This window comes from Photorhabdus namnaonensis (genome assembly GCF_001684335.1).
In the GTDB taxonomy this organism is placed as follows: domain Bacteria; phylum Pseudomonadota; class Gammaproteobacteria; order Enterobacterales; family Enterobacteriaceae; genus Photorhabdus; species Photorhabdus namnaonensis.
The window spans coordinates 118079-175749 of record NZ_LOIC01000072.1; the positions used below are offsets into that span (position 1 = coordinate 118079).

Sequence of the window (57671 nt, forward strand, 5' to 3'; positions counted from 1 at the left end):
GTAATCTAATATTTCCGAATAAATACTAAGTTGATAATCAAATCAATTTACTTTTCTTCCCTTTTACTATTACCGTTAATATCTAGCCCTTAAAAAGATGTCTTATATATTATAGTTATTACTTAATTTATTATTTTAAAATATTTTTTCCATAAAAATACATTGAATATAAATAGAAGTAAGTCAATAGGCTTCATCCTCATTTTAACCTATCAATTATGAGAAATGAGATTTATGTCGGATTTTTCTCTGAAAAGTGGAATATAAGTAAGAGATATCCTACTTGTTAATAAAATTGACCGGAAAATATGTTAAAAATATATTAACAAGATATGACATCATTTAATAAAAACGTGGCTTTTTTGTTTGCTCTAAACCTAAATTTGAAAGAGCTTTTTAAAAGCTTTATTTGTCACACACACCGCACTCTTGGAGTGTAGTCTTATAGGAAAACTTAGATGCAATCCTCCATTAACAATACAAAAACCAGAACTTTTTTTGGGCATCCTTACCCATTAAGTTCTTTGTTCTTCACAGAAATGTGGGAACGTTTCTCTTACTACGGCATTCGGCCACTGCTGATCTTGTTCATGGCTGCAACCATCTATGATGGTGGTATGGGTATTCCCCGTGAACAGGCCGCGGCTATTGTCGGTATCTTCGCAGGTAGTGTTTATCTGACCGCACTGCCCGGTGGTTGGCTGGCGGATAACTGGTTGGGTCAACGTCAAGCAGTCTGGTATGGCTCAATCATTATTGCACTAGGGCACCTGTCTATCGCTCTCTCCGGCTTTTTAAGTCATTATTTGTTCTTTATTGGCTTATTACTGATCGTATTAGGTACAGGACTGTTTAAAACCTGTGTCACCGTCATGGTCGGCACGCTGTATAAAAAAGATGATCCACGTCGTGATGGTGGTTTTTCCCTATTTTATATGGGAATTAATATCGGTTCCTTCATTGCTCCTCTGGCTACAGGCTTGCTGGTTCGTGACTATGGCTGGCACTGGGGTTTTGGTATCGGGGGGTTGGGGATGCTGGTTGCCCTATTGATATTCCGTTTCTACGCGATCCCTTTGATGCGCCAATATGATAAAGAAGGTGGTCTGGATTCAAGCTGGGACCACCCTACAGTGAAGCGTGAAAACGTCGGCAAATGGGTCTTTGCCACTGTTATCGCTATCATTGCTATTATTGCTCTGCTAATCCTTGGTGTAATTCCATTCAATCCGGTAGCCGTAGCCAGCGCAATGGTCTATGTGATCTCATCCTGTGTAACACTTTACTTTGCCTATTTGTTCCTGTTTGCTGGCTTAAGCAGTAGTGACCGTTCGCGCCTGCTGGTCTGTTTTATCCTGCTGGTATCTGCTGCATTCTTCTGGTCTGCATACGAACAAACGCCAACGTCATTCAACCTGTTCGCCAATGATTATACTAACCGTATAGTGATGGGGTTTGAGATCCCGACAGTATGGTTCCAATCAATTAATGCACTGTTTATTATCCTGCTGGCCCCCGTATTCAGTTGGTTCTGGCCCAGATTGGCAAAAAACAACATCAACCCGAGCAGTATCAGTAAATTCATTATTGGTATTCTGTTCGCTGCCGGTGGTTTTGGCGTGATGATTCTGGCTGCGCAAAATGTGCTGGCAACAGGTGAAACCGTTTCTCCTTTCTGGCTGATATCAAGTTCTCTGTTTCTGACACTCGGTGAATTGTGCCTTAGCCCAATTGGTCTCGCAACGATGACGTTACTAGCCCCATCCCGAATGCGTGGTCAGGTAATGGGCTTGTGGTTCTGCGCAAGTGCACTGGGTAATCTGGCTGCTGGCCTGATTGGCGGGCATGTACGCGCTGACCAACTAGACAACCTACCTGATCTGTTCTCCCGCGTATCTTTGGCTCTGGTTATTTGTGCAGTCGTATTGATGGCGTTAGTTGTCCCCATTCGCCGCCTGCTTAATAGTGCTGATAAATCAGAAGCGAAAGCTCAATAATATCGATAGTCAGCATAAAGCCATCTTATGATTCAGATGGCTTTATGCCCTTAACAACAAATCCATCAATGCACTGCCGTTATGATTGATGGATTAACTATCTGTTTCACATTCAATGACTCCGCTTGATATGCATGATTACGCACATCCCATAGTTCAACGGCATGCTGAATATTAAGCCAAAACTCTGCGGTGTTCCCCAAAGCCGCTGCCAATTTGATCGCCATAGGAACGGTCAGCGAACCTTTATCATGCACAATCCTGCTTAATGTATTACGGTGAACACCCATAGCTTCCGCAAGCATATTAATTTCAATATTCAAAGGCGCCAGAAACTCACTCACCAATATTTCACCCACTGTTGCAGGGCGACGTTTTGTATTTCTCATTATTATTTCCCTCAGTTTAATAGTTATGAGGATCCAGATATGTATCAACTGCAATACCATCAATCCATTGAAAAATAAGCCTGTATTGCCTGTTTACTCTTATTGAGCACCATCCCCTTAAATAACCATTTAAATGTTCAAAATGGTTTCCCGGAGGGATTCTTAAATCAGCTTCTTTAACCGATGCATCCAGAATTTGTAGTTTTCTGTATAACGCACGCTGTAAAGATGCAGGTATGCATTTGTGCGGTAAATCCTGTTCGTAAAATCTTTCTAGCCATCTATCCTTGAATTCAACAGCCATAACATCCTCGTTGTTTGTATATTACGCACAATCATGTTGTGCATCAAGTTATAAAATACTGAAAATATCATTTGGCTTTACGCAACATGGCTGGAGTACAACCATAATGTTGACTAAATGCAAAGGTAAAAGCCGACTGGGAAGCATAACCAGACAAAAAAGCAATATCAGCCAAAGCCCTATCACTGTAAGCCAGCAGATTATAGGCAAATTCCATCCGGCATGTTTTCAAATAAGCCATTGGACTCATCCCTATTGCAATAAACAGTTTACGACGCAAAGTACTGGCAGATACTGCGCAAATATCAGCCATATCCATCACCGTTACTTTTTCATGCAGACGCCCAACAAGCCCCTGACGCAGTTTGACTATCAACGTTGAAGACGAGCCTGCTTGTGGTAGTTGAGCAAGCAGCAAACGGGCGGCATCAGCGTGATTAGCGGGGGACTGAGGGTAATCATGCAACCACTTAATAAGAGCAAGGGCAGAATCAGGTAATGGTTGCCAGAAAGAATCACTATGTAATTGATTAAACAGTGCCGAAGGCAACTCCAGCACCAATTGCTGATTTTCACCACTCGCGAAAAAGCTGTGTTTCGCATCCGGTGGGATCATAACAACATTTCCAAAACTAACGGTACTTTGTTGCCCTTCCACGTTTAACTCAAGTTGTCCGTGATAGCCAAAAACGAACTGCCATAACCCTTGGTGGCTATGGCTAATTGTTTCAGCAGAATACCGGCGTAAATGTAATGAAGGTAATTGAACAGCCATATTTATTGTCGCTGATTAAAATACACTCCATTTATTCGACAACAAAATAGCGTGGTTTACAATAACTTATGACCATTCGGGACAGGAAGAGTAAATTCTGCGATCACCACCGCACCATTTTCATCCATACTGCCAGTTAACAACACCTCTGATTTAACACCAGCAATCCGTTTTGGTGGAAAATTGCATACACAAAGAACCTGACGGCCAATTAATTGTTCAGGTATGTAATGCACAGTTATCTGGGCGCTTGAGCTTTTAACGCCCAACTCGCCAAGATCAATTTGTAATTTATAGGCAGGTTTGCTGGCTTTAGGATTCAATTCTACTGAAATAATTGTGCCAACCCGCATATCGACTTTCTCAAAGTCAGCCCACTCGATTTGTTCCATATATTCTTCTCCTTTAGTGCGAAGTGATTATATTCACATGCTATTGGAGAAAATTCTTTCGAAAGAGCGTCAATAATTGTCGACAAACTGCCTATTTTTTCCGACAGGTCATTCACTTCACTATCGAGTTGCTTTAAGTCACGGTTATTCCCGATCAAAAAAGTTATCTCTGGTCATACCGTTATTCTCTTTAATACGCGCAGCACGTTCAATATCCTGACGGATTTTCTCATTGACACGATCATTAAACTCTCGACTCTTCCGATTAGATTCATCTTCTCGTAACTGCCTTGCCAGTTCCCGTTTCTCCGCCGCTTGATTATCTGCAATGAGTTCATTCACATCCCAATACTCGGATTTAAGATTTTCCCGTTTTTTTAAATACTCCTCAGATGGCTTATTATCAACCGGAATATCACTTTTGTAGTCAAAATTTGAGGCAAATACCTGGAAAGAAATTGCAGATAAAACAGCAAAAACGTAACGCGATCCTTTAATCATCCTATTGTCCCTCTTCAAAACCATAACTTCGCACAACCATTAAATAATTATTGCCAATAGGAATCAATAGCATTTAGACACAACAAGAGGATTATCCACATCAGGTTTATATTTTATTGAAATTGAGCTTCTAGCAGCACGTTAAAATTAACCCGCCAAAATATGTGGGCTATGAGTCATTAATAAAATTAATCCAGAAATATACCCGTCATCTTTCAAGCTGCCTCTTTGTTGGCTGCGCTCACTCACCCCAGTCACATAGTTTGCTATGCTCCCGGGGATTCGCTCCCTTGCCGTCGCGATGCAACTTGAAATCCATAGGGTATACAAGATAATTAAATCGGTTTTCCTTGCCGATAAGCCAGAGCAACCGCCAAAGATTGCACTAAACACAAAGTAGCAGACTGAGAACGGAATGCATCCACCTGTGCTTCTTTAACCACAAAACAAACATCACTAAAACTGGCAAGCGGGCTAATCTGGCTATCCGTAATCACAATCTGTTTTGCCCCAGCTTTCGCCGCCTGTTCGCTGACCATCAGTGTTTCTTCTGCATAAGGGGTAAAACTGATTGAAACGACAACATCTTCTTCTCCAATTAAATTAATCTGTTCCCTGAACATTCCTCCCAAACCATCCACGAGTAAAGGGCGACATTCCAAGTGGTTCAATGCATAAGAAAGATAAGCCGCCACACTAAAAGAACGGCGCAGCCCAATAATGTAAATATTCTTAGCTTGAGCCAATAAGTCTACGGCGTTCCTTAAATCTTCGGGGGCCGTTCTGGCAGCCAGCTGTTGCATAGCCTGCACATTTGAACGAGCAAATTCCTGCAAAATATGTTGAGGGTCTTCCGGTGGCTCCTGCTCGCCATCCAACGCCCTAAATAACCTGGCCCGGTCTGCATAACTGGCGGTTTCTTCCACCATATGCATACGGAATAGCTGTTTCATTTCATTAAAACCACTGAAATCAAACGCATTAGCGAAACGAATTAATGTTGATGGAGGAACATCAGCTTCTTTGGCAATCACAGCAACAGTATCAAAAGCGACACTATTGGTATTATCCAGCACATATCGAGCTACTTGTTGCAGGCGTTTACTCAATTCACTATAGCGTGAACGGACTTGTTCTTGAAATTCATTCAGATTCGATGCGACAGACATAAATCCCCCATAAAATTTATCGTCGGCAATTGTAATCGTTTTACAGTGTAAGCTGAATCATATTTCATTTTTATAGTTAAAAATGAAATACATAATCCATTCATTGTAATGATTTATTATTATCACTATATTGATTAACATCTAATTAATCACCTAATTATCGGTAATTCATAAAAACTTTACTCCGATCACACTAATTGCCTTTTATTCCAAATCATATTGAAAACAAAATAAATATTTCATATACCTATTATCAAAGTTTCTGATTCAGTACTAACATCAAATCCGCAAAAGAGGCTCAGAATGGAACAAGTACAGAATTATGTTAATGGGCAACTCACTCCTAGTCATAGCACCCGCTTTTCTCCGGTTTTTAATCCAGCGACGGGAAAACAGATACGCCAGGTAACATTAAGTACAGCTCATGAAGTTGAACAAGCAATTGAAGCCGCTCATCAGGCTTACAGTGAATGGTCTAAAGTTTCACCTCTCAAGCGTGCTCGTGTCATGTTCCAGTTCAAGGCATTGCTGGAAACCAATATAGACAAACTGGCGCGATTGATTTCAGAAGAACATGGAAAAATCTATTCAGATGCCCTCGGTGAATTAACTCGCGGTCTGGAAGTGGTTGAATTTGCCTGTGGCATTCCTCATCTACAAAAAGGTGAACATTCCGCTAATACCGGAACAGGTATAGACAGCCATTCATTAATGCAGCCTTTAGGCGTTTGTGCCGGCATTACCCCTTTCAACTTCCCGGCAATGGTTCCTATGTGGATGTTTCCTATCGCATTAGCGACAGGGAATACTTTCGTATTGAAGCCTTCAGAAAAAGATCCTTCTCTCGCGATTGAATTAGCAATACTACTTAAACAATCCGGTTTACCCGATGGCGTATTTAATGTTGTCAACGGCGATAAAGAAGCCGTCGATGTACTACTAACAGATCCACGCGTACAAGCCGTCAGCTTTGTTGGTTCAACTCCTGTCGCTGAATATATCTACACTACCGCCTCAACTCACGGGAAACGCTGTCAAGCTCTGGGTGGCGCAAAAAATCACTGTATTCTGATGCCAGATGCCGACCTTGATATGGCCAGCAATGCTATTACAGGCGCGGCTTTTGGCGCAGCCGGCGAACGTTGCATGGCATTGTCTGTTGTATTGGCGGTTGGGGATGAAACGGCGGAGGCGCTAATTGAAAAATTACGTCAACAGATCAGCAAAATGTCCGTCGGTCCCGGCATTGTCGCAACGAAAGAGAACGATATGGGTCCCGTTATCTCCGCCCAACACCAAGCTAAAATCTGTGATTACATCGATAGCGGTGAAAAACAGGGAGCGAGCTTGTTAATTGATGGCCGTCAACTCAAAGTTCCAGGTTATGAAAATGGCTATTTTATTGGCCCGACGCTGTTTGATAACGTCACGCCGGAGATGAAAATCTATCAAGAAGAGATCTTCGGCCCCGTTCTATCAATTGTCCGTGTACCCGATTATGCCACCGCATTAACATTAATTAACGTCCATCAATATGGTAATGGTACCGCGATATTCACCCGCGACGGAGAAACAGCTCGCCAATTTAGCGAAGATGTACAAACGGGTATGGTAGGCATCAATATCCCCATTCCGGTGCCAATGGCCTTCCACAGCTTCGGTGGCTGGAAACGCTCAATTTTTGGTCCACTTAACGTTCATGGTAATGATGGCGTTCGCTTCTACACCCGCATGAAAACCGTTACCAGCCGCTGGCCGGCAAGTATCAGGTTAGAACATCATTCCAGTAGTTTTGTGATGCCGACAATGGAATAAAATGGAGTTCTGTAACATGAACAAATCAACAATGACAACGGCTCAAGCATTGGTGAAATTCCTGAACCAGCAATATGTGGAAGCAAACGGAGAACAATATCCATTCATCAGAGGAATATTTACCATTTTTGGTCACGGTAATGTGGTTGGATTAGGGCAAGCATTGGAACAAGATCCTGGTCACTTAACCGTCTATCAAGGATGCAATGAGCAAGGTATGGCCCATATCGCCACAGGTTTTGCTAAACAGAAAAAGCGCAAACAGATTTTTGCCGTAACCTCCTCTGTTGGTCCTGGCTCCGCCAATATGGTAACCGCCGCGGCAACCGCCACCGCTAATCGTATTCCTCTGCTGTTATTCCCCGGCGATCTCTTTGCCTGCCGCCAACCAGATCCAGTCTTGCAACAAGTTGAACAGTTCCATGACTATACTATCAGCACCAATGACTGTTTCCGCCCGGTTTCTCGTTATTGGGATCGTATCTCCAGACCAGAACAACTAATGAGCGCTATGATTAATGCGATGCGAGTTCTAACCGATCCCGCAGATACCGGCGCCGTCACAATCTGTTTGCCACAAGATGTTCAAGGCGAAATTTGGGATTTTCCTGACTATTTCTTTCAAAAACGCATTCACCGCATCGAACGCCGCCCTGCTTCCATCGCCATGATTAACGATGCCGTGGCGCTCATAAGCCGCAAGAAAAAACCCTTGCTTATCTGCGGTGGCGGAGTGCGCTATTCAGAAGCACATAACGCTTTTCGTCAGTTCGCAGAACACTTCAATATTCCTTTTGTTGAAACACAGGCAGGTAAAAGCGCTGTAATTGCCGACCATCCCCTTAATTGTGGCGGTTTAGGCACAACTGGCTGTCTTGCGGCAAACCTGATAGCCAAAGAAGCCGATTTGATTATTGGCGTTGGCACACGGTTTACTGATTTCACTACGGCATCCAAATCACTATTTCAACATCCAAAAGTTGAATTTCTAACTATCAACGTAGCGGAATTCGACGCCTGTAAACTGGATGCAACCCCCGTTGTATCAGACGCCCAAACAGGGTTAAACGCTATCGCAGAGCAGCTTACTCAATTGCATTATCGCAGTGGTTATCAAGATGAGATTCATCAGGCGCGAGAGGCATGGCGAAAAGAGTTAAATCGTCTGTTCGACATTGAGTATCAGGAGGATTTCACACCAGAAATTCCCGATCATCTTGATGATAAACTGGAAGAGTACAGCCAGACATTACAAACCCGCCTGCCACAAACCAGAGTATTGGGATTATTAGACAAATATCTTGAGCCCGAAGCGATTATTGTTGGAGCATCAGGTTCCCTTCCTGGCGATTTACAGCGATTATGGCAACCCAAACAACCGGATACTTATCATCTTGAGTATGGCTATTCCTGTATGGGCTATGAAATAGCCGCTGCCATTGGCGCTAAACTAGCCTGCCCCAACCAACCGGTTTACGCCATAGTCGGTGATGGCGCTTATATGATGCTTCATTCAGAGCTGCAAACCGCGGTACAGGAAAATATCAAAATCATCGTGTTGCTGTTTGATAACGCGGGATTTGGCTGTATCAATAATCTACAAATGAGCCAAGGGATGGGCAGTTTCGGAACAGAAAATCGTTACCGGAACCCTGAAAGTGGCGACATGGATGGCAAACTGATTAAAGTCGACTTCGCCAAAAACGCAGAAAGCTACGGCTGCAAAAGCTACCGAGTCCATGATGAGCGACAACTGCTTGACGCATTACAGAAAGCCCAAAAACAGACCGTACCGGTACTCATCGATATCAAAGTGCTGCCTAAAACAATGACTCATGATTATGAATCATGGTGGCGAATAGGCACAGCGCAAGTAGCGAAAAATCCAGCTATAGAATCTGCCGCAAAGAAAATAAAGGAGATGGTTGCAACCAAAGTACGCCAATATTAAAAAGTGATGGCCTGTAAGACAGCAGGCCATTTTCTCTCTCCTAATCATTTTAATGCTAATTTTGAAATTATTATTCCAAAAATAAATTACTTTTTTCTTCCCCTCAATCTCTATGGCTAAGCTCGGTAATCACTTAGTCGAATGCATATTTATGATTTGTTTTTAAAAGATAAATATCCAAACTCATCCAGCATAAATCTTACTTTACGTGATCTAATTAACACAAATTTAATATTGTTATTAACAAAATGCTACGCCACACTCAAAAATATAATTTCCAAATATTTAAAAATTGAAATAAATGTTTTATTTGATATATTTTAAAGTATCTCATAAGCAGATACCTAGGTATCAAGGAGCATCCATATGTTCAACATTGCATTATTTGGCGCCGGACGAATTGGACAAGTACACGCAGTGAATATCACTCATCATAAAGAAACTTCTCTTTACTCCGTTGTCGATCCACATCAGAAAAGTGCTGAACTTTTAGTACAGAAATATCAAACAAAAAGACAAACTATTGAACAGGCAATGTCCGACCCTAAAATAGATGGCGTTCTTATCGCCTCAGCAACAGATACTCATGCAGATTTAATCGAACTCGCAGCAAAACATCATAAAAAAATCTTCTGTGAAAAACCGGTTCATCTTAATATTGAACGTGTTCGTCATTGCCTTGAAACCGTTAAACAGTATCAGGTTCCCTTATTTGTTGGCTTTAACCGTCGTTACGATCCGCAATTCCGCCGAGTCAAAACACTATTTGACGCCGGTGCGATAGGAAAAGCCGAATCTCTACTGATTATTTCCCGTGATCCCTCTCCTCCCTCCGCTGAATATGTCAAAGTTTCCGGCGGTATGTTCCGGGATATGACAATACATGACTTCGATATGGCACGTTTTATTATCAGTGAGGAACCCTGTTCGATCTACGCTCAAGGCAGCAACCTGATTGATCCCGCTATTGGGCAAGCGGGTGATATCGATACCGCCTTTATCGTTATGAAATTCCCATCAGGTGCAATGGCAACCATTACCAACAGCCGCCGTTCCGGGTATGGCTATGACCAGCGGATTGAATTGCATGGTGAAAAAGGGCTGCTTAGCGCCGGTAACATCAAAGAAAACAGCGTCGAACTCTGGGAAAACAGCGGTTGTTTAACAGCCAAGCCAGAGCATTTCTTCCTGCAACGTTACCGGGAAGCCTACATTGCTGAATGGGACCATTTTGTCGATGTCATGGCTGGTCGCGCCACACCAGAATGTAGTGGCGCCGATGGCGAACAGGCGCTTTATCTGGCTGATAAAGCTCTCGAATCTCTGCAATTAGGGAAAGAAATCAGATTATAAAACAGACCTACATCTCTAACTAACTGACTCACATTTACTTTCATCATAAAAACGGGAAAGGCCGCTTTCCCGTCAGCATATTGCTGCCTGAAAACAGTCAATCAGGCTTGGAGGATCGTATGTTAGCTTTTCTCTCATTTATTGGTTTTACCCTATTAGTGGCTGGCTTCGCTTATTACAAAACCCATAATGCTCGTTTGACAGAATCTACTGAAGGCTATTTTCTTGGTGGACGATCTCTCACAGGTGTTTATATTGGTAGCTCTATGTTATTAATGAACCTGTCCACAGAACATTTAATCGGTTTGAATGGATTAGCATTCCGAACCGGATTTATCGTTATGGCTTGGGAAGTGATAGCCGCTGTGACAATCGTTCTATTTGCTATTTATTTCCTACCTAAATATCTGAAACTCGGTATTTCAACCATCCCGGAATACCTTGAACGCCGATTTGATAAAAATACGCTGCTTATTACCTCCATTCTTTTCCTGGCTATGTATATCATTTCACTACTCCCCATTGTGCTGTATACCGGTGCAATTGCATTAGAAAGTCTATTCCAGGTTTCCAATGTATTCAGTATTGATAAGACTACGGCATTATGGATTATGGTTTGGAGCGTTGGTGGATTAGGTGCGGTTTATGCCATCTTTGGTGGTATTAAAGCCATTGCCGCCGCAGATACTATTAACGGAATTGGCTTAATCGTTGGCGGGTTAATGGTAACCATTTTTGCCCTACTCTATGTCGGCAATGGCAATGCCTGGCAAGGATTAATTGAAGTTTATCAATCTAATCCTGATAAATTTAACTCCATCGGCAGTGAAGATTCTCTAGTTCCTTTCTCCACGTTATTTACCGGCCTAATTGTTTCCAATATGTTTTTCTGGTGTACCAATCAATCCATTGTTCAGAAAGCCCTTGGGGCAAAAAATCTAGCGGAAGGACAAAAAGGCGTGATGTTGTGTGCTTTATTTAAACTCATCATGCCGTCTATTATTATTCTACCAGGCATTATTGCTTTCCATATTTTCAAAGGACAAATAGATAATCCAGATAACGCCTATCCAGAATTAGTCCATCTAATTCTGCCAGAAGTATTGGTTGGTTTCTTTGCCGCTGTAGTTGTTGGTGCGGTATTTTCCACATTCAGCGGAGGACTTAATTCATCTGTGACACTGTTTATCGTCAATATTTATAAACAGCGAATCAACCAAAATGCCACCGAAACTCAAACAGTCGCTATGAGTAAATATCTGGGGATCGGGTTAGCGTTAATCACCATGATCGTCGCACCATTAGTCGCTAATGCACCTGATGGCCTGTTCTATCTCATTCAACAATTACAGGGGATTTTTAACGCGCCAATTCTCAGCGTGGTATTAGTCGGTTTGATGACTAAACGAGTACCGCCTATTGCCGCTAAACTTGGCCTATTATTCGGTATGTCAGCCTATATTATCTGTAATTTCATTTTGAAAATTAACCTGCATTTTTTTCATCTGGTTGGCATTTTATTTGTTCTTAATGTTATTTTCATGTTGGCTATTGGCTACTTTTTCCCAGCTAAACCATTTGAAGATATTTATACCGAACAGGTGAATATCACACCGTGGTCTATGGTGAAACCGGTTGCATGGTTAATTACACTCTGTTCAATATCTATATACGTATTTCTCGCACATAATGTTCCCAAGGCAATCATGGTTATTTATTATTTGTTCGCTGCATTAATACTATCTTATGCGCTATACCAGATAGGCAAAACACTATTCAGGAAACTTGTGATAAATAATACGCCCCAAAAACCGAATAAAGATAATTAGCTAACTTTATGACTCTAACATTATTATCAAAATAACTCATTACCAGGATTTCCCTTTACCCCATATTCGCAAGAGGAAATCCTGGGGGTATAGTGATTCTTTTTGCTAACTAACTCCATATATGCCAAACCATAAATGGAACAAAAATTCTAATATTCTATTTTTTCAGCTCTTACCTCTGAATGATCCCTAACTCATTAGAAAATTAACCCTATATAACGCGACGTTAGCTAAAAAATCCTTATCAGATCACAACTTGAAATTAATATTTTCATTTTTGTTGAAAATGAAATAAATGTTTCCTATAACAGATGTATGACAACAACCAAGGCTAACTGGCAAACACTAGAAAAATTGACTGCAACAACAAACGACCTATCCGCTTCCTTCTATTCGGAGAAACAGCTATATGGAAGAGATTCGTATCGGCTTAATCGGTACTGGTTACATTGGACGCACGCATGCCATTGCTTACGCACAAGCGCCCACTGTTTTCCCTCTGGCAGGCAAACTAGTTTGTGAAATGGTAGCGGAAACTTCTGCTGAACTCGCCGCAAAACGGTCTGAACAATTAGGTTTCCGGCGCTTTACTGATAATTGGCGCAAATTAGTATCAGATCCCGATATTCATGTTGTTGATATCTGCTCACCAAATTTCCTTCATAAAGAGATGGCTCTCGAAGCTATCAAACATGGCAAACATGTTTATTGTGAAAAACCACTGGCACTAAACTCAACCGATGCAAAATTAATGGCCGAAGCCGCCAAAAAAGCCGGAGTGAAAACATTAGTCGGTTTTAACTACATGAAAAATCCCACCGCACAACTGGCTAAAGAGATCATTTCAAATGGGGAAATTGGCGAGGTCATTCACTTCTACGGCACTCACAACGAAGATTACATGGCTGATCCATTCACCCCTATTCACTGGCACTGTCTTAAAGATAAAGCTGGATTAGGTGCATTAGGGGATCTTGCTGCTCATATCATCAATATGGCGCAATACCTGATTGGTGATATCGAAACTGTTTGCGCAGACATGACCACTGTCATCAAACAACGCCCGGAAAAAACCGGCTCTAGCATTATGGTTGCGGTAGAAAACGAAGATCAAGCACATGCTATGGTACGTTTCAACAGTGGGGCAATGGGTATTATTGAAACCTCCCGTATTGCCTGCGGCCGCAAAATGGGTTTGAGCTACACCGTTACAGGAACAAAAGGTGCTTTGAGCTTCACACAAGAAAGAATGGCCGAACTAAAACTTTACCGTCACGATGAACCGGCAAACCGCCAAGGCTTTAAAACTATTCTTATTGGACCGGAACATCCTGACTATGCGCCATTCTGTCACGGTGCTGGTCACGGCATCGGCTTCAATGATCAAAAAACAGTGGAAATCAGAGATTTAATCAATGGCATCGCCAGCAATAAAGAGATATGGCCAGATTTCACCGAAGGCTGGAAAGTCTCACGTATTCTGGATGCCATTGCTCGTTCTTATCAACAGCAACGTTGGGTGAATGTCACTGAAATTAATTATTTTTATCAATTATCCACTATCGGAGCTCACCATAGCAACACTTGATGTTGTACTTAATAAGGAATGGTTCAATGGAGCAGCAAAGAAAATTTGATGTTATCTGCATGGGACGAATCGCCGTTGACCTTTACGGCCAACAAATCGGAGCTCGTCTGGAAGACATGGGAAGTTTTGCAAAATACCTTGGCGGTTCTTCCGGTAATGTCGCCTATGGCGCCGCTCGCCAGGGGCTTAAATCCTCCATGCTAGCCAGAGTCGGTGATGAGCATATGGGACGCTTCCTTAGGGAAGAGCTGCAAAGTGTTGGCTGTGATACCAGCCATCTAACTATCGATAAAGAACGCCTTACGGCACTGGTGCTGCTAGGAATCAAAGATAAAACCACCTTTCCCTTGATCTTCTATCGTGATAACTGCGCTGATATGGCAATTACCCGTGATGATTTCAGTGAAGAATACATTGCATCAGCCCGTTGTCTGGCAATCACCGGAACACACCTTTCTCATCCTAACACTCGAGACGCGGTACTGACGGCCCTTAACTACGCCCGCCGTAATCGCGTGAAAACCGTCATGGATATTGATTATCGCCCGGTACTTTGGGGATTGACCTCTCTGGGAGATGGTGAAGCACGTTATATCGCATCGGAACAGGTAACAGCTCAGTTACAGGAAGTATTACCGCTATTTGATCTCATTGTTGGCACAGAAGAAGAATTCCATATTGCCGGTGGTTCCACAGAGACTATCGAAGCACTACGCAACATTCGTAAACTCACGTCTGCCGCATTGGTTTGTAAACGGGGACCACTGGGATGCTCTGTTTTTACCGCTGAAATCCCTAATGATTTGAATGATGGCATTACCATACAAGGCGTTCGTGTCGATGTGCTTAATGTAGTCGGTGCAGGGGATGCTTTTATGTCCGGCTTATTACGCGGCTATCTTAATAACGAAGGTTGGGAAAAAGCTTGTACCTACGCTAATGCTTGTGGCGCATTAGTCGTTTCTCGTCATGGGTGCGCACCGGCAATGCCGGATAAAACAGAGCTTGATAACTATCTATCGCGCGCCAATCAAATACTACGCCCCGATTTGGATGAAACACTTAACCACCTCCACCGAATCAGCGCCCGTAAAAAACAATGGGACGAACTGTGCGTAATGGCATTTGATCATCGTATTCAATTTATTGAATTAGCCCGTCAAGCAAATACCAGTATCAAGCGTATTTCATCATTAAAACAACTTCTATTGCGCGCCAGCCGGGAAGTCGCCACTGAAGCAGGGTTACAAGGAAAAATAGGCCTGTTATGTGACAGCACTTTCGGTCAGGATGTTTTAAACGAAATTACCGGTCAAGGTTGGTGGATAGGCCGCCCGATTGAGCTACCCGGCTCTCGCCCGCTTTGTCTGGAACATGGCAACATCGGTTCCCAACTGATTGACTGGCCGCTGGAACACATCGTCAAATGTCTGGTGTTTTTCCATCCAGAAGATGCTCACCCACTCCGCCTGGAACAAGAGAAAAAAGTTCGGGAAATTTATGCCGCATGTTGTAAATCTGGTCACGAACTTTTACTGGAAGTGATTCTACCTGCGGAAATGAAACATTCAGATGAGTTCTATATTCGCGCTCTTAGACGCTTTTATAACCTTGGCGTCAAACCGGATTGGTGGAAACTCCCGCCTCTCAGTTCCGAAAGTTGGGACAACATTAACTATCTCATCCAGCAACGAGACCCCTATTGCCGTGGCGTCGTTATTCTTGGTCTTGACGCTTCACAAGAAGAGCTGGAAATAGGCTTTAATGCCGCAGCCGGCAAATCTATCGTCAAAGGTTTTACTGTCGGAAGGACTTTGTTTGGTCAACCATCCCTAAAATGGCTAAAAAATGAGATTGATGATAACCGTTTGATCCAGAAAATAAAAACCAACTATCACAACCTGATTAGCCTATGGCGTCAGCGCGGATAGCAACATAATAAAATTATTTTATTCAACTAGGAGCACCATCATGGCTGTTCAACTTGGTATCAACCCTCTGACCTGGACTAATGATGACTTACCCACTCTCGGCGCAGACACACCACTAGAAACCTGCTTAACAGAAGGCCGACAGGCAGGTTTTACCGGTTTTGAATTGGGCAATAAATTCCCTCGTCAGGCCAACGTATTGGGTCCCATTCTTGCCGCCCACGATCTCATGCTGGTATCTGGCTGGTACTCTGGCGAATTACTCACCCGTTCAGTAGCGGAAGAGATTAAGGCGGTACAATCTCACCTGACTCTGCTACGTGAATTGGGGGCTAATGTCATGGTATTTGCGGAAGTGACAAACTGCATTCATGGCGATCAAAACAAGCCAGTCCATCTTCGCCCTCAATTTCCAACTAACCGCTGGCAAGAATATGGTGAAAAATTGACTGAATTTGCCCGTTACACCCAAAAACAAGGTGTTCAGATTGCTTATCACCACCATATGGGAACTGTCATCGAAACTGAGAAAGATGTTGATCATCTAATGGAAAATACCGGAGATGAAGTTGGATTGTTGCTGGATACCGGTCATTTAACCTTTGCTGGCGCTGATCCACTAGCTATCGCAGAACGCTGGGCAAAACGCATTAATCATGTTCACTGTAAAGACATCCGCCCTGATGTACTTAACGATGTGAAAAACCGTAAAACCAGCTTCCTTGATGCGGTGCTGAGCGGTGTATTCACAGTACCGGGAGATGGTTGCGTTGATTATCCGGCAATTTTCCAAGTGTTGAAAAAACAGAATTATCAAGGCTGGCTGGTGGTTGAAGCAGAACAAGATCCCGCTATTGCTCACCCATTCACCTACGCAACGATGGGTTATAACAATTTACGCAAATTTGCCAGAGATGCCGGATTGTTTTAATTAATCACAACCTGATTCATGCAAAAATAGTACTGAGGGTAGATAATATGTCAAAATTATTATCAAAATATCATGCACCGGATCAAAACAAACGAACTCAACATATCACGCCGGAATCAGCAAACTGGAAGTATGTCCACTTCGATGTTTATGAGTTGGCTTCGGGTGAAAAAATCACCTTACCCGCATCAGAAAATGAAACCTGTCTAGTTTTAGTGGCTGGCAAAGCCACAGTGACTACGCCACATCAACGGTTTGAGCATATTGGCGATCGCATGCAGCCATTTGAACGCAAAAAACCTTATGCCGTTTACATCACTGCGGGGGAATCTGTTGAAATTATTGCCGATACCGCTCTTGAACTCGCGGTATGCCAAGCACCGGGTAAAGGAAGCTCCCCAACTCGACTGATTACGCCACAGGATATTGATGCAGAACAACGTGGCAATGGTTACAACCGACGCTATGTTCACAACATCCTACCGGATAACAAACCTGCTGATAGCTTATTGGTGGTTGAAGTCTTTACCGACGAAGGTTGTACCAGTTCCTACCCTAGCCATAAACACGATACTGACAATGCGCCACAGGAAACCTATTTGGAAGAAACCTATTACCATCGCCTGAACCCATCTCAAGGATTCTGCATGCAACGCGTCTATACCGATGACCGTGAACTAAATGAATCAATGGCTGTTTACAACAAAGATGTGGTCATGGTGCCCAAAGGCTACCACCCAGTGGCAACCATTGCCGGTTACGACAACTATTATCTCAACGTAATGGCCGGACCAACCCGTAAGTGGTTATTTACCTGGGAAAAAGACCATCAATGGGTTAATAGTGAAGAATATGCACAAAAGCACAACAATTGATGCATATCGAGAAGAAAAAAGATTGCTTTTTTAGCGCACTCAATCGAGTGCGCTGCTGCCTGTACGGCAGTGAACTTTCCATAGCAATAGACAATAGAGTTTCATCTTTTCTAAGCTGCCTGTGCGGCAGTGAACGGCAATGGAGCTGGCTTACCTCTGCTGTGCCATTTCTAAGCTGCCTGTGCGGCAGTGAACTACAAAATGTAATATTATGATTGTTCACAAAATTTCTAAGCTGCCTGTGCGGCAGTGAACTGTTAGATACTAACTTTAATTTACTGATTATTAAAGAACATAATGATAAAAAGCAGAAAAACCCTTTTTATTAGCAGCGGCTAATCCCTTAAATAAATCAATAAGTTATAATTAGCCGCTAAAAAAGGGTCAAAACCAAGGGATGGTAGCTGATGAACTTAATCCATACGAGCTAAAAACTCCTGACGTCGGTTTATTTTGTATTGTCCCTTGTTCGACAAATAACGGAAAACTTTGTCCTGATGACAAGCTCTTAAGGTACAGAAACGGTAAATGAGTACGTTGTTCTTTGCTGATAGAAATGCGTTGTAAGGCTTGTTCCTCCGTTAACCATCCTTTTTTAATCGAACGACGGCGAATCCTATCAACATTGCTTTTTACCTGCACTCGGCTGACACAACGGTATTTAGTTTCTTGAGGGATTGGCTGGATATCAATCACCTCAGTATAATCCCTGAGTCCTTTTAACCAAGATAAAGACTGCAAGTCATTCAATGCTTCGCTTGAACCATGAATTCTCAGCGTATCCCCCAGTGTTTTTCTCGCACACGGAAAACTGACCCCAATACGTCCGTTACCTACTTGCCCCAAAGCCCGATGCAGTTTAGCAAATAACGCTTCCAACAGTCTTTGCTGGCTAAATTCAGGATCGGGAAGAACACGGATTTCAAAGTAATAATCCATCTGATCCCCTTATTCACCTTTTTCACCAAAAACACCGCCACGAATTAGCGTCGCCATAACATAGTGTTGTTGCTCTACTTCTGGCGTTTTTCCTTTAACAACCCAGTTATCTAACAAAGTATAAAAATCCATTTTTACTTTAGGTTGACGATAAGCCTTACCACGACTGGTGACAGAACCATAGGGTTCAACGGCTATTGGGCCAAGACCTAATTCCGTAGCGTCTGGGTACCACGTGTCAATAGTGCGGAGCGCATTACCCACTTTCTGAGAATGTAATGCAGCAATTTCATTTACCTGATACAACACTTTGCTTTTTTTACTGTTGCTATCGAGAACCAATTCTTGAGAAGGGAAAATTTCCTGCCCATGACCTAAACGAACAAATGCCTCAACATTGAAGAATGTTGATCTATCGCCTGCCAATCCTTCTTCAATTTCGACAGCAAGTTCAGCTAAATCACCTTCTACCTTACCAAATTCACGTAGGCTGAAATTTTCGCAATCAAACTCCCACCATTTTTCACTCCTACCGCTTACGCGAACCTTAATTTCTTCTGCTCCAACTCGGTTACGCCACAAAAACCGTCCATTAGCCAAGTTCTCTGCATAACGCGCTGCAAGCGTTTTGAAACCATGTTCAGCGATATAGCCGTTAATCACGTTTGCCAGTTCAGCTTGATAATCCTGATCATTACATACTGATGGTGTTGAAAGATTGCCTAACACCCGTAATGTAAAGCTCACTTTCAGAGTATCAGAATCAAAAGGCAATGCGGCAACATCGACACGTTGCAGGTTTGCTTTTTGAATCTCGGCATCCAACTTAGCAGGATCACTAGTTAATGCGTTTTTCAAGCGGTTAGAAATCGTCCCTCTGACAGCTTTTTCCTGAATAGCAATAGGTTTCCATTCACCGTCGATTTGTTTCCAGTTTCCAGCAAACATTAAAGCATCTGAGTTAGAAAGTTTACGTTCAAACGCCAGTACAGAAGCCGTTTTAATAGTTGATTTAGACATTGTAGATATCCTTCTTTAAATTAATCAGTCGATTATTCTTACTTTCTTATTAGGTTTGGATTGACGGGCAACAGTCTGTTGATTACAACACCTGTAGACACCTTCTCCCTCTTGATAGTCATAACACCAGAGTAACTGGCGAATATCATCAATACGGTGCGGACTTTTCCATTCACCTACTCCGTAAATTGCTTCAACAAAACAAAATGGAGTATTAGGATCACGGGTTTTATCTACTTTCCCGGCGGGATATAGTGGTGATATCGCTTGATAACCCGTCATCAAGGGGACTAAATATCCCGAAGCAGGTTTGGGGATATATTCCCAATATGCAGGATCACCAATTTCAGGTTGCTTATCATCCTGAGTAGGAATTGCCCGCATTTTAATAGTAGAAAAATCAAGCCAGGCGTCAATCATCTCTGCTTGAGGATTATCCTGTTTTAATTCTTCGTAGTGTTTAGCTAACAATTCAGAGCGATCTAGCAAGGCAAAACCCGGTAATAAACGCCGCATTAACTTACGGGTTGCCAGTTTTTCCTGAGGAAAAGCAATAACATTGACTTTAGTAATTTCAGTGATTGTACCACCCGCTAGTCTTTGAGTTGGACATATTTCTAGTAAATATTGTTCCAATTCGTCAGCCCCTGCATCGCCAGCAATTTCACCAGAACATTCTATTAATAAAGAAACTGTCATATGCATACGACCTTCTTCATTAATCGTCTCCGTTTTTGCTTCTTTGGTTAGAGGATTGCGAGTTAATGCAAAAACTTTATCTTTAATTGGATCGGACTGATATGCATGAAGTTGGTGGTTATGACAAATTACACCACAATTTTCTAGTCTTAGATTATAGCTTTCTTGTAGCTTACGTGAGATAGCATGAGTAAACCCAAGAAAGTGAGTGATTGCCGGAAAACCATAGGTTAAACCAGTAATAGCATTAGCATTCTCTACTCGAATATGATGTAAAATAATTAAATGGCTCATAACGGTACCTCTGGCAATTCATCCTCAAATTCACGTAGCCGCTCTTTAAACACAGAAGCCCACTCACGACGTTCAGATAATCCCATTTCTAACCGCTCATGCCTTAAACTCTGATTCAGCCAGTAACTAAAATCTACGGCTATCTCTTTTTTCCAGTCACCACCTTCGCGTTCAAATTTAAACGTTTCATCTTGCTGACAACGATAAGGATCAAGCCAAAGTTGTTGAGCTCGTTTTAACTCACAACTTTCATTAGCACTCCAACCTTTCATCTCAATCAAATTTTGTATGACAACGACATAGTTAAATAAAATATCAATAATTTCATCAACATATTCCTGACGACATTGTTGGATCTCTAATGTGTTTTCATATTTTTGTACACTTAACAAATACCGTTGCATCTGCCAAATAGTGCTACGGACTAATGATACAAACTCACAACCCAGATCAAAAATAGACCTATGTTTCATAGGTGGTTTAGTCATATTTTTCCATTCAGGAGCTGAACATGGTAAAAGATAGACTCGTCCACCCCGCATATTGTTAAGATAAGAGGTAATTTGTGGCTTAGTGCTACCAAAATACTGCACAGCTGTATTAGGATAAATCGCGATAATTTCAGGACGCCAAGATTCTTCTTTTTTCGCTTTGCTAATTTCTTTAGATAATTCACCAAAGCGTGCTCCAGTAATACGCTGGTGCATGGTATGTGCCAGAGATGAAGAAAATAGTGGGCCTAATAAGTGATATTTATTATAGCCAACAGGAAAATAAAGCTGTTTCGCTAGTCTATGTGAAGAAAGTCGTTTATCTGATAAAATTTGACTAAACCCATTGATCCATAATTCAAGCTGCTGCTGATTTTTCGCCAGTGCAGCTAGTGCTGAATAGTCTGCCCGATTTATATTTGCCAGCAATGAATCACCTTCCCGATATTCCGTTAATAATAATTTCGCAATATCAAGAGCAGCCGCATTTCCTGCCGCATCTATGGCAGGTTTATCTAAAGCTGCCGTGGAAAGATATTTAATATCTTTTTTTACATTTGCTTTTGATTGTACCGCAAAAATACTGCTACCTCTTGCATCAGTATGAGTAAATTTCAGCACATGTGTCACTAAGCGGATTTGATCCACTCGATTAACCGCATCATCCAACCAATTTCTAACTTCATAGTGCTCTTCCCATTCCTTGCGTTTTTCAGCTAATTCTTGTTTAGCTAGCGTAATATCCTCCATAGAGGTTAGTTTTGCCAATTTTTTTTCAGCCTCTTTATCAAAAGCCTCCAGCTTTGATTGTTTACGGCTTTCAATATAATCGACAATAAATCGACTCAATCCATTTTCATTCATAGGCTCTTACCTACCTTATCAAAATGATTATCTGGTTGTCTGCTAAATTTAGCGCGAAAACATGATTTTGTACATCATCAACGAATAAATACTTCAGCTTTGAGCTCATCACCTTAACCAAGGTATTTTAATTTATTCTGCTCATTCCCTTTACCAAGATTTTCCCTCTATATATTTCACAACAAAATACCTAAAAATCACCATATTCTCACCTAAAATTATCGCTGTGGTAATGAGAAATAGGATATAAATCAAGTCATGGTGTTGGTTAGCAATAAAAATTATTTCTTCTCCAATTCAAGATGAATCAATATGCTCATAACATCTCATCATCAATGACATATTCATTGGATAGTTTATCTCTTTAAACGTTCAATTTATTTTAAAAAAGTCTCCCTCTTTTAAGTACTTTTGAGGGGTAACTCGCAATTTTATATAGAATTTTCATAGTACTGCTCGTTATAAATAGGCTTAATACAAAACACTGGGCGTTATCCATAGGCATTAAGCTCAAACGAGCATAAAATTCTTCGACTACCATACGTGATAACAGCCAAATACATTTAATGTTTTCCATCTCTAGCCTCAATTCAAAACAATCAGCCACATTAAATCACTTCTCTCTCGAATCGACGGATTTCGGACAGATCTCTTTGGGCATACGGTGTTAAACAATAGAAGAGCAACATTAGTCGTACTTGCCTGTCTCTAGTTCATCAAAAAACGATTCACCATCAACTAGGTTGCCTGCTTCAATATCAGCTTCGGCTTGAATTGCTCTGGATTTCAAAAACTGAATCTTAAGCGCTTCAATGTTTTCATGTTCATCTATTGATAGAACAACAGCCACTGGCTTGCCGTTCTTATTAATCTGGATTAAAGCACGCTGCGCTCTTAACAACACATCACCAAAGTGAGTTTTAGCTTCATTGGCAAAAAGTGCATACATATTTGTAGTCTCGCAAATATCGTTCGATTCGCTTAGTTTGGTCGAATCGAACGACAATCACCACGATCATTACCTAAAAACACCGCATATTATTCAACTAACTTCTCTAAACACCCCTAAAAATGGGTGGTAGCACCATTCTTCTCCACCATCTTTTTCCCTGAGGCAAATCTCACCAAAACGCTGGCTGATATCTTTTAGTTCCATCTCATGGATACCAGCCAGATTCTGGTAAATTGTCTCAGTATCAAGTTCAATCCAAATATTTACACCCGACGCAAACAATAGCTCCTGTACATCCTTAAACTTACCATCGTCTTTTATCCCAGCAGGACCACTGTCTGGAGCCATAAATTTCGCCTTTTCACCCTCTTCTTCAAGCCACAGATAATACAATCGATCGGATTTATAACCAATTTCAGGCTTACGAAATGGCTTATAGAGTTGAAGTTCCGAACACCATGAAGCTTGTTTACGCCACCAAAGTGCTGAGCAATAACCATGTTCATTATCAGAATCACCTTGAAGTTCATCCCACAAACGTTGATGTTCAAGATCAACTAAGTTCTGAAAAGGTGAACGTTCCCCTGCGTCATCTCGTTCCCTAATCCTAGGTAATGCACTAATTAGTTCATATTGATCAGGCTCCAGCAATTCATGTAAATCATGACTGGCAAGGAGGTAATCTTTCGACTCAAATCCTGGCCGACAATAAACTGGATGTTCTAAATCAGTCGCTTTAAGTGCTTTATAGTTTTTCATCAGAATATGCAGATTAGGTATCTTTGGCTCTTTTTGCCGATGGCGTTGAATACGTCCGGCAAGTTGTATCAGCGAGCGCATTGAACTCGGTTCAGCAATGCTCCAATCATAATCGTGATCCCTACCAACCTCTGCAACAGACGTTGCCACCACTACGAAAATATGATGCTTTTCCGGCATCTCCTCTAACGCCTTACGGATTTCCGCCACCTGCCACAACGATTCTTCATCGTATCGTGTTAATGTGGAATCCAGCCGATGTTCAATATGAGAACGTATCGCCAAAGGATGCTGGCTGTGATAGACACAATAATGGATACGTACATTTTTAGGGGATGGTATCTGTAATAACCGCTGTGCAACAGCAACCAGTGGATCAATATTTGCCATACGGATTAAACCAATAGAGACGGTTTTACCCGACGAATGAGTTTGATGATGCTCCTCACGCAATTTCAATATAGAGTGATGCATCACTTCGGCGATAATATTAATAATACCATTAACTTCACGAGTTTCAGAAATAATCGGTACAAGTTCAGCTTTACGCAATGGCACCGTTTCTTTAAGCCTGCCAATACGCTTATTAACGAAAATATTATGCTGTTCCTGAAACTGATATGCATCGACCACATCCTGTTGAGTTGTTTCATATTCATCAAACCAAGCACAACAGATATTCACCGGAGCACCTGGTTGACCACATGCTAATTGATAATCTTGGCGTCCAGCCCGATAAGCATTGAACAATGTCTGAATCAACGCAGGAGGTAATGTGGCCGATGAAAACAATACCCGCGAACCTAATAACCCTGCCCAGTTCACTAACCTACATAAAGCAGGCAAGTCGTTAATATCAAAATCATCCGGCTCATCTAACACCAAATCAGAAGTAAATAACCTCAGCATGGGTGCAATTTGCTTTCCACCACGAATACCCTCAGTGGCTGGAATTAAATGGTCGATGGTTGTCACCAGCACAGGTGCGCTAAGTAGTTCGTTAAGTTTATCATTTTTTTCGTTCAACTTATCTTTGCATAACCATTTCCCCAAGTAACCACCATCTAAGCTACCGTCATAACTGACATACTGGTGTTCAGAAAATAACTCCTCCGCGGATATACTACCCACATCAGGTTCAAGCTCCTTTTGACGAAGTTGAAGTTGATGCAACTCTTTCACTGCCTGCGAGCCAATCAGTACCGCTAAATCATCTTCCTCCAGATGTAATCTTTTACGTAATGCATCACCGGTTTGTAACGTTAACGTTCTTAACCCCAAAGCGATAGAAAAACGGCATCCTTGTTTTTCATCAGCTAATCCATACATGATGCGTGCATTAGCAAAAGTTTTACCACAACCAGTAGAAGCCATATTAATGCCAAAAAAACCCTGTTCTACTGAACGTTCACGTAAAGCACATGCAACATCGAACGCCTGATCCTGCCAACGGTATTTTTCATCTTTGCTGCGTTGTTTAAATCCTTTATGCCGAGTAATCGCAGGCAGCGTTTTACGAATATGCGGCAAGCTTCTTCCTAGTAATAAAGCATTCTGCCCAACACCAATATTGTGTTCATCTAATCGCTGTTTGCACTTACCGGTAGTTCTATCGGTATTGGCAAACACACCATAATTAACATCCTGCCAACCCAAAGTTGCAGGCAGCGATGAATAATGATGATCGGCCAGCATTAAAACCAGTCGAGACATATGACTGGTGAAACGCTGGTTCAAATCGCCATACTGCAATAATGACGTTGATTGCAGCGCTCTTCGCGCAAATTTTTGGGCTTTCTGACGCCAAGTTTGACTGCGGATAGGTGTACCATTTGGGAATGTCCAGACATCACGCTTATCCTGATTACTCCACTCCTTCTTATCCATGTTGACGGAGTTCCATGATGGTTCTAACTGCTTAGTCAACCAATTTTCAATGTATTCCAGTTGCGGTTCGTTTGAATAATTACTGTGATAAGAAGGATAAACAGGCAGGCGATGATGAGAGAGGATTAGCCAAGCTACCGTGGTTGCCAATGGCGGTAAGTTAACAAAAGGGTTAGCATATTTTTCGTCGATACCATCCTTAATCAAGCGGGAAAGAATCTTATCTTCATCACCAAGTTCAATCTGACTCAGCGAAGTCAGCCACTCCTTATCATTTTGCTTATCAACAAATGCCCGAAATAACCGCAGAGATACCCATTCATGTCGATACGGTTGGAACCGCCCATCTCCTTGTAAGCCTTGCTGGAACAACACATTAGCTTTACCAAAATCATGAAATAACCCGGCAATCGCTGCCAATAAGCTGATAGCTTCTACACTATACCAATGATTTTCATCCTGACTTTTCAGCACATCACGTTGCGTTGTATTTGTAGGTACAACTCCTTGTGAGTTAAAGCGTCGCAAATTCCCAACTATCCATAACAGCTCAGTTTGGCCGCCACTTTTTATCCAATGGCAAGCAACCGCCGTATTACGACGTGCCGTTTTACGCAATAGCTTACGCAAAGTATTTAAACCTTCCTGTGTGATAGCCGTTTGCCAAGTTCTATCACCTTTACGTTCAGCAAATTGATCCAAAATTCGGCGGGTTTCTGTTAGCGCGCGTTTATTACATTGAGAGACTAAAAGAATATTCATCGTGCCGCCTGACTCAGTTGCTGAGCAATTGTTTGCATGCAGGGCATCAATCATAGTGTCCAATGCCTCAGCTTTTTGAAATCCACTAATACAGCGTTGGCGAAATTCCTGTTCATCTTCTCCAGCCATTGCCGCTTCTAAGCTGCCTGTACGGCAGTGCACATTACCTGCAATATTGTCGAGTATTAGTGAATTTTCTAAGCTGCCTGTACGGCAGTGCATTTGTTACATATTAACTTTAACATGCTGATTTTTAAAGAGCATAACCATTAAAAAGTGAAAAACCCTTTTTATAGGGGATAATTAATTTATCTATAAAATCAATCGATTACAACTCCCTTCAAGAAAGGGTAAAAATAAGGTAGCAGCAAAAGTACCATCACATACTTTAGTCGTCTGTCCTAAGATCTGTGCAGTAAGTGAGAATTGTTGTCTGTAAAATGTTCAAAGATGATGGAGTCATGCACTGAAACTCGGTCATCAACAAAAATCAGCACCTCTAAATCTCGTAGCCTTTTTCAATAGTGACATCATCCAATACTTCGACAGTTGCATTAATTTCACCATGCGCTTAGATATTGAAAAGTTCAGTGTTATCCAATTTATCAAGTCTCCAATTCATATTTTCAGCAACATAATTAGCTTGATTAAAGATATAATCTATATCACTCTAATTATGAGATTAAATATAAATATTACAGGTAAAAAGTAATTATTTATCACCATAATTTCAGTCATCCCCCTCTACTCATGAGTTATTTTATTTTCACTCATCTATCTTATTAGCCAATAACCCTATAATGACTCACCTACAGAATATACCACCATTATATCAATAATTAAGAAAATGCCCTGAAAATATCAGAGCATTTTTTAAGTTAAACACATTGTTTACTATTAGCGCCGTAGTATGGTGTAAGAAAATATCATGTTACGAAGATAATCGTTGTCAACTTTATTATCAATGATTTCACCGGTCTCAAGAATCAATCGATGAGTTGGTTCTTTTGAGCAAAGAATCATAAGCCGCATTTTATCTTTTATAAGCCAGCTATCGTTGCTCGCAGGACTAAGCCAGTGAGATTTGAGCAAAATATTACCCTGAATATCACAAGGCATTTCATTAAACTTTACCGTCCAGTTAGCATCAACTTCCGTTTCTTTATTAATAGGCCCATTCTCACCTTTAATATCAATAGAACCATAAAATAGGAAATCACCATCAACAAGGTGAACTTTACCGTCACTCCACCTTGAATATCCTAATCCAATATTTTTAGGAATATTTACCAACGTTTGATATTGAACACCTTTAACTGAATACATCATATTTCAATCCCCTTCGGTATAGTTACTGTATGAAAATAGAATTCAATTACTCCTGATTTAACTAACAAATGCAATATTATTACTCTATGAATAAATAATTTCATATTCCTTTAAATAATTCATTAAGTGTTTTTCCATTCCATGTTCTTTACAGTCAATTATTCAATTCACTTATAACTAAATTTATCCATCAGCCAAAAACTTTATTAAATCATAATATTTTAAAAATATAATTTTAAATTAACCATATTATTTCAAATAAAAACCATTTAAATAAATTAATTTTTCATGTAAAAATCAAATTAATCCTTTTTCATTAAAAATGAAAACTTATAAAACCCTATTTTCTAAATTCTAAAAAACAACATGCATTCCAATTAAAAATTAATTATAAAAAGATTATTTTATATTTATCGCACATAATTATTAATAAAACAAACAGTTATCAATCACTAATTATTCATTATTAAGCAACTCAGAAATAACCACTTTTGTATACAATTCACACATCACAATATTAAATATATCAATTAAGAGTCAATTAATTAAGCCGCCAAATATTATATTAGGTGGTTCATGAATATATTCCACACCCAATTATATTCAACAAACTCCTTTCACATCACTAATAAGCTTAAACATTTAACCATTCAGAACACATATTAAATTAAATTTTACAGGTGAAATTGTTCGTAATATACATTACCAAATAACTGCAACGATAAGTGAAAATAGAAAAAAGATTATATAACCTCCATCCAAGAATTTGAAATTTAAAATAATAGTGAATTTCACACCCATACCTTGCCATTTCACTCCAATATAATCATAAAAATAAAACCATACATATCTACACACATAAAAAAATATCATCATGAAATTACGACTATCTGAAAGAAAAAAGAGAAATTATTGAACAATGGGAAAATAAGCTGCTATCGCTGTAAGTAATAAGGGCCAAATGGCCCTATTATTATGCTGCCTTTACAATGTAGTTAAATGCGATATTACGAGGGCGATTCTCTGAGGCTACAGGAACAACCCTTGACGCCAGGAATCCAAAGCCATATGGAGTATCCGTATCAGAAACATTTACTGATTTGAAACTGCCATCTGTGGCTATTCCAAGAACTTGGCTAGCATAAATAGCCCCTCTCGTTGCCAAATGATAGTTTGGCGCTATCATGCCAGCGAATGAACCCTCAATATTTCTGATGGCATCCCCCTGAGAAGTTAAAATTCTACGGCCACTATCAACACCTCGTTTATCATCCCAACCTCGAATAAACTCACCTCTTAAATCAGGCAATTTACCGTCAGGATAAGCTTCTGCTAACTTTGGGTACTGCAATTTATCGAAGGCTGAACCGTTACAAGTGAAATAACCAACAGGTGGATTCGGCAATGGCCAGGGAATAGGAGAACCAACAGGAACTTCATTGGCTGTTTTAATCCGATTATCTGTATATTCACGTAATGAATTTACTATCTCCTGAGCAAGCTTTTGCGTAACTACCAATGTGTCACTATCGCCAATCACATTTGTAAGCTGAACAGCACCTTTTTGTGTTAATGAAGCATTGGGGATGTCTGCTGCAATTTTTTGTTCTAATGCTTGATTTAATTGTGCAGTAAGTTTGGCTATGTCCCCATTATCCAAAACCTCAGCGCCAGATTGTTCCGAAATAAAATTAGCCACAACAGATGATATTATTGAGGATTGGCGTAATACCTTATTTAACACATGAGTAGAAACAGTCTCTGTTGGAAACCCCGTCTGTAAACTCTGACTTTCTTCATATTGTTCTTGATTCACTACATTAGCATCATCACTAATAGAAAAGGCTTTAAAATCATTTCTTTGGTTCATATACCTTCCTTAAATTAAACAATATTATTTCATAATCAATATATTTAAATCATTGTAAAAACAATCCCCTTGCAACTCATGCCAATTAAAGTCTAGTTTAGAAAAATAATAATGTATTGTTCTTATTCATTATAAGATTAATTAACTTTATGACAGTACCAGCCAACGTTTAAATACTCAGGCGCGTTCGTTTTCACCTTCTAGCAAGGCGAGTTGCCGTTCGCTACGCACGATACTCCCTACCAGCACCAGTGCACAAACGCTGCTGATTGTCAGTACCACACCAAGACGTTGCACCAACCCTGCCAGAGCCAAGCCGCCCCCTAGCATCAGGTAATACATAAAACCGAGGATCGCCCCCGCCGTGCCCATGCAATCTTTATAGTGCCGCAGAGCACGCGCCAGAATATTGGGAATGGCAATACCATACGCCATCACAACCAGCATCATTGGCAAGACAAACCATGCCGTTTCTTCCAGCAAGAACACCAAGATACCGCCAGAAAGCAGCAAAACACATGCCAGCGTCAGCAACGCAATAAATAACCAGTGCTTGGCGATCAAAAACTTGTTAATGGCTGCTCCAAGTCCCACACCTGCCGCCAAAACCAGCCCGGTATAGCCAAACCATTGCGCAGGAAGACCCAGTATTTCAAAACGGAACGGCGCTAATTGGTAATAACTGAACATACAGATATTGAATAGAGCGACCAACAGCGTACTGTGCCAGATGTCACCATCTTTAGTCATACGCCCCAGAGTGCCAAAAAAAGAGCTTTTCACAACCTCTTGCGGGCGCGTTTCTGGTAGTTGCCATGCAGCGTAAGCCAACAACACCGCCGCCAATAAAGCCAACCCGGAGAATACCCCCTGATAACCCCAGTAATAAGTCAGCAACGCGCCCGTCAACACACCTATCGCTGGGCTAACCGCCATTGCGATCCCCATCACCGAGAACACTCGAGCCAGTTCGTAACCATCAAACCGATCTCGGATCGCCGTCTGTGTCCCAACCGAACCTACCGCAGCCCCAAAGGCAGCCAACACGCGAGCCGCTAATAGTACGGTAAAGCTGCCGCAAAAAACAGCGACGATAGAGGCCACCATATACAACACTAGTCCGGACAGGATCGTCGGGCGGCGGCCAATCACATCACACAAACGCCCCCACACCACCACGCCGAGCGCAAAAGCAAAAAAGTAACAAGATAAAGTTTGCGCTGCCATTTCAGCACTGACGCGAAACCCCTCAGCAATATGTGTTAGCACCGGACTGTATATCGTTTCCACCACCTGAGGAAACATCATCATCGTTGTTGCCAACGTGAGGGTGAGTTTGCGTTGCATAGCCAATCCTTATCACCAGAACTTATATAAAGAGGCACCCAAGGTATCACATGCACGCCGTAGTCTTTTACAATATAAAAGACAAAAAATTTACAAAATAGGACAGATTATGACGTGGCTTAACGCACAGGATGTTTTTGATCCCGACGCTCTCGGGAATTATGTTTTGGGTATCGCGGCCGAATTGGCACAGCACGATTCAGGCTCACATTGGCATGATATGGGGCAACTGCTGTTTTGCCAGCAAGGTAGCATGCGCATTACGTTCAATGAGAGCATCTGCATACTGCCTCCAGCGCGCATTGCTTGGATCCCCCCAAGAGTAATACATCGGTTGCAAGTCAGCGGCGTGGTGGGTTACCGCTCGGTGTATCTCGACTGCTCCCATTATCCAAACCTGCCCGAGCAGCTTACCGTGATAACGGCGTCTCCTTTGCTGCGAGAAGTGCTTGAGCGCATTGCCATCGCTGAGTTCGACACAGACTGGCAACACGGCGCCGCCGCCAATATTCTGGCTGTTTGCTTGGACGAGATACAACTGGCACCGCGTGAATTAACCCTGCTTCCCCTGCCCAGCGATCGCCGTCTGCGCCATTTGGCCGATATGATTACAGTGCCACCTTTGCACGAGCTAGCGCGTTATATCGGCGCCTCGGAAAAAACCATCAGCCGTATCTTCCGACGGGAAACCGGGTTGAGTTATCAACAATGGCGACAACAATGGCGGCTTATTAAAGCCATTGAGCTACTGGCCAAAGGGTACAGCCAGTCTGACGTAGCCAGCCAGTTGGCCTTTTCCAGCGACAGCGCCTTCGCGACTTTTTTCAAAAATACTGCTGGCAGTCCGCCACGAACCTATATGGCAACGCGTAGTAAAGATTAACGCTCTGGGTTGGGCGGGTTTGATATCACTTGGCATGAAAGTTAACCTTGATCTATACGTTCTCAGTGACTGATTAAGGAAACCTATGATGTTTAGCCCACTCACCTTGTATTGCGCAATAGATTGTTTCTTATCTTTATAAGAAAGGTTTTCACGCAGTGAAAAACAGCCAGTATTGATAAACGCCCTCGGAAAACTCATGGTTATAAAACACCGAATGAGTTATTTAAAGGAACACAAACTTGTTTACTTCGTTCATAACAGTGTTGCATTTATTATGTGAATCTAGGGTGGTTAGCTTATTATGTGAATCCAAGTTAGTCATAAACAACTAAAGCTTTAATAGTACTTGTGAATTGATATTTTTATAATCTTTGAAGGAGTAATTAAGACTATCTATCGCATCTACTAGTGGCAATAATGGGTATTTTGGAGAGAGAATTTCAGCATTTGAGATTTCAACCGGAACAGAAATACCATTGCTTAACCCAAGTCGTGTTTCTGCAAACTTTAGATCTAAATTCACATCAAGTTGGCGAAGACGTATCAGCGCTTCCGCCCTGCTGGTTGTTTTAAGAGATTGAACTACTTCAGATTTGCTACAAATCTTGTACTAAATCAGCAGGTATTCTCCGGCGGAAATAATACATTAGCCCACGACGATAAAGATGAGTACACATATGAATGAATTCTCCAGCACCGTTGGAACGATGTGGTACACCCATGTGTAACAGTGAGGTGTGAATCTTAAGAAAACTATTTGGAAACATAAGGTTAGAAAGAAGTGGCGGAGGAGGAGAGATTCGAACTCTCGGATGGTTTCCCATCGGCGGTTTTCAAGACCGCTGCCTTAAGCCGCTCGGCCACCCCTCCGCAATGGCGTGCACTATAAACAGCACCAAGAAAGATGTAAAGCCTCCTTCTGTTCGATTGCCGTAAATTTACTCTTTTTCATGGTCGTTGGCTTATTTTATCCGCATATGTGCATCCCATCCTTGGGTACGGAAGTGATTTTTGCTAAATTACCTCTACTTTTCTTTGATGGTTATTAATGATTATGTTGGTATTCGAAGGTCAAGAAATCGAAACCGATGCGCAAGGTTATCTGAAAAATAGTAGTGACTGGCAGGAAGGAATAGCTTTACTCCTCGCCGAACAAGAAGAAATCACTTTGACTGAACAGCATTGGGAAGTCATTCGTTTTATCCGGGAGTTTTATAAGGAGTTTAATACGTCCCCGGCTATCCGTATGTTAGTAAAAGCAATCGCACAAAAGTATGGCGAAGAAAAAGGCAACAGCCGCTATCTTTACCGTCTGTTTCCCAAAGGGCCGGCAAAGCAAGCAACTAAAATTGCCGGGCTGCCGAAACCGGTAAAATGTATCTAATCAATAATCCAGCTCAGTGGCGGACAATAAAATCTGCAACATCCTCCACTGCGCAGGTGTGAAAGGAAAGGTTATCTATTCGCGCTCCCGGTGGACCACCCTGCTCCAGCCAATGGGTTAATTTATTTAGTTGTTCACTGTCACCATAAGCTACGATTTTGACACTACCATCATGCAAATTACAGACATAACCTGTCAGCTTATTAAATTTCGCCCAACGAAAAGTTTGATAGCGAAACCCAACTCCCTGAACCCGGCCATAAACATAAATTGTTATTCCAGATTTAATCATAATTACCCCCTATCAACCTAATCACCTTGCGGGATCGCTCACATATATAGTTAAGCACACGACTGTTGGTTGTGTTTTATATTTACTACAGCTAACCTGAAATAGATGAAGTCACACTCGCAATTAAAGCAAAAAAAGACTTCAACCACCGGGTATGCTCTTGTAATTCACCTTACTGCCCTTATATCAATCTCAATGTAAGATCTTCTTTGGAGGTGACTATGATTATCGCCAGCAAATTCGGTATCGGCCAACAAGTACGTCATAAGCTTCTTGGTTATTTAGGAGTCATCGTGGATATTGATGTGGAATACTCTCTGGAGCAACCCCAAGAGGATGACATTGCATCTAATGCTACCTTGCGTTCAGCTCCCTGGTATCACGTTGTGATGGAAGATGACAACGGTCAACCTGTACATACTTATTTGGCTGAAGCACAATTAGCCTATGAAATATCTGATGAACATCCAGAACAACCTTCTCTAGATGAGCTAGCAGAATCTATCCGCAATCAACTACTGGCCCCAAGACTGCGCAATTAATCTCCCATTTATATCTAAACAACCTAAGGCAGTTATCGTGTTTTAAGCTGCCTGTACGGCAGTGCACATAATGTATCACTCATATTTCTACCCTCTTTCTTTCTAAGCTGCCTGTACGGCAGTGCACGCATCGATTCAATCTTATCAATTACTTGGCCCTTTCTAAGCTGCCTGTACGGCAGTGCACCCAAATGCGTTGATAGAGATAAGGGTCTCGCGTTTCTAAGCTGCCTGTACGGCAGTGCACTAAATCTGAAATCAGATGGGTTCAGTGTCTTGTTTCTAAGCTGCCTGTACGGCAGTGCACCTGGGAACTGATTTTTTCGGCCAACTCATGCATTTCTAAGCTGCCTGTACGGCAGTGCACTTTTGAGGTGAGCTAATGCAAATCAGTGAAAATTTCTAAGCTGCCTGTACGGCAGTGCACACGGGTACTGGAATAATAATACATGGAACAACTTTCTAAGCTGCCTGTACGGCAGTGCACATAAAATTTATGGTATTTATTCGCCACGTCTGTTTCTAAGCTGCCTGTACGGCAGTGCACGGGCTGTGGTCAAGAGGTTTTCCTTTCTCAAATTTCTAAGCTGCCTGTACGGCAGTGCACCGCTGCCACAAGCCTCCATCACTATTTTGGAATTTCTAAGCTGCCTGTACGGCAGTGCACTTCTGTTTTGCTGGTTTTACTGCAGTAGCTAATTTCTAAGCTGCCTGTACGGCAGTGCACTTCACCAAACCATTCATCTATTACATAATGCATTTCTAAGCTGCCTGTACGGCAGTGCACAACAGGGCCGTGAGGCCCTTATTGTTGTGTGGTTTCTAAGCTGCCTGTACGGCAGTGCACTGTTACATATTAACCTTAAGTTGCTGACTGTTAAAGAATATAATGATAAAAAATGAAAAAACCCTTTTTTTAGGAGATATCTAATTTTTCTTTTAAATCAATAGGTTATTTTTTAATGATAAAAAAGGGTCAAAACTGGAGTATAGCAAAAGCGCCATATCTTATAGCAATAAAAGTGTAGATTCTGGCAAAATTTAGCCACCACAAGAACAACCAAATGTTCCTTAACATATTGTAATAACTGAAAAAATAAATTCTATAAGATGTCTAGAAAAGTAAACTCAATATCCAACTTAAACATTATTTGAACACTTGAAACCCGGACACCGCCCCTCATCCAACGCTTTAGTTTGTATTAGATATTGGTGCCAGGCTCCCTTCATCCGCCGATTAGAAACCAAATAATTACAAGCTGATAAAGATTATTTTTCGAGTCCCAATCTTGGTATTTCAATTTTCGGGCAGCGATCCATAACAACTTCCAGACCAGCTTCTTCTGCCAACACTTTTGCTTGTTCGTTAATAACACCAAGTTGCAACCAGAACACTTTTGCTTTGATATCTATAGCTTCTTGCGCAATGTCATATGCAGCTTCAGCATTACGGAATACATCAACTATATCAACAATCTGTGGAATATCGGCCAGTTGTGCATACACTTGTTGCCCAAGCAATGTTTGTCCGGCAAGTTTCGGGCTGACAGGAATCACCTGATAGCCTTGTTCCAGTAAATAAGCCATAACTTTATAACTTGGACGAGTAGTTTTTTCACTCGCACCTACCAGAGCGATAGTTTTTGCTCGTTTTAGTATGTCTGCAATTCGCTGGTCACTCATTTACTCCTCCCCAAAATTCGGTGTTTTACTTTGTTTATTTATTACAATGTATATGATAAACATTGTTATCAATTGGACTAACTACGTTCGAAAACACAATAACGATTACTAAAGACATTCTCATGGAATTGACAACTCGCACAATGGCAATCGCTAAAAATATAGCGCTTATTGCACATGACCACTGTAAAATTTCACTATTAGCCTGGTCCAAAAAACATAAGAATTTACTCAAGAAACACCATTTATACGCTACCGGCACAACCGGTAATCTGATTCAGAACGAAACCGGATTACCTGTTACCAATATGCTTAGTGGCCCAATGGGTGGCGATCAACAAATTGGTTCTCTAATCTCAGAAGGGAAAATTGATGTGTTGATATTTTTCTGGGACCCACTTAATTCCGTACCTCATGATCCTGATGTAAAAGCACTGCTGCGCCTTGCTACAGTATGGAATATCCCCGTTGCAACCAATCTGGCTTCTGCGGATTTTATTGTTGGTTCTCCTCTGTTTTCTGAATCAGTAAGTATTCAAGTGACTGATTATCAACACTATTTGAATGAACGTCTGAAATAAGTCTTTACAACATATACCTACAACTACGCGCTTTCTCCAAGTCAGATACTAGAAAAAAACAAGAGTGGGACTCCCAGAAAAGATATCCCATGATAACCCTGAATATTTCAGCCCGGCAAAACCTCAAGGTTTACGTTGAACGGGCACATTTAGCCGCTCTAACTGACGCACAAACACCGATGGATTCTTCTTGTCATGCATCAACCACACCTGCTTCTTCGCCCGTGTTAATGCAACATACAAAAGGCGACGCTCCCCCGCATCCGGAAAATCTTCCGGCAGAGGCAATAAAACCTGCTCCATCACAGATTCCCTTGCTGGTGTAGGAAAACCATCTTGCCCCTGATGCAAGCCAAGAATAATTACATAATCCGCTTGTCGCCCTTTGGAAGCATGGACAGTCATAAACTCTATTTTCAATTTAGGCCAGCGAGTTGCGGCTTTTTTCAGTAATTCAGGTTTCAAATAGTGATAACGTGCTAGTAATAAAATCGTTTCCTGCTCAGTGACATAACCACTCATTTTATTCAATAAAGATTCAAGTTGATCTTCTGGCAGGATAACAATTGATTTTTTATTACCCTTAATCAAACTATTTAATGGCTTCCTTAATTGATTTGGGTTTTGTTGCACAAACTCATTAGCAACTTCACCAATCCGATCATTAAACCGATAAGAGATATCCAATACACATTCAGCATCTTTACCAAAATAATCAGCAAATGTGGTAGTCAACATCGGTTCCACACCACTGAAACGATATATTGCTTGCCAATCATCCCCTACGGCAAACAGGCAGCTTTGACTGTTTTGCGCTCGCAATGCAGTGAGCAATTTGGCCCCTAATGGTGAAATATCCTGAAACTCATCCACCAGAATATGCTTCCACGGGCTGATAAACCGTCCTTTATCCAGAATATTCACCGCCTGATGGATTAACCCTGAGTAATCAACAGCACCTTCTGTTTTTAATTCAGATTTCCACGCCTTTAATAAAGGCCCCACCAAACGAATACATTTTTGGAACCGATCCAGATACTCTTCCTGAGCTTGCTCTATCATCGCCTTCTGGCTACCACCATGTATACGCATCAAACCCAACCAACGCTCAAGCCGGTCTGACAAACGGTTAGCAAGTTGTTTATCATGCCAAAATTCACCTTCCGGCACTTCCCATTTCAACTCTTCCGTCAGACATTCCCGCCAACCTTTAGCCTGTGCTTTCTTCTCACTACATTGTTGTTGCCAGTGTTTAATCAAAAAATCTCTTCTTTTTTGCTCATCAGTTTCTAGCTCACTGATTTTTGGCACTTTATTACTTCCTTGCTGAATGATATGCAACGCCAGAGCATGAAACGTTTTTACTTTAATATCATTCACACCAAGACGGATATGAATCCGTTCATTCATCTCACTTACAGCCTGATTATCAAACGCTAACAGTAATATCTGTTCGGGAATCACCTGCTGGCGAAGTAATAACCAACCCGCTCTCGCAACTAACACAGATGTTTTTCCACTTCCCGCGCCAGCAAGAACCAGAACTGAATTTTCACCGTTAACAACAGCCAAACTCTGAGAAAGATTTAACGGAGATGTTTCTACCCGCTGAAAAAAGTCACGATGTTGCTCCAACATACGTTCAGTCCATTGCAGATTCATCTTTTCAACAAGCTTTTCGCCATTCTCAAGCCAGCTCAAACACGTTTGATACCCATCCCGACAATTATCAAATTGTTCCAGACGTTGTAACGGCAATGGTAAAGCCTGAAACTCTGCCTGAATCTGCTGTTGCAACTGGAATAAATCCGTTTTTTTAAACCAGCGATTCTGTTGGTCAATTCTGTTAATTTCACTAACCTGAGTCGCCAGCACATTAGCGCTAATACCACTCATCTCCTGGCTCCATTTCTGCCATTCACCAAGCAGATAATGGTAAAAACGCTGAGTTTGCCGCCATTCAGTGCCGTGAAGGCGAACCGCTTGTCTATCGGGCAGTTCAAACTCTAATTCACCCCAGACGATACCTCGTTTACACTGAATATTAATTAGCTGGTTAAATGGGATAAGGTATTGATGCTTTTCACCACTGACTTCAATACCCGCATTCAGCAAACGCACCCGATTATAAGGATGCTGAGCAAGACGTTGGCCAATTTGTGTTGCTTTAAGTTCCATTATTGAGCGCCATACCTAAAAAATAGTTGAATTATGTCTGATAAGCGTTTTTTATCACTAATAAACCTTTTATCATAATGTTACTTATGACCGTTATTATTACCTCAGAGGTATTTTGTGCTAACTGTTTTCTCCGGTCCGCGCCGTTTTCTTGATAACAGTCATTTTCTCTATTACAACCGTATCGTGACTGTTCCTCGCCGTAAAAAACGGCGAAGCTTCCCACTTCTCAGGCAGCAACCGCCTTTACGATGGATTGACGCTGGCCTCCGTGGGCAAATTGTTATTTCTGGCGTATTGTTCTTCACCTTCCGCAATACCCAGTATGCACATGCAACTCTGTTTATCACATTACTGGTATTATTATGCTTCAATTTGTTAGCGGTAAATTTCATCTGGCAAGACTGGAAATTCCGCCAGTTCTCACAAGTGATAAATCGGACGATAAACACCAATTGTCGCTACCTTGATGCTATTTTGGTTCAATATTATCAGGGTAAAGATAATGGATTGAACTATCGAATTACCCGCCGTGATGCCCATAATAGTGACGCAGAACTGGCATCCGTTATTTCAAACATGTCTGCCGAGCCGAAAAGTGACCAGACTGTTCAAGAAAGGGCAATCCTGTTATTGTGCCCATACTAAGTTACATCTCTGCGCTGGGAGCACACCGAGATAAATTGGATAATAAAGTCATTCTGGACATTTTTGATGATGCTGTTTGTTATATCGATATAGCATTAAAATCTGCATTAATAGATGATGATGGAATTAATCAATTGCCTATCAACATAGTGAAAAGAATTGAGCAAGCTCCGGCAGAAAGAAATAGTAAAGAGCAACTGGTATTGCAACAAACCGGTTTATTAATAGAATTGTCACCTGAAATTGTTAATATCATTAAACAAATTAATCAATTATAACTAGATTGATATACTGGGGCAGTTGACTGCCCCTTTCATTAGCTATTCTCGATAAAGATCTAACAAGCCAGTTCCTTGTGCCAGCGTAATAAATCATTACGGATCTGTACCGGTAAAACGGCTGAATGACACCCTTCAATTGCACCAGCCAAAGCAAGCAATAAATTAATATTAGATTTTCTTTTATATTGATGCAGTTTTAAATAACTGGCTTTCGCACCTAGCAACCGTAAATCTTCAACTTTACATATTCCAACTTTCCATAACTGGCGTTCTAAAGACATTCCAAGATTAGGCAAATCCTTCAAGCGCTCCGGCATTTTCTTTTTACCCGCCATTTCAATAAATGAGTAGTGATAAGCCAAATACGCATATTGAGATAACAACTCTTGATCTTGCCAAAGTGATTCAACCACTTGGTAATAACGCAAAGTTACAGGCACTCCCTTTTTCGAGTAAATATAGTTTTTCATTCCTCTGGCTTTAAATAATACTTCAGCATGTCCATTTCCTCGTAAATATAATTCTCCATCAGCAATAATAGCGAACATAATCCCATCAGATAACAGGCTGTAACCGCCAAACTGTGGCTTCCTTGTCAATGTTCCAAACGACGAAAAACCATTTTTGAGTTGAGTAAAACGCACCTCAGACAAAAACATACAGATCACTCCATGAGTTTTGTACAAATAAATCTCTTATCCATAGATTTGTCCCAGTTATTAGTAAAATAAATAACAGGAACAGGTAATTAAAAACATACGCAATTCAATTTTCTCTGCCAATGGTTAAATGAGTTTACAGCCATTTACAGTCAATATTTGCGAAGCTCTTTGAAAAAATAGACTTGATCTTAGCCTGATATGAAGATACTGTATATTAATACAGTTAATCGTGGCGAGGTTCATTATGGGCATTCAATCATCCTGGGTTTACCCTTCTAAACATCAGTCAACCAAAAAGCAGCTATCACTCTCTTCACCTACACAAGATAATGCAGCCAAAAGAGAGGGGGTCGTGAAAGAGGGTAAAGAAGGTATAGTGAGTGAATTGATTTATAGTGATAACCAATATAGCGATAACCAAGCTATCATTAATCGTATATTGCTACCTTTGTTACGCCAATCAGGAAATGAGGCTCGCTGGTTGCTATGGGTTAGTCCACATAAGAAACTAAGCCGCCAGTGGTTAATTAACTCTGGATTACCTTTAGATAAGATTGTCCAATTAAATCGCATCAGCTCCATTACAACGGTAGAAGCAATGGAAAGAGCATTGGCGAGTGGTAATTACAGCGTGGTACTTGGCTGGTTACCAAAGTTATCAGGGAAAGATACCGTAAAATTACAGGCTGCGGCACAAAAAGGTAATGCACTAGGCTTTATTATGCGCCCACAAGATGTAAATAAAGAAACCAACTGTGCTGAATCGCGAGCAGGTTTACTAAAAATCCACTCCATTTACTATCATTGACCAAAACTAGGAATTATCGCAATATTTATAACACAAAATAACCAATCCAGACCGAAAATCACTAATCACAATTAAAATCAATTAATTAAGGTAAGATTAGTTGTAAAGAATAGTAAATTTCTTAGAAAAATTATACATTACCTTTTAAATTTTTTACTCTATTAATCAAAGGGTACTTGTAACTTTTTAACTTCGTTGTAGACTTTACACCATTAAAGGTTACTGCACTTAGTACCCTTGTATTGTTTAGTCTATCGGTTTTATGAAAAAGTGCAGTATTCCTCTAACTGAGTTTTTAATCAATATAGCTCGACAGCCTATCTTAGTAGATATTAAACGATGCTAAATTAGTACAAGCCATTCTTATGGGTGAATAGTGAACACGAAAACACGCAAAATTCAAAGTGTACGCACAATAATGGTACCGGAGAATTTGAGCACAATTCAGTGCTCACTTTTATTACAAAGAATGGAAAATGAAAGCCTAATGGGACAGGCAGTAAGAGCCTATCCTATATAGGCGTAATTGTTGCAGGCCATTCTTATCAATGAACAGTGAACACGGACAGCGCGGAAAAACCGGAGCGTACACATAGTACGTGAGGATGACTCGCTTCGCTCGCCCTACGGGCCGCACTAAAGTGCGTTCAAAAGCTAACGCTTTTGTTTGAGCACTGCCCTAGTTCGCTCTTTATGGCAAAGAAGGGCAAATAAAATAACCCTATTGGGATAGGCAGTAAGTAAAAAGGCTCCCAAAGCCAATTGCCTATTGGGTGATGATAATAACGAGGCGTTAAAATGAAAAAGACAGCTATCGCGATAGCAGTGGCAGTGGCCGCTTTCACAACTGCAACGCAAGCAGCTCCAAAAGACAACACTTGGTATACCGGTGGTAAGTTGGGTTGGTCCCAATACCATGACGTAAACTTCTACGGCAACGGTTATACCAGTGCAATCGGTAATGGCCCTACTCACAAAAACCAATTGGGTGCAGGTGCTTTCTTAGGTTATCAAGCCAATCCATACCTGGGTTTTGAAATAGGTTATGACTGGTTAGGTCGCATGTCTTACAAAGGCAGCGTCAATAATGGCGCTTTCAAAGCCCACGGTTTCCAATTGGCAACCAAACTGAGCTATCCAATTATGGATGACTTGGATATCTATACTCGCTTAGGCGGTATGGTTTGGCGGGCAGATTCCAAAGCAAATTACGGCGCAACCAATACTCATCTGAAAAATCATGACACCGGCGTTTCTCCACTGGCGGCCATCGGTGTTGAGTATGCGATAACTAAGGACTGGGCTACTCGTCTGGACTACCAGTGGGTTAACAATATCGGTGACGCAAGTTCAGTAGGCGCACGTCCTGATAACGGTCTGTTGAGCGTAGGTGTTTCTTACCGTTTCGGCCAAGATGAAGCAGCAGCCCCAGTCGTTGCTCCGGCTCCGGTTGTTGTTCCAACACCAGCTCCAGCACCCATTGTTGAAAATAAACGTTTTACCCTGCGTTCTGACGTACTGTTCGAATTTGCAAGTTCCGAGCTGAAAACCGAAGGTAAACATTCTTTGGATCAACTCTATACTGAGCTAGCAAACATCGACCCAAATCAGGGCAAGGTACTGGTCTTAGGCTACACTGACCGTATCGGTAAAGACGTTTACAATCAGAAACTGTCTCAAAAACGCGCTCAAAGCGTAGTTGACTATCTGGTATCGAAAGGTATCCCTGCCAGCAGCATCAGCGCAGAAGGCCACGGTAAAGCAAATCCAGTCACTGGTTCTACCTGTGATAAGATTCGCAAACCTAACCTAATCAACTGCCTGGCGCCAGATCGTCGCGTAGAGATCGAAATTCAGGGCATTAAAGAAGTTGTTACTCAAGCAAAATCCGCTCAATAATAGCCTTTCTTGGTTATAATTAATCATCAAAAGCTCAGAAAGCCCCATGCAAATGGGGTTTTCTTTACACTTACAGTGAAATTATTATACCAAACCTACTTAAGGAGCTTGTTGCGATATCAATCTATAAAAACTGAAATTACTCTTTCTGGCCCAGAATAGCTTCTAAGTCATGTTTCAAGCTAGACATCTGATTGGCATATTTTTCTTTCCGTTCAGCATCTTCAATTAACTGGATGATAGTTTCTGACAGCGTATTACCCCGTCGCTGAGAAAGTGCAGATAAGCGATGCCACACGGGAAAATCTAAATCGATAGATTTCTTACGAGTATGCTGATGTTCCGCATTAAAATGCCGCTTACGCCGAGCTCGGATAGTTTGTTTCATTCGGTTGGATAAATCAGGATTCATATGTTGCTCAATCCATTTCAGTACCCTTACCGGTTCACTCTCAAGTTCAATGAGTTTGTCAACTGCTGCATGAGCAGCACTGTTTTCAATATATTTAGTAATTAGCTCGCCTTCTTGATGTTTTTTCATCAGATAAGCCCACTTCCAGCCACATTCCAAATTTTCCAGTTGTTGATATTTCATCTTACTTTCTCAGTGACAACGTAACTAAAAATAAGCATAACAACTATTTTAGTAAATTGCTCATAGCCAAACTGATTAATCTCTGCTTTTTGATCAAATTATGTTTTACATAAAGTGTCTACGATAGCAAACATTCAAGCATGTTGGTTTATATCTTAATCTTGTATAATCGGCACTTTCCTACTTTACAATATATAGCGATCATTTTGACCACTAACAAACTAGACTGGCAGGCATTACTGCCGAATTGCGCACCTTATGATGCGCTCTTTCATTCTGCTTCCCAACAGGCGCCTGCCAGTATGGAAGCCGTTCAATCACGGCTACATAGTGGTTTGCAGCTTTTTTGCCGGATGGATTCCCGCCAGCCTTTTATGCTACTGAAAGCTGAAGAGTGTGATACTTATTTGTCAGCGTTAGCTGAGTCTATCCATCCATTACTCACGAAAGACCTTCCCCAAATTGGTGGCAATTATCACATCCAGCAACAGAAAATTAGCTGGCAACCATCAACAGAAGGCCATTTCACACCGGAGTTACGCGTGGCCTATCGTGAATGGATAGAAGCAGAGCAATTATTTGGCTGCTTCCACTCTCACAACGGAGAAATTCACTTACAACCCGGTCTGATCCATCAAGTAAATGGTGGTGTACTTATTCTGCCATTACGCACCCTACTTTCTCAGCCATTAATGTGGGTTCGCCTGAAACAGATGATTATTCAGCAACGCTTTGAATGGTTGTCTCCGGATAGCAACAAACCGTTACCATTGCCTATCCCCTCTATGCCATTAAAGCTACGTTTGATTCTGGTTGGAGATCGCCTAAACCTTGAAGAGTTTCAGGCAATAGAACCTGAATTAGCAAAAAGCGCTCTGTATGGTGAATTTGATCTGGATATGCCATTTCATAATGAGCAAGATTTAAGCCTATGGTGCAATTATATCAATGGGCTTATTCAACAATGGCAATTGCCTCCATTGAATCATAATGCCTGGTCTGAACTTGTCCAACAAGCAACTCGTCATACAGAAGATCAATACCGCCTGCCTTTGGATATTCTTTGGCTACAACGGCAACTCACTACCGCCGCGCTCTATCAGCAAGAAAATCAAATTACAGCTCAATCCATTAAACAAGCAGAGGAAAATCGCCGCTGGCGTCACAACTATCTGCCAGAACGTGGTTTAGAGGAAATTCATCAAGGCCAGATTCTTATCCGCACCCAAGGGATGGTCATTGGCCAAATTAATGGATTATCTGTGCTGGAGTACCCCGGCCACCCTGATTCAGTAGGAGAACCATCCCGCATCACTTGCGTGGCTCATGTAGGAGATGGGGAATTTATTGATGTTGAACGCAAAGTCGAGTTAGGTGGCAATATCCATGCGAAAGGCATGATGATTATGCAAGCATTTTTGATTTCCGAGCTAAAATTGGATCAACCGCAGCCTTTCTCCGCATCTATTGCATTTGAACAATCTTATAGTGAAGTTGATGGCGACAGCGCTTCTCTTGCCGAATTATGTGTGCTGATTAGTGCTCTTTCCCTGCAACCTATTGATCAACAACTGGCGGTTACAGGTGCAGTAGATCAATTTGGTTACGTTCAACCCATCGGTGGTATTAACGAAAAAATCGAAAGTTTCTTTGAAGTATGCCATCGCAGAGGGCTAACTGGTCAACAGGGGGTTATCCTACCAGCGGCGAACATCCGTCATTTATGTCTTAACCAAGCTGTTGTAGATGCGGTAAAAGCGCAAAAATTCCATTTATGGTCAGTAAAACATGTTTCTGAAGCGCTGCCTTTATTAACAGGTATCCCTTATTATGATCAACAAGAAACACACTTGTTAGCTATAATACAAGAACGTATAACACAGGCGAATAATCAGGAACGGCCTAAATTCCCGTGGCCTTTTCGCTGGTTAGGTTAATTCAGAATGTCTGATCGGAGTTGTTCAGCGTACAAGTGTACTCTATTATTTACCTTACATTAAATATAAGGCTATCTGATAATTATGGTTGATAAACGTAAATCCTACACAAAAGAAGATCTCATCGCATCTGGGCGGAGTGAGTTATTTGGAGAAAATGGGCCTCCATTGCCATCTGGTAATATGCTAATGATGGATCGCATCATTGAAATGACAGAAAACGGTGGTACCTACGATAAAGGTTACATAGAAGCCGAGCTGGATATTACCCCTGATTTATGGTTTTTCGACTGCCATTTTATTAATGACCCGGTAATGCCCGGCTGCCTTGGCCTCGATGCCATGTGGCAATTGGTTGGATTCTTCCTTGGCTGGTTAGGTGGCGAAGGAAAAGGCCGCGCCCTTGGCGTTGGCGAAGTTAAGTTCACCGGCCAAGTATTACCAACAGCGAAAAAAGTCACTTACCGTATCAATTTTAAACGCGTTATTAACCGTAAATTGATTATGGGACTGGCTGACGGTGAAGTGTTAGTAGATGGTAAAATCATCTATACGGCAACGGATTTGAAAGTGGGCTTGTTTAAAGATACCAGCGCTTTCTAATCAATAATCAGTAACATATCGAAAAGAAAGGTGACTGGCTAATTGCTTTTCACCTTTTTCGCTAAAAGCACACCACCAAGCAAACAGCATACTATTTGAAAAAAAATATTTGCTTGAAAAAATACTTGATATTGTTTTTGTCCTTCAAAGACAATTTCGGTTATATCTTAGAGTATGAGATTCAAAATCAAACTCTAACCTACCTCGACCAATAATAACATGAAACCACATCTGAATGGCTTGCAATATAAGCATTTAGTTTATTGCTGGCTAATTAGCATGCAATTGACAAATTGTGCTATGCTCAAATTAACCTGACATATCAAATAAGCTCATAAAAGCATACTGATATCAGGTTTAACATTAATAAAGCTTAATATTTTTGATTATTATTGATAAACACAACCAAGGGTAATTTATATGAACATCAGAAAAATACTGCTCATAATCGTAGCATTAACTGTTACACCAACTGCCATAGCGCTAAATAAGATTGAAGGTACCATTGAGATGCTACAAGCATCTAACACTAATGGCGATTGCCTTGGAAAAATAGTCACTCCTACTCGCGCCCAAGGATTTCGGTGGGTATGTACTTATAGTGCCGGGTCGATACTTTTATCAATGCTTCAAACCGCCTATTCAAGTCATGAAAATGTAGCCATAGCAGTCCAGGGGGATACGGAATATAGCCCTCTCTATAAGGTTCAATTACGTCACAAATGTTTATCAAACCCTGCTTACTGCAATTATCCTTCGCATTAGTAGATAAATTACTTGATGGCCGCAATATCAGCCATATTGGAGGTTAAATAGGATGTATGAGCTGGCGGCCATGAATGATATCTCATCAAATTTCGCAAACGGAATCCCAAAAAGAACAATACAAAGAAATAAGAAGCCAGCACATTATTCACATTAATTGCTATACGTACCCTATTTACCACACTCAGTGCATCAGCATATCCGTCGTATGATGTCTTAAATTAGGTTAAACAAGGATTCAATCTGACAGATATCTGTATAAGCAATCAGTCACTGTCAGATTAAATTTGGGATATATACACGTTGATTAAGAAATGGTGGTTTTTTCTTACCTAACCGATACATCAGTTTGGCAGACTAAGCCATCATCGCCCTGTCTTCCATAGCCTGACGCCATCCTCCTAACCAGTGAGAACGGGCATCTAATGAATAATAGGGACAATGCTCCCTTGGGCGCCCCAAAATACCTGCATGGTACCCTCTCGATAACGCACGTGCTAAACGATCTCGTTTCTGTCTCTTCATGCTTTTATTTACCTCATAAGCTAGATCAGTAGAAAGAAAACAGTGGTCATCATTTATCCAACCACAATTTAGAAATACCCCTATAAATTTTGAAAATCAAGTCAAGAAATTCATATTAATGTAATATTTGTTATATCAGTACAGAAAAAATGAATAAGATATTAATAATAAAGAGAAATTTTTATCCTGCTGATAATACCAATTTTCTCCGAGCGTAAGGGTTTTACACCCGGAGAATGGCGGAGAGTTACGATTGGGGAATTAACTGACTGGCAATAGCTTGCGCCAACTGACTCCATCCTTTTGCCAATGTGCGAACTAAATCATCATAACCATCTTCTTCCTGTTTTAGCTCTATATTAAAGGGCTGCTTAATGACACTCGCCTCACTCCCCTGACAAGTTAATGTCCAGTAACCTTGCAAAATCACCTTACCATCATAACGACCATGAAAACTGGTTACTGTTACATCCAAAGTATCTGGCTTATTAACCACTGGTTGGGCAGACACTAAACGCTGTGGCAAAGCTATGGTTAATTCCGCTACCAACACTTGCTGTAACTGCTGTTCAAGTGGACTTGCCCACAAATGATTCGCCGCACTGATATAACTAACATCGCTACTTTGATATACCACACCGGAGGATGACAGGTAATCAGACAACATAACCCGTTGTACCCATAATTGGCGATCATGCTGCACAATAGCACTCTTTTGTGATGCTATTGTGACTACCGGCAATTGATAATAAGTTTTTTCCGGCTGACGGCTACAAGCAGAAATAAAAATCACTAAAATTAATGCCACTCTTCTCATCATTTTTTAGCCTTTTTTGGTTCTGGATCTTCAATTGGCTTAGCCTCAAAAACTAATGCATTGCTCTTATTATTCAGCGTTCTCAGCACAGGCCGCAGTTCACTCAACACTTGATCTAATCGCTGCATATTATCCAACATCTTGTTATAAGCCGGTGAACCAGGCTGGAAGCCTTGCATACTGCGATTAAACTCCTGCAATGTTTTCTGTATATCTTTCGGCAGATCTTTGGTTTCAGGATTTGCCAGCACTTTATTCAATTCATCAAGAGTCTGCTGTGCTTTTCTGATTGCTTTCTGACTCTCTTCTAAAGTACGAATAGCCTGATTAAACATTGGCTCAACCGGCATATTATTAATTTTGTCTAACGCGGCAATAACCTTATGTTGAATTTGAGCAAGGCCGCCACTGATTGTTGGTAATAGCGGATAGCCTGCAATTTCATACGGGCCAACCCACCCTTTTTCATTCGGATAAAAATCCAAATCAATAAACAGCGCCCCCGTTAACAAATTACCTGATTTGAGAGAGGCTCGCAGACCGCGTTTGGTTATGCTATTCAGCTCTTTCTCAACATCAAACCCTTCCCCCAACTCCTTCTCAAATCGCTCCGGCTCAATGGAGATAAGTACTGGAATACGAAAATCATTATCCAGTCGCTGTCTCATTCCCTCAGAGTAGAACGGTACTTTCGCCACAGTTCCCATTCGGATACCACGGAACTCCACCGGCGCGCCCGGTTGTAATCCTCGAACAGAATCAGAGAAGAGCAACAGATAATCTTTATGTTCGGTATATAAAGAATCTTGAATGCTTCTTTGGTTATCAAAAAGTTTGTAAGTGGCTTTTTCTTTAATTGGCTCACCCAATTCCCAACCCTTAGGTACATCAAAGCTGACGCCACCACCAAACAGCGTTGATAAAGAAGCCATTTCAACACGCACCCCTTGAGAAGACATATCAAAGGTAATACCACTCTCTTTCCAAAAACGGACATTGGTTGTCAGCAAACCATCATAAGGCGCATTAATAAATAGCTGATATCTCATCAAATGCGATTGCGGTTCAAACTCGTTGGTTTCAACAGAACCAACCCGATAACCACGAAACAACACCGGATCGCCCGGATTAAGCTGACCTGCTTTATCACTAATTAGGATAACACGGATACCTTTTGCATCAGGTGAAGCTAATGGTGGTGAGTCCAACAAATTAAATTTATCTTCTTCATCACCATTCGTTCCTGGCTGAAGTTCAATAAAAGCCCCGGACAGAAGAGTACCAAGGCCAGATATTCCATCACGACCAATCTGTGGTTTCACGACCCAAAAAGCACTATCACTATGTAATAGATTTTCCATGCCATCATTCAGCCGGGCCTTAATAATAACTTGACTAAGATTATCACTCAGCATGACCTTCTCAACCACGCCGACATCCACACTACGGCTTTTAATTTTAGTTTTTCCGGCTTCAATGCCTTCCGCGTTAGAAGTAATCAACGTTACTTCCGGCCCTTGGTGGCTGAAATGGTAAAACAGTATCCAGGCACCAATAAGCACAGTGACAATCGGTACAATCCAGATTGGTGACCAACTTTTAATTTTATCGATTTTAGCCTGACTCTGGTCTTCAACTTTATCCGTCACCTTGACACTCCTTCATTGCCTTATAACGAATGTTTAACGTTGGTTCTATCCCAAATTAAGCGCGGATCAAATGTTATTGCCGCAAACATGGTCAGGATCACAACTGAAGCAAAAATAACTGCCCCCATTGCGGGGTAGACACTCATCAATTTCCCCATACGCACCAATGATGACAATATTGCGATAACAAATACATCAATCATTGACCAACGGCCAACAAATTCAACAACTTCATAAATAAAATGCATTCGGGCGGAATCTCGTTTACCGCGCCCTTTGGCATCCCAACATAACCAGCCAATTGCCAGCATTTTCAGTGATGGCACCATAATACTGGCAATAAAAATGACTAAAGCCACCGGATATGAACCTACGCTCCACAGTAGTATCACGCCAGCCATAATAGTGGAATCACTCTGATTACCTAATGATTCAGTCACCATCATCGGCATGACATTAGCAGGAATATAAAGCATTAAAGCCGTCACTATCAGCGCCATTGTCCATTGCAGACTGTTACGACGGCGGGCATGTCCACGAGTATGACAACGTGAACAGACTAACTGGTCTGCCGGTAAAATAGCTGTACAGCACTGACATAATCGAACCCCCTGCACTAACCCCGCTTTTCCTGCCTGTAACGATATATTCACCTTAGGTGCGAGCGCTATCTGATTCCATAACCAGTGGCGATCCAAACATTGAAATGCTCTCACCTGGAGAAGGCAGAACAGGCAATATGGCAAAAAACTTAAACCTAACCCAATATCACCATAAGCCATTAATTTAACAAAGCTGACTAATACCCCTGCCAGAAAGATTTCAACCATACACCAGCTTTTCATCTGAAATAAAACCCTGGCCAACCAGATTTTTATCTTCTGAGAAATAACAACACCCTGGCATAAGAGAATAATCGCTACCATACAAAACGCAGGCACCAATTGAACACAGAGTAAAAAGAATGTTCCCACACTGACGTAATTTTCATTAAACATCACCTGAGGGATTTGAGATAAGGTAATTTCACTGCCAATTCCCGCCACACTCATGCTAACAAACGGAAACAGGCAGGCCATTAACAGCATAAATAATGCGCTGACGGCATAACCTGTTGGCTGATGTTTAGGTTCTTTCCACCATGTGACTAATGTCGTCTTACAACGAGGACAAACCGCCTTCGTTCCCTGCCCTCCTTCTGGCAATGTCGCCAGCAAATCACATTGAGGGCACAATACCATTTCATGATGATGGTTACTGGAACACAAGGTTTTTCTCCTGTAAGGAAATTGGGAAATCCACAGAATCATACTCAGAAAAATTCCGCAGCATGATTCTGCTAATTATGTTAATTATCGACTGTTTTTCAATGTTTCTAATTCATGCCAGCGATCAAAAGCAGCTTCTAATGCTTGCTCTTTTTCAGACAGCTCAGTCAGTATTTTTTGGGTTACTACATGAGGCTGATTAAAAAATTCAGGATCACTCACTTGAGATTGTAACTGATCAAGCTCTTCTTCCAATTTCTCCAGCAATGATGGTAATTGCTCTAACTCTCGAAACAAATGGTGGCTCATTTTGTTACGAGAACTTTTTGGCGATTCTTTAACCTTTTCTACTTTGACTTCCGTTGGCAGTTTTTTCTCATTTTGTCGGCGCAACGATATAGTTTGTTCACGCTGTTGTTGAGCATCGTAATAACCGCCAACATAATTATTGATCACACCATTACCTTCGAAAATCCAACATTCAGTCACGGAGTTATCAACAAATTGACGATCATGACTGACCAGCAATACAGTACCTGTATAATTGTCTACCAGCTCCTCCAGCAACTCTAATGTTTCCACATCCAGATCGTTGGTTGGCTCATCAAGCACCAACAAATTACTGGGTTTTAGGAACAGACGCGCCAGTAACAACCGGTTCCTTTCACCCCCAGAAAGCGCTTTAACCGGTGTCATTGCCCGCTTCGGATGAAACAGAAAGTCCTGCAAATAACCCAGAACATGACGAGGACGACCATTCACCATCACTTCCTGTTTACCTTCAGCCAAGTTATCCATTACAGTTCTTTCCGGATCAAGAGCTATCCGATGCTGATCAAAATAAGCAACTTCTAGTTTAGTACCACAATGAACACGACCGCCATTAGATTGCAGCTCACCTAGCATCAGTTTCAGTAAAGTTGTTTTGCCACAACCATTTGGCCCCACCAGTGCAATTTTATCCCCACGCTGAATTTGCGCACTGAAATTATTGACCAGTTTCTTTTCACCAATTTGATAGTTAACATTTTCCAGCTCAAAGACAATTTTGCCGGAACGACTCGCTTCTTCCATCTGTATTTTAGCGGTTCCCATTACTTCACGGCGTTGGGAACGTTCAACACGTAATGCTTTCAATGCTCTGACACGTCCTTCATTACGAGTACGACGTGCTTTAATCCCCTGACGAATCCACACTTCTTCCTGAGCCAACTTACGATCAAATTCAGCGTTCTGCATCTCTTCCACGCGCAACGCATCTTCTTTGCCTTCAAGAAACTTATCGTAATTACCCGGCCACGACACTAACTTACCGCGATCTAAATCGACAATGCGGGTTGCCATATTGCGAATAAATGAACGGTCATGGGAAATGAAAACAAGACTACCCTGAAAATCTTTCAGGAAGTTTTCTAGCCATTCAATCGTATCAATATCCAGGTGGTTAGTGGGTTCATCAAGCAGTAAGACTTTTGGTGAACTGACCAACGCCCTCCCTAATGCCGCCTTACGCAACCAACCACCTGAAAGTGAAGAGAGCTTTGCCTCCGCAGGTAAAGAGAGCTGTTTCAATACGTCATTAATACGGCTGTCCAGTGACCATAGCCCACGAATATCCAGCACCTCCTGCAATTCCGCCAAGCGGTTGAGGTTTTTCTGATTCGGTTCTTGCTCCACCAAACGGGAAACCTGATGAAAAGATTTAATATATTCGGCCTGCTCCTGAACACCTTCGGCAACAAAATCAAAAACCGTCCCCTCCACATCACGGGGAGGGTCCTGTTGTAAACGGGAAACAACCAGATCCTGTTCGTAAATAACCTGACCATCATCCAACGGCTGCTCTTTTGCTAATACCCGTAACAAAGTCGACTTTCCAGCACCGTTACGACCAACCAGACAAACTCTTTCATTTTCTTCTATATGCAATTCTGCATTATCAAGTAATGGCGCATCACTGAACGACAACCACGCACCAGATAAATTGATCAACGACATAGTAATTATTTTTCCTCACCAGCATGGCGTAATAACCAGCAGTTGTGAATCTGACGGTTACGGGCAAAATCCTGCGACTGGGTTTTACTGGTGATCTCTTCCGCCACCAAGCCAACTTTTTCCAGCTCCGCAAAATCCATTTTAAAACCTCGTTTATTATTGGAGAACATCAGCGTTCCCCCACGACGCAACAAGCGCTTAAGCTGTCTCATCAACATGATATGGTCACGTTGTACATCAAATGCATCTTCCATTCGTTTAGAATTGGAGAACGTCGGCGGATCAATAAAAATCAAATCAAACTGTTCACCGGCCCGAGCTAACCAAGCGAGACAATCTGCCTGAATCAACCGATGCTGACGCCCTGTTAATCCATTAGCCTGTAGGTTCCGTTCAGCCCATTCAAGGTAAGTGCGAGACATATCAACCGTCGTTGTTGAACGTGCGCCGCCTAGCCCAGCATGTACTGTCGCAGATCCGGTATAAGCAAACAGGTTCAGAAAATCTTTTCCTTCACTCATTTCACCTAGCATTTTCCGGGCAATACGATGATCAAGGAACAAGCCAGTATCCAAATAGTCAGTTAAATTAACCCAAAATTTTGCGTCATACTCATTTACCAAAAAGAATTCCCGTTTTTCTGCCATTCTTTCATACTGGCTTTTACCTTTCTGACGCTGACGAGTTTTAAGTACTAATTGATTTGATGAAAGCCCAAGAACTTGCATCGTTGCACTGATAGCATCGAATAAACGCTGACGCGCTTTATTGGTATCAACGCTTTTCGGTGGAGCATATTCCTGGATCACTACTTTATCCGCATAACGGTCAACAGCCACATTGTATTCTGGCAAATCAGCATCATACAGACGGTAACAATCAATCCCTTGCTGTTTCGCCCAATGAGTTAATTTCTTTTCATTTTTACGCAGGCGGTTGGCATAATCTTCCGCCACATTCATCTCTGATGAGTGTGGTTTATCTGACAACTGATAATTTTTCTGTACGCAATCCAATGGACCATTTTTAGCTTTAAACTCACGTTCAGCCCGTAATTGCAAGCAGCTTAACAACTCAGGCGATGCACTGAATAGAGACAAACGCCAGCCAGGGAAACGGCTTTTCATTATCCGCCCAAATAAACTGTGTAGTGCAACCAATGCAGGTTCACTTTCCAATCGCTCGCCATAAGGTGGATTACTTAACACTGTTCCAGTTGGGCCTTCTGGTAACGGATTTTCCAGACGACTGGCATCACCTTGCTGGAAAGTTATTAACTGTGCAACCCCGGCTCTACGAGCATTTGACCGAGCCATATCCAACACTCTGCGATCAATATCAGAACCAACAAAACGGGAAACTGTCTCCTGAAGACCTTTACGAAAGCGGATCTGCGCTTCTGTGGTCACTTCACGCCAAATTTCTTCATCATGTTGCAACCAGGCAATAAAGCCCCAGTGGTTACGATGCAGACCAGGAGCACGATCAGCCGCCATCATTGCTGCTTCAATCAATAATGTGCCGGAACCACACATAGGATCGACCATCGGAGTACCAATCTGCCAGCCTGAACGTAGAATAATCGCCGCAGCCAGATTTTCTTTCAGCGGAGCCTGACCAGCAAGATCGCGATAACCTCGGATATGCAAACCATCGCCACTCAAATCCAATGCAACACTGGCTCTCTCTTTATTCAAAAAAACATTAATGCGAATGTCCGGCTGTTGCTTTGCCACATTGGGGCGTTGATCTAACTTACGAATAAAGCTATCGACAATGGCGTCTTTAACCTTGAGTGCGCCATATTGCGTATTCCGTATCTCTTCATTTGTGCCACTGAAATGCACAGAGAAAGTACTGTCTATAGAGACAATCCGGCTCCAATCAATAGACTGAACGCCAAGATAGAGATCTAAATCGCTATAGACATTAAATTCGTTTAGCGGTAGCAAAATACGTGATGCCAGCCTGCTCCACATCAGGCTTTTATACATCACTCTGTCATCACCTTGAAAATGAACTCCGCCTTGCACAATTTTGCATGATTGCGCCCCCAGCATTTCCAGTTCGTTCTTCAATAATTCTTCTAATCCACGCGCCGTGCTGGCAAACAGAGAGTTCATGTTACATATCACCAAAAAGAAAATTGTTACGCATTATAGCTAATCCAGGTGACATGTCATAAAGTTGCGTGTGTAAAAAATGTTTCATGGAGATTAACGGATGATCACTCTGTCTCGCCTGTATACCCACCCGGTAAAGTCTATGCGTGGTTTGCAACTTTCCCATGCATTAGTCAGTGAAAGCGGCCTTATATTTGATCGCAATTTTATGGTCACAACAACAGACGGGACTTTTATTACCGCCCGTAAATATCCGCAAATGTTGTTATTTACTCCAGCTATGTTAAATAACGGCATTTATCTGCGTGCGCCCAACGGAGAAAATGCCACCGTACTTTACAGTGATTTCCTACCTGAACAGCAGCCCACGGAAGTATGGGGCAACCATTTTACGGCTCTAATTGCACCAGAAACAATTAATCAATGGTTAAGTCGTTTCTTTGATATTCCAGTGCAATTACGCTGGTTAAGCCATGAATTAAGCCGCAGGGTAAAAAAACACCCTGAAATTCCATTATCATTTGCTGATGGTTATCCATTTCTACTCATTAATGAAGCTTCATTTCACTTATTACAACAGCGTTGTCCGGCCAGTATTAAATTAGAGCAATTTCGCCCAAATATTGTTATTACCGGTGCGGAAGCATTTGCAGAAGACAATTGGCAATCAATTCAGATTGGCGATGTTATTTTTGATTTACCCAAACCCTGTAGCCGCTGTATTCTGACAACCGTCAGTATTAATAAAGGTATTAAAAATCCCAACGGAGAGCCATTAGCGACATTGCAATCATTCCGTACAGCAGAAAATGGTGATGTCGATTTTGGTCAGAATCTCACTGCCCATTCGAGTGGTATTATTAGAATCGGAGATAATGTCACTATATTAGCTAAAAAAAATCCACGTAAATATGGCAGTGGCGAAAAAGCTGAAGATATTGATTTACCAAAAATAAATGAGCAATCTGTCACTATTGAATATAATGGAAAAACCTTTACAGGTAATAATCAACAAATTATTTTAGAACAACTGGAACAACAAGGAATTAAAGTACCCTACTCATGTCGAGCGGGAATATGTGGATGCTGTAAGATTTCTTTAGTTAAGGGAGAAGTTTCTCCTTTAAAAGCCACAGCGATTAAAAACGATGGACATATTCTAGCTTGCTGTTGTATTCCAAAAAGCAACCTTATTCTTAATAATAACAAAGAATAGATCTTTAAATTAGAGTTAAACTAACGTGCCATAAATTGGCACGTTGATTTCCCGGAGATTTCATTAATTCTGTTGTAACTCTCAGTAATAACCCTGATTATTACGAGCTATGTATTTCTCCCTATTCAAACTAAACTCCAATTCCTCTATCCGTCCTCCCCTTTTGGCAATAACACTGCCTAAAAGGGAAGAAAAATCAATAAATTTCATAAAGAAATTAGTCACCATAGTTATGGTAATAACAAATTGATTATAACAATAATGAATTAATTATTACCATAATGAATTTATAACTACCGTCATAAAATGATTACACTCTAAATCAGGAGCTTAAGTAACCCAGACAACACACCAAAGGAGTAAGTCATGGCACGTATTGTCATTGCAGCGGTCGCAACCCCTGGACACGTCTATCCAATGTTAAAGGTCGCTCAATCACTAATCGCACAAGGACATCAGGTAACCGTATTTACCGGTGCGTTATTTCGCCAACAGGTGGAAGCTTTAAGCGCACAATTTGTCCCTTTTGATGAACAGATAGACTTTGACTATCGTCATTTAGAACAGCATTTCCCTGACCGTGCTCAACTTCCTCCGGGAAATGTGCAAATGGCACTGGCATTCAAAAATTTCTTCTCAGCTCCAATCCCAGTTCTTGACCGCCAATTACGGCAAATTATCCGTGAACAACAAGCAGATCTGCTTATAGCCGAGAACTGCTTTTATGGCATATTACCCCTGCTGCAAGAAGAAAAAACCCATCGTATTCCAATGATAGTCATTGGCATAACACCTTTGGCTTACTCTTCGAAAGATTCAATTTTCTGGGGGCCACGTATCCCACCCGCGGTATTACCGCCAGAATTGACCCATGAACAACTCGTGGATGAAACCAACCAGCAACTCATAGCCGAAGTACAGGATAGCTTCAATGACGCATTAGTTCAGTCAGGAAGCTCTGCGTTAACCAGACCTTTCAACGATGAAGTAATTCTCAGTGCTGATCGCTTTTTGCAACTATCAACTCTGGCATTTGAATACCCACGAGAAGGATTGCCTGATACAGTCCATTTTATTGGCCCCCTCCCCAATCCAGCACCGACAACAACATCACCTCAATTATGGGAAGAAGATGATCCACGTCCATTGGTTATAGTTACTCAAGGTACTATCTCCAATACCGATTTAAATCAGTTGATTCTCCCCACATTGCGTGCACTGGCTACATTACCGATACGTATATTGGCAACCACCGGTGGCAGATCGGTAGAGACACTGAGTAAAGATCTACCCGAAAACGTGCGTATTGAAGAATTTA

General features: G+C 41.5%; 46 protein-coding genes, 1 tRNA gene, 1 pseudogene and 1 CRISPR repeat array (1 of these 49 cut by a window edge). Of the genes and pseudogenes, 20 read left to right on the top strand and 28 right to left on the bottom strand.

The window, feature by feature from the left end; translation table 11 throughout:
• Positions 1-458 precede the first annotated feature (458 nt).
• Entirely contained in the window at positions 459-1997 is a 1539-nt protein-coding gene (locus Phpb_RS12905; protein WP_065390672.1) for a peptide MFS transporter, read from the top strand.
• A gap of 65 nt (positions 1998-2062) precedes the next feature.
• Here the strand turns inward: Phpb_RS12905 and Phpb_RS12910 are convergent, their stop codons facing one another.
• The 6 genes from Phpb_RS12910 to Phpb_RS12935 all read right to left on the bottom strand — a co-directional run bounded on the left by Phpb_RS12910 (position 2063) and on the right by Phpb_RS12935 (position 5527).
• Positions 2063-2386 (bottom strand): HigA family addiction module antitoxin, encoded by a 324-nt coding sequence (locus Phpb_RS12910; protein WP_065390673.1) that lies wholly within the window; start codon positions 2384-2386, stop codon positions 2063-2065.
• A 16-nt stretch (positions 2387-2402) separates the two neighbouring features.
• Positions 2403-2690, bottom strand: a complete 288-nt coding sequence (locus tag Phpb_RS12915) for a type II toxin-antitoxin system RelE/ParE family toxin (protein WP_046394394.1) — start codon at positions 2688-2690, stop codon at positions 2403-2405.
• A 67-nt stretch (positions 2691-2757) separates the two neighbouring features.
• Positions 2758-3465, bottom strand: a complete 708-nt coding sequence (locus tag Phpb_RS12920) for a helix-turn-helix domain-containing protein (RefSeq protein WP_065390674.1) — start codon at positions 3463-3465, stop codon at positions 2758-2760.
• Positions 3466-3521: 56 nt separating this feature from the next.
• A complete protein-coding gene (locus tag Phpb_RS12925) occupies positions 3522-3857 on the bottom strand; it encodes a tRNA-binding protein (protein ID WP_040152347.1) in 336 nt (111 codons plus the stop codon).
• 144 nt (positions 3858-4001) lie between these two features.
• The gene (locus Phpb_RS12930; protein ID WP_065390675.1) at positions 4002-4358 is read right to left on the bottom strand and encodes a hypothetical protein; all 357 of its coding nucleotides are present in this window, start codon (positions 4356-4358) and stop codon (positions 4002-4004) included.
• Positions 4359-4693: 335 nt separating this feature from the next.
• A complete protein-coding gene (locus Phpb_RS12935) occupies positions 4694-5527 on the bottom strand; it encodes a MurR/RpiR family transcriptional regulator (protein WP_065390676.1) in 834 nt (277 codons plus the stop codon).
• 303 nt (positions 5528-5830) lie between these two features.
• Between Phpb_RS12935 and Phpb_RS12940 the strand changes: the two genes are divergently transcribed.
• The 8 genes from Phpb_RS12940 (at position 5831) to iolB (ending at position 17800) form a co-directional block, all read left to right on the top strand.
• Entirely contained in the window at positions 5831-7342 is a 1512-nt protein-coding gene (locus Phpb_RS12940; RefSeq protein WP_065390677.1) for a CoA-acylating methylmalonate-semialdehyde dehydrogenase, read from the top strand.
• A 16-nt stretch (positions 7343-7358) separates the two neighbouring features.
• Complete coding sequence (gene iolD / locus Phpb_RS12945) at positions 7359-9293, top strand: 3D-(3,5/4)-trihydroxycyclohexane-1,2-dione acylhydrolase (decyclizing) (RefSeq protein ID WP_205634777.1); 1935 nt, start codon at positions 7359-7361, stop codon at positions 9291-9293.
• A gap of 366 nt (positions 9294-9659) precedes the next feature.
• Complete coding sequence (gene iolG / locus Phpb_RS12950; RefSeq protein WP_065390679.1) at positions 9660-10646, top strand: inositol 2-dehydrogenase; 987 nt, start codon at positions 9660-9662, stop codon at positions 10644-10646.
• Between the two features lie 119 nt (positions 10647-10765).
• Positions 10766-12475, top strand: a complete 1710-nt coding sequence (locus Phpb_RS12955) for a solute:sodium symporter family transporter (RefSeq protein ID WP_065390680.1) — start codon at positions 10766-10768, stop codon at positions 12473-12475.
• A 409-nt stretch (positions 12476-12884) separates the two neighbouring features.
• On the top strand, positions 12885-14063 hold the full coding sequence (locus Phpb_RS12960) for a Gfo/Idh/MocA family protein (protein ID WP_065390681.1): 1179 nt from the start codon (positions 12885-12887) through the stop codon (positions 14061-14063).
• Between the two features lie 26 nt (positions 14064-14089).
• The gene (locus Phpb_RS12965) at positions 14090-15994 is read left to right on the top strand and encodes a bifunctional 5-dehydro-2-deoxygluconokinase/5-dehydro-2-deoxyphosphogluconate aldolase (protein ID WP_065390682.1); all 1905 of its coding nucleotides are present in this window, start codon (positions 14090-14092) and stop codon (positions 15992-15994) included.
• A 40-nt stretch (positions 15995-16034) separates the two neighbouring features.
• Positions 16035-16925 carry a myo-inosose-2 dehydratase gene (iolE, locus tag Phpb_RS12970; protein ID WP_065390683.1) on the top strand — a complete coding sequence of 297 codons (891 nt, stop codon included), beginning with the start codon at positions 16035-16037 and terminating at the stop codon, positions 16923-16925.
• Positions 16926-16972: 47 nt separating this feature from the next.
• A complete protein-coding gene (gene iolB, locus Phpb_RS12975; protein WP_065390684.1) occupies positions 16973-17800 on the top strand; it encodes a 5-deoxy-glucuronate isomerase in 828 nt (275 codons plus the stop codon).
• A 384-nt stretch (positions 17801-18184) separates the two neighbouring features.
• Here the strand turns inward: iolB and cas6f are convergent, their stop codons facing one another.
• From cas6f to Phpb_RS13015, 8 genes are all read right to left on the bottom strand, one after another.
• Positions 18185-18739 carry a type I-F CRISPR-associated endoribonuclease Cas6/Csy4 gene (gene cas6f / locus Phpb_RS12980; protein WP_065390685.1) on the bottom strand — a complete coding sequence of 185 codons (555 nt, stop codon included), beginning with the start codon at positions 18737-18739 and terminating at the stop codon, positions 18185-18187.
• 9 nt (positions 18740-18748) lie between these two features.
• Positions 18749-19759 carry a type I-F CRISPR-associated protein Csy3 gene (csy3, locus tag Phpb_RS12985; protein ID WP_065390686.1) on the bottom strand — a complete coding sequence of 337 codons (1011 nt, stop codon included), beginning with the start codon at positions 19757-19759 and terminating at the stop codon, positions 18749-18751.
• A gap of 24 nt (positions 19760-19783) precedes the next feature.
• Positions 19784-20752, bottom strand: a complete 969-nt coding sequence (csy2, locus tag Phpb_RS12990) for a type I-F CRISPR-associated protein Csy2 (protein ID WP_065390687.1) — start codon at positions 20750-20752, stop codon at positions 19784-19786.
• A complete protein-coding gene (gene csy1, locus Phpb_RS12995; RefSeq protein ID WP_065390688.1) occupies positions 20749-22107 on the bottom strand; it encodes a type I-F CRISPR-associated protein Csy1 in 1359 nt (452 codons plus the stop codon). Before csy1 ends, csy2 begins: the two co-directional genes overlap by 4 nt.
• 688 nt (positions 22108-22795) lie before the next feature.
• Positions 22796-23056: a type II toxin-antitoxin system prevent-host-death family antitoxin gene (locus Phpb_RS13000; RefSeq protein ID WP_065390689.1), complete on the bottom strand. Its 261-nt coding sequence runs from the start codon at positions 23054-23056 to the stop codon at positions 22796-22798.
• Between the two features lie 4308 nt (positions 23057-27364).
• Complete coding sequence (locus Phpb_RS13005) at positions 27365-27796, bottom strand: hypothetical protein (protein ID WP_065390690.1); 432 nt, start codon at positions 27794-27796, stop codon at positions 27365-27367.
• Positions 27797-28769: 973 nt separating this feature from the next.
• Entirely contained in the window at positions 28770-29666 is an 897-nt protein-coding gene (locus Phpb_RS13010) for a phage tail protein (protein ID WP_065390691.1), read from the bottom strand.
• Between the two features lie 177 nt (positions 29667-29843).
• Entirely contained in the window at positions 29844-31013 is a 1170-nt protein-coding gene (locus Phpb_RS13015; protein WP_065390692.1) for an MFS transporter, read from the bottom strand.
• A 109-nt stretch (positions 31014-31122) separates the two neighbouring features.
• On the opposite strand from Phpb_RS13015, the gene Phpb_RS13020 reads away from it, so the two are divergent.
• Positions 31123-31896: an AraC family transcriptional regulator gene (locus tag Phpb_RS13020; protein WP_065390693.1), complete on the top strand. Its 774-nt coding sequence runs from the start codon at positions 31123-31125 to the stop codon at positions 31894-31896.
• Positions 31897-32227: 331 nt separating this feature from the next.
• Here the strand turns inward: Phpb_RS13020 and Phpb_RS27550 are convergent, their stop codons facing one another.
• From Phpb_RS27550 to Phpb_RS13025, 3 genes are all read right to left on the bottom strand, one after another.
• On the bottom strand, positions 32228-32503 hold the full coding sequence (locus Phpb_RS27550) for a DUF6538 domain-containing protein (RefSeq protein WP_420848356.1): 276 nt from the start codon (positions 32501-32503) through the stop codon (positions 32228-32230).
• On the bottom strand, positions 32496-32723 hold the full coding sequence (locus Phpb_RS27555) for a DUF6538 domain-containing protein (RefSeq protein ID WP_420848350.1): 228 nt from the start codon (positions 32721-32723) through the stop codon (positions 32496-32498). The genes Phpb_RS27550 and Phpb_RS27555 overlap by 8 nt, the downstream gene beginning before the upstream one ends.
• A tRNA-Ser gene (locus Phpb_RS13025) sits at positions 32682-32769 on the bottom strand. The genes Phpb_RS27555 and Phpb_RS13025 overlap by 42 nt, the downstream gene beginning before the upstream one ends.
• Positions 32770-32953: 184 nt before the next feature.
• On the opposite strand from Phpb_RS13025, the gene tusE reads away from it, so the two are divergent.
• The gene (gene tusE, locus Phpb_RS13030) at positions 32954-33283 is read left to right on the top strand and encodes a sulfurtransferase TusE (protein WP_065390918.1); all 330 of its coding nucleotides are present in this window, start codon (positions 32954-32956) and stop codon (positions 33281-33283) included.
• A 13-nt stretch (positions 33284-33296) separates the two neighbouring features.
• On the opposite strand, the gene yccX is transcribed toward tusE, so the two are convergent.
• Complete coding sequence (gene yccX, locus Phpb_RS13035; protein ID WP_065390694.1) at positions 33297-33575, bottom strand: acylphosphatase; 279 nt, start codon at positions 33573-33575, stop codon at positions 33297-33299.
• 221 nt (positions 33576-33796) lie between these two features.
• Here yccX and hspQ point away from each other — a divergent pair, with 221 nt between their 5' ends.
• Positions 33797-34117, top strand: a complete 321-nt coding sequence (gene hspQ, locus Phpb_RS13040) for a heat shock protein HspQ (RefSeq protein ID WP_065390695.1) — start codon at positions 33797-33799, stop codon at positions 34115-34117.
• A 39-nt stretch (positions 34118-34156) separates the two neighbouring features.
• Positions 34157-34964: a CRISPR direct-repeat array (repeat unit 28 nt; unit sequence TTTCTAAGCTGCCTGTACGGCAGTGCAC).
• A 422-nt stretch (positions 34965-35386) separates the two neighbouring features.
• On the opposite strand, the gene Phpb_RS13045 is transcribed toward hspQ, so the two are convergent.
• Positions 35387-35800, bottom strand: coding sequence for a CoA-binding protein (locus Phpb_RS13045; RefSeq protein WP_065390696.1), 414 nt, complete (start codon positions 35798-35800; stop codon positions 35387-35389).
• Between the two features lie 122 nt (positions 35801-35922).
• Here Phpb_RS13045 and mgsA point away from each other — a divergent pair, with 122 nt between their 5' ends.
• Entirely contained in the window at positions 35923-36381 is a 459-nt protein-coding gene (mgsA, locus tag Phpb_RS13050; RefSeq protein ID WP_065390697.1) for a methylglyoxal synthase, read from the top strand.
• A gap of 123 nt (positions 36382-36504) precedes the next feature.
• Here mgsA and helD read toward each other — a convergent pair whose 3' ends face one another.
• Positions 36505-38559 carry a DNA helicase IV gene (gene helD / locus Phpb_RS13055; RefSeq protein WP_065390698.1) on the bottom strand — a complete coding sequence of 685 codons (2055 nt, stop codon included), beginning with the start codon at positions 38557-38559 and terminating at the stop codon, positions 36505-36507.
• A gap of 243 nt (positions 38560-38802) precedes the next feature.
• Between helD and Phpb_RS24500 the strand changes: the two are divergent.
• Positions 38803-39485 (top strand): annotated as a pseudogene (locus tag Phpb_RS24500) (YccS family putative transporter); the annotation flags it as partial.
• A 59-nt stretch (positions 39486-39544) separates the two neighbouring features.
• Here the strand turns inward: Phpb_RS24500 and Phpb_RS13070 are convergent.
• A complete protein-coding gene (locus tag Phpb_RS13070; RefSeq protein WP_036778848.1) occupies positions 39545-40147 on the bottom strand; it encodes a TfoX/Sxy family DNA transformation protein in 603 nt (200 codons plus the stop codon).
• 247 nt (positions 40148-40394) lie between these two features.
• Here Phpb_RS13070 and sulA point away from each other — a divergent pair, with 247 nt between their 5' ends.
• Both sulA and ompA read left to right on the top strand, forming a co-directional pair.
• Positions 40395-40958, top strand: coding sequence for an SOS-induced cell division inhibitor SulA (gene sulA / locus Phpb_RS13075; protein WP_065390701.1), 564 nt, complete (start codon positions 40395-40397; stop codon positions 40956-40958).
• A 798-nt stretch (positions 40959-41756) separates the two neighbouring features.
• Entirely contained in the window at positions 41757-42857 is a 1101-nt protein-coding gene (gene ompA, locus Phpb_RS13080) for a porin OmpA (RefSeq protein ID WP_065390702.1), read from the top strand.
• 139 nt (positions 42858-42996) lie between these two features.
• Here the strand turns inward: ompA and matP are convergent, their stop codons facing one another.
• Positions 42997-43452: a macrodomain Ter protein MatP gene (gene matP / locus Phpb_RS13085; protein WP_065390703.1), complete on the bottom strand. Its 456-nt coding sequence runs from the start codon at positions 43450-43452 to the stop codon at positions 42997-42999.
• A gap of 206 nt (positions 43453-43658) precedes the next feature.
• Between matP and Phpb_RS13090 the strand changes: the two genes are divergently transcribed.
• Positions 43659-45389 (top strand): AAA family ATPase, encoded by a 1731-nt coding sequence (locus Phpb_RS13090; RefSeq protein ID WP_065390919.1) that lies wholly within the window; start codon positions 43659-43661, stop codon positions 45387-45389.
• 84 nt (positions 45390-45473) lie between these two features.
• The gene (gene fabA / locus Phpb_RS13095) at positions 45474-45992 is read left to right on the top strand and encodes a bifunctional 3-hydroxydecanoyl-ACP dehydratase/trans-2-decenoyl-ACP isomerase (RefSeq protein ID WP_065390704.1); all 519 of its coding nucleotides are present in this window, start codon (positions 45474-45476) and stop codon (positions 45990-45992) included.
• A 1122-nt stretch (positions 45993-47114) separates the two neighbouring features.
• Here the strand turns inward: fabA and rmf are convergent.
• The 6 genes from rmf to rlmKL form a co-directional block, all read right to left on the bottom strand.
• Positions 47115-47282 (bottom strand): ribosome modulation factor, encoded by a 168-nt coding sequence (gene rmf / locus Phpb_RS23835; RefSeq protein ID WP_011146047.1) that lies wholly within the window; start codon positions 47280-47282, stop codon positions 47115-47117.
• A 247-nt stretch (positions 47283-47529) separates the two neighbouring features.
• A complete protein-coding gene (gene pqiC, locus Phpb_RS13105; protein WP_082302576.1) occupies positions 47530-48102 on the bottom strand; it encodes a membrane integrity-associated transporter subunit PqiC in 573 nt (190 codons plus the stop codon).
• On the bottom strand, positions 48099-49748 hold the full coding sequence (gene pqiB, locus Phpb_RS13110; RefSeq protein WP_065390706.1) for an intermembrane transport protein PqiB: 1650 nt from the start codon (positions 49746-49748) through the stop codon (positions 48099-48101). The genes pqiC and pqiB overlap by 4 nt, the downstream gene beginning before the upstream one ends.
• A gap of 20 nt (positions 49749-49768) precedes the next feature.
• A complete protein-coding gene (gene pqiA, locus Phpb_RS13115; protein ID WP_065390707.1) occupies positions 49769-51016 on the bottom strand; it encodes a membrane integrity-associated transporter subunit PqiA in 1248 nt (415 codons plus the stop codon).
• Positions 51017-51100: 84 nt separating this feature from the next.
• Complete coding sequence (locus Phpb_RS13120; RefSeq protein WP_065390708.1) at positions 51101-53014, bottom strand: ABC transporter ATP-binding protein; 1914 nt, start codon at positions 53012-53014, stop codon at positions 51101-51103.
• A gap of 5 nt (positions 53015-53019) precedes the next feature.
• A complete protein-coding gene (rlmKL, locus tag Phpb_RS13125) occupies positions 53020-55137 on the bottom strand; it encodes a bifunctional 23S rRNA (guanine(2069)-N(7))-methyltransferase RlmK/23S rRNA (guanine(2445)-N(2))-methyltransferase RlmL (protein ID WP_065390709.1) in 2118 nt (705 codons plus the stop codon).
• A gap of 100 nt (positions 55138-55237) precedes the next feature.
• On the opposite strand from rlmKL, the gene Phpb_RS13130 reads away from it, so the two are divergent.
• Positions 55238-56353 (top strand): YcbX family protein, encoded by a 1116-nt coding sequence (locus Phpb_RS13130; RefSeq protein ID WP_065390710.1) that lies wholly within the window; start codon positions 55238-55240, stop codon positions 56351-56353.
• A gap of 366 nt (positions 56354-56719) precedes the next feature.
• Positions 56720-57671 carry the 5' portion of a glycosyltransferase gene (locus tag Phpb_RS13135; RefSeq protein WP_082302577.1) on the top strand. 341 nt of this gene lie beyond the right edge of the window, so only the first 952 of its 1293 coding nucleotides appear in the window; the start codon lies at positions 56720-56722; its stop codon lies off the right edge, out of view.

Excerpts from the sequence above, each read along its gene's own strand:
- Phpb_RS12905 (WP_065390672.1), top strand. The coding sequence starts at position 459 with ATGCAATCCTCCATTAACAATACAAAAACCAGAACTTTTTTTGGGCAT.
- Phpb_RS12910 (WP_065390673.1), bottom strand. The coding sequence starts at position 2,386 with ATGAGAAATACAAAACGTCGCCCTGCAACAGTGGGTGAAATATTGGTG.
- Phpb_RS12915 (WP_046394394.1), bottom strand. The coding sequence starts at position 2,690 with ATGGCTGTTGAATTCAAGGATAGATGGCTAGAAAGATTTTACGAACAG.
- Phpb_RS12920 (WP_065390674.1), bottom strand. The coding sequence starts at position 3,465 with ATGGCTGTTCAATTACCTTCATTACATTTACGCCGGTATTCTGCTGAA.
- Phpb_RS12925 (WP_040152347.1), bottom strand. The coding sequence starts at position 3,857 with ATGGAACAAATCGAGTGGGCTGACTTTGAGAAAGTCGATATGCGGGTT.
- Phpb_RS12930 (WP_065390675.1), bottom strand. The coding sequence starts at position 4,358 with ATGATTAAAGGATCGCGTTACGTTTTTGCTGTTTTATCTGCAATTTCT.
- Phpb_RS12935 (WP_065390676.1), bottom strand. The coding sequence starts at position 5,527 with ATGTCTGTCGCATCGAATCTGAATGAATTTCAAGAACAAGTCCGTTCA.
- Phpb_RS12940 (WP_065390677.1), top strand. The coding sequence starts at position 5,831 with ATGGAACAAGTACAGAATTATGTTAATGGGCAACTCACTCCTAGTCAT.
- iolD (WP_205634777.1), top strand. The coding sequence starts at position 7,359 with ATGAACAAATCAACAATGACAACGGCTCAAGCATTGGTGAAATTCCTG.
- iolG (WP_065390679.1), top strand. The coding sequence starts at position 9,660 with ATGTTCAACATTGCATTATTTGGCGCCGGACGAATTGGACAAGTACAC.
- Phpb_RS12955 (WP_065390680.1), top strand. The coding sequence starts at position 10,766 with ATGTTAGCTTTTCTCTCATTTATTGGTTTTACCCTATTAGTGGCTGGC.
- Phpb_RS12960 (WP_065390681.1), top strand. The coding sequence starts at position 12,885 with ATGGAAGAGATTCGTATCGGCTTAATCGGTACTGGTTACATTGGACGC.
- Phpb_RS12965 (WP_065390682.1), top strand. The coding sequence starts at position 14,090 with ATGGAGCAGCAAAGAAAATTTGATGTTATCTGCATGGGACGAATCGCC.
- iolE (WP_065390683.1), top strand. The coding sequence starts at position 16,035 with ATGGCTGTTCAACTTGGTATCAACCCTCTGACCTGGACTAATGATGAC.
- iolB (WP_065390684.1), top strand. The coding sequence starts at position 16,973 with ATGTCAAAATTATTATCAAAATATCATGCACCGGATCAAAACAAACGA.
- cas6f (WP_065390685.1), bottom strand. The coding sequence starts at position 18,739 with ATGGATTATTACTTTGAAATCCGTGTTCTTCCCGATCCTGAATTTAGC.
- csy3 (WP_065390686.1), bottom strand. The coding sequence starts at position 19,759 with ATGTCTAAATCAACTATTAAAACGGCTTCTGTACTGGCGTTTGAACGT.
- csy2 (WP_065390687.1), bottom strand. The coding sequence starts at position 20,752 with ATGAGCCATTTAATTATTTTACATCATATTCGAGTAGAGAATGCTAAT.
- csy1 (WP_065390688.1), bottom strand. The coding sequence starts at position 22,107 with ATGAATGAAAATGGATTGAGTCGATTTATTGTCGATTATATTGAAAGC.
- Phpb_RS13000 (WP_065390689.1), bottom strand. The coding sequence starts at position 23,056 with ATGTATGCACTTTTTGCCAATGAAGCTAAAACTCACTTTGGTGATGTG.
- Phpb_RS13005 (WP_065390690.1), bottom strand. The coding sequence starts at position 27,796 with ATGATGTATTCAGTTAAAGGTGTTCAATATCAAACGTTGGTAAATATT.
- Phpb_RS13010 (WP_065390691.1), bottom strand. The coding sequence starts at position 29,666 with ATGAACCAAAGAAATGATTTTAAAGCCTTTTCTATTAGTGATGATGCT.
- Phpb_RS13015 (WP_065390692.1), bottom strand. The coding sequence starts at position 31,013 with ATGCAACGCAAACTCACCCTCACGTTGGCAACAACGATGATGATGTTT.
- Phpb_RS13020 (WP_065390693.1), top strand. The coding sequence starts at position 31,123 with ATGACGTGGCTTAACGCACAGGATGTTTTTGATCCCGACGCTCTCGGG.
- Phpb_RS27555 (WP_420848350.1), bottom strand. The coding sequence starts at position 32,723 with ATGGGAAACCATCCGAGAGTTCGAATCTCTCCTCCTCCGCCACTTCTT.
- tusE (WP_065390918.1), top strand. The coding sequence starts at position 32,954 with ATGTTGGTATTCGAAGGTCAAGAAATCGAAACCGATGCGCAAGGTTAT.
- yccX (WP_065390694.1), bottom strand. The coding sequence starts at position 33,575 with ATGATTAAATCTGGAATAACAATTTATGTTTATGGCCGGGTTCAGGGA.
- hspQ (WP_065390695.1), top strand. The coding sequence starts at position 33,797 with ATGATTATCGCCAGCAAATTCGGTATCGGCCAACAAGTACGTCATAAG.
- Phpb_RS13045 (WP_065390696.1), bottom strand. The coding sequence starts at position 35,800 with ATGAGTGACCAGCGAATTGCAGACATACTAAAACGAGCAAAAACTATC.
- mgsA (WP_065390697.1), top strand. The coding sequence starts at position 35,923 with ATGGAATTGACAACTCGCACAATGGCAATCGCTAAAAATATAGCGCTT.
- helD (WP_065390698.1), bottom strand. The coding sequence starts at position 38,559 with ATGGAACTTAAAGCAACACAAATTGGCCAACGTCTTGCTCAGCATCCT.
- Phpb_RS13070 (WP_036778848.1), bottom strand. The coding sequence starts at position 40,147 with ATGTTTTTGTCTGAGGTGCGTTTTACTCAACTCAAAAATGGTTTTTCG.
- sulA (WP_065390701.1), top strand. The coding sequence starts at position 40,395 with ATGGGCATTCAATCATCCTGGGTTTACCCTTCTAAACATCAGTCAACC.
- ompA (WP_065390702.1), top strand. The coding sequence starts at position 41,757 with ATGAAAAAGACAGCTATCGCGATAGCAGTGGCAGTGGCCGCTTTCACA.
- matP (WP_065390703.1), bottom strand. The coding sequence starts at position 43,452 with ATGAAATATCAACAACTGGAAAATTTGGAATGTGGCTGGAAGTGGGCT.
- fabA (WP_065390704.1), top strand. The coding sequence starts at position 45,474 with ATGGTTGATAAACGTAAATCCTACACAAAAGAAGATCTCATCGCATCT.
- rmf (WP_011146047.1), bottom strand. The coding sequence starts at position 47,282 with ATGAAGAGACAGAAACGAGATCGTTTAGCACGTGCGTTATCGAGAGGG.
- pqiC (WP_082302576.1), bottom strand. The coding sequence starts at position 48,102 with ATGATGAGAAGAGTGGCATTAATTTTAGTGATTTTTATTTCTGCTTGT.
- Phpb_RS13120 (WP_065390708.1), bottom strand. The coding sequence starts at position 53,014 with ATGTCGTTGATCAATTTATCTGGTGCGTGGTTGTCGTTCAGTGATGCG.
- rlmKL (WP_065390709.1), bottom strand. The coding sequence starts at position 55,137 with ATGAACTCTCTGTTTGCCAGCACGGCGCGTGGATTAGAAGAATTATTG.
- Phpb_RS13130 (WP_065390710.1), top strand. The coding sequence starts at position 55,238 with ATGATCACTCTGTCTCGCCTGTATACCCACCCGGTAAAGTCTATGCGT.